At 43.2% G+C, this 57671-nt stretch carries 33 protein-coding genes and 1 pseudogene (1 of these 34 running past the window's edge); 6 read left to right on the forward strand and 28 right to left on the reverse strand.

Features of this window, described 5'->3' with window-relative positions:
• Positions 1–96 precede the first annotated feature (96 nt).
• The 9 genes and pseudogenes from R7041_RS08125 to R7041_RS08165 form a co-directional block, all read right to left on the reverse strand.
• On the reverse strand, positions 97–600 hold the full coding sequence (locus R7041_RS08125) for a hypothetical protein (protein ID WP_005373343.1): 504 nt from the start codon (positions 598–600) through the stop codon (positions 97–99).
• Positions 601–631: 31 nt separating this feature from the next.
• Positions 632–1390 carry a hypothetical protein gene (locus R7041_RS08130; RefSeq protein WP_005386126.1) on the reverse strand — a complete coding sequence of 253 codons (759 nt, stop codon included), beginning with the start codon at positions 1388–1390 and terminating at the stop codon, positions 632–634.
• Complete coding sequence (locus tag R7041_RS08135) at positions 1383–3539, reverse strand: hypothetical protein (protein WP_005386124.1); 2157 nt, start codon at positions 3537–3539, stop codon at positions 1383–1385. The genes R7041_RS08130 and R7041_RS08135 overlap by 8 nt, the downstream gene beginning before the upstream one ends.
• Before the next feature lie 1022 nt (positions 3540–4561).
• Positions 4562–5009: pseudogene (locus R7041_RS22715) on the reverse strand (DUF4150 domain-containing protein); the annotation flags it as partial.
• Between the two features lie 147 nt (positions 5010–5156).
• Complete coding sequence (icmH, locus tag R7041_RS08145; protein ID WP_064369332.1) at positions 5157–5948, reverse strand: type IVB secretion system protein IcmH/DotU; 792 nt, start codon at positions 5946–5948, stop codon at positions 5157–5159.
• The gene (tssK, locus tag R7041_RS08150; RefSeq protein ID WP_005373357.1) at positions 5945–7270 is read right to left on the reverse strand and encodes a type VI secretion system baseplate subunit TssK; all 1326 of its coding nucleotides are present in this window, start codon (positions 7268–7270) and stop codon (positions 5945–5947) included. The genes icmH and tssK overlap by 4 nt, the downstream gene beginning before the upstream one ends.
• An 11-nt stretch (positions 7271–7281) precedes the next feature.
• Complete coding sequence (tssJ, locus tag R7041_RS08155) at positions 7282–7782, reverse strand: type VI secretion system lipoprotein TssJ (protein WP_005386118.1); 501 nt, start codon at positions 7780–7782, stop codon at positions 7282–7284.
• Entirely contained in the window at positions 7775–9268 is a 1494-nt protein-coding gene (locus R7041_RS08160) for a type VI secretion system-associated FHA domain protein (protein ID WP_064369333.1), read from the reverse strand. The genes tssJ and R7041_RS08160 overlap by 8 nt, the downstream gene beginning before the upstream one ends.
• A gap of 9 nt (positions 9269–9277) precedes the next feature.
• Positions 9278–9877: a hypothetical protein gene (locus R7041_RS08165; RefSeq protein WP_017633753.1), complete on the reverse strand. Its 600-nt coding sequence runs from the start codon at positions 9875–9877 to the stop codon at positions 9278–9280.
• A gap of 503 nt (positions 9878–10380) precedes the next feature.
• Here R7041_RS08165 and R7041_RS08170 point away from each other — a divergent pair.
• Genes R7041_RS08170 through R7041_RS08180 form a run of 3 tightly spaced genes read left to right on the forward strand, consistent with a single transcriptional unit; the run spans position 10381 to position 15595 of the window.
• On the forward strand, positions 10381–11694 hold the full coding sequence (locus R7041_RS08170; protein ID WP_005386112.1) for a type VI secretion system ImpA family N-terminal domain-containing protein: 1314 nt from the start codon (positions 10381–10383) through the stop codon (positions 11692–11694).
• 27 nt (positions 11695–11721) lie between these two features.
• A complete protein-coding gene (tssM, locus tag R7041_RS08175) occupies positions 11722–15111 on the forward strand; it encodes a type VI secretion system membrane subunit TssM (RefSeq protein WP_064369334.1) in 3390 nt (1129 codons plus the stop codon).
• A 31-nt stretch (positions 15112–15142) separates the two neighbouring features.
• Positions 15143–15595: an Lrp/AsnC family transcriptional regulator gene (locus R7041_RS08180; RefSeq protein ID WP_005373369.1), complete on the forward strand. Its 453-nt coding sequence runs from the start codon at positions 15143–15145 to the stop codon at positions 15593–15595.
• 54 nt (positions 15596–15649) lie between these two features.
• On the opposite strand, the gene tssG is transcribed toward R7041_RS08180, so the two are convergent.
• From tssG to R7041_RS08245, 13 genes are all read right to left on the reverse strand, one after another.
• The gene (gene tssG / locus R7041_RS08185) at positions 15650–16648 is read right to left on the reverse strand and encodes a type VI secretion system baseplate subunit TssG (RefSeq protein WP_206949694.1); all 999 of its coding nucleotides are present in this window, start codon (positions 16646–16648) and stop codon (positions 15650–15652) included.
• Positions 16645–18393, reverse strand: coding sequence for a type VI secretion system baseplate subunit TssF (gene tssF, locus R7041_RS08190; protein ID WP_054865526.1), 1749 nt, complete (start codon positions 18391–18393; stop codon positions 16645–16647). Before tssF ends, tssG begins: the two co-directional genes overlap by 4 nt.
• Positions 18394–18403: 10 nt before the next feature.
• The gene (gene tssE / locus R7041_RS08195; RefSeq protein ID WP_005373376.1) at positions 18404–18814 is read right to left on the reverse strand and encodes a type VI secretion system baseplate subunit TssE; all 411 of its coding nucleotides are present in this window, start codon (positions 18812–18814) and stop codon (positions 18404–18406) included.
• 61 nt (positions 18815–18875) lie between these two features.
• Positions 18876–20351, reverse strand: coding sequence for a type VI secretion system contractile sheath large subunit (gene tssC, locus R7041_RS08200; RefSeq protein ID WP_005373378.1), 1476 nt, complete (start codon positions 20349–20351; stop codon positions 18876–18878).
• Positions 20352–20359: 8 nt separating this feature from the next.
• On the reverse strand, positions 20360–20866 hold the full coding sequence (gene tssB / locus R7041_RS08205) for a type VI secretion system contractile sheath small subunit (RefSeq protein WP_005373381.1): 507 nt from the start codon (positions 20864–20866) through the stop codon (positions 20360–20362).
• Positions 20867–20892: 26 nt separating this feature from the next.
• Positions 20893–22467 (reverse strand): type VI secretion system protein TssA, encoded by a 1575-nt coding sequence (gene tssA / locus R7041_RS08210; RefSeq protein WP_064369335.1) that lies wholly within the window; start codon positions 22465–22467, stop codon positions 20893–20895.
• Positions 22454–24454: a serine/threonine protein kinase gene (locus tag R7041_RS08215; RefSeq protein ID WP_064369336.1), complete on the reverse strand. Its 2001-nt coding sequence runs from the start codon at positions 24452–24454 to the stop codon at positions 22454–22456. Before R7041_RS08215 ends, tssA begins: the two co-directional genes overlap by 14 nt.
• A gap of 237 nt (positions 24455–24691) precedes the next feature.
• Positions 24692–25636 (reverse strand): hypothetical protein, encoded by a 945-nt coding sequence (locus R7041_RS08220; protein ID WP_064369337.1) that lies wholly within the window; start codon positions 25634–25636, stop codon positions 24692–24694.
• A complete protein-coding gene (locus R7041_RS08225; RefSeq protein WP_064369338.1) occupies positions 25629–26621 on the reverse strand; it encodes a DUF2169 domain-containing protein in 993 nt (330 codons plus the stop codon). The genes R7041_RS08220 and R7041_RS08225 overlap by 8 nt, the downstream gene beginning before the upstream one ends.
• Complete coding sequence (locus R7041_RS08230; protein WP_064369339.1) at positions 26602–27921, reverse strand: hypothetical protein; 1320 nt, start codon at positions 27919–27921, stop codon at positions 26602–26604. Before R7041_RS08230 ends, R7041_RS08225 begins: the two co-directional genes overlap by 20 nt.
• Before the next feature lie 94 nt (positions 27922–28015).
• A complete protein-coding gene (locus R7041_RS08235) occupies positions 28016–28498 on the reverse strand; it encodes a hypothetical protein (protein ID WP_025767908.1) in 483 nt (160 codons plus the stop codon).
• Between the two features lie 2 nt (positions 28499–28500).
• A complete protein-coding gene (tssI, locus tag R7041_RS08240) occupies positions 28501–30579 on the reverse strand; it encodes a type VI secretion system tip protein VgrG (protein ID WP_064369340.1) in 2079 nt (692 codons plus the stop codon).
• A gap of 72 nt (positions 30580–30651) precedes the next feature.
• Positions 30652–31170, reverse strand: a complete 519-nt coding sequence (locus tag R7041_RS08245; RefSeq protein WP_005373415.1) for an Hcp family type VI secretion system effector — start codon at positions 31168–31170, stop codon at positions 30652–30654.
• Positions 31171–31626: 456 nt separating this feature from the next.
• Between R7041_RS08245 and tssH the strand changes: the two genes are divergently transcribed.
• A complete protein-coding gene (gene tssH / locus R7041_RS08250) occupies positions 31627–34305 on the forward strand; it encodes a type VI secretion system ATPase TssH (RefSeq protein ID WP_206949701.1) in 2679 nt (892 codons plus the stop codon).
• Positions 34292–35923, forward strand: a complete 1632-nt coding sequence (locus R7041_RS08255; RefSeq protein ID WP_005387623.1) for a sigma-54-dependent Fis family transcriptional regulator — start codon at positions 34292–34294, stop codon at positions 35921–35923. The genes tssH and R7041_RS08255 overlap by 14 nt, the downstream gene beginning before the upstream one ends.
• 73 nt (positions 35924–35996) lie before the next feature.
• On the opposite strand, the gene R7041_RS08260 is transcribed toward R7041_RS08255, so the two are convergent.
• From R7041_RS08260 to R7041_RS08275, 4 genes are all read right to left on the reverse strand, one after another.
• The gene (locus R7041_RS08260; protein ID WP_064369341.1) at positions 35997–40724 is read right to left on the reverse strand and encodes an OmpA family protein; all 4728 of its coding nucleotides are present in this window, start codon (positions 40722–40724) and stop codon (positions 35997–35999) included.
• The gene (locus tag R7041_RS08265) at positions 40717–41958 is read right to left on the reverse strand and encodes a hypothetical protein (protein WP_064369342.1); all 1242 of its coding nucleotides are present in this window, start codon (positions 41956–41958) and stop codon (positions 40717–40719) included. Before R7041_RS08265 ends, R7041_RS08260 begins: the two co-directional genes overlap by 8 nt.
• A gap of 23 nt (positions 41959–41981) precedes the next feature.
• A complete protein-coding gene (locus R7041_RS08270) occupies positions 41982–43637 on the reverse strand; it encodes a hypothetical protein (protein ID WP_064369343.1) in 1656 nt (551 codons plus the stop codon).
• Positions 43638–44404: 767 nt separating this feature from the next.
• Positions 44405–54946: a tandem large repeat gene (locus tag R7041_RS08275; protein ID WP_262652437.1), complete on the reverse strand. Its 10542-nt coding sequence runs from the start codon at positions 54944–54946 to the stop codon at positions 44405–44407.
• A gap of 253 nt (positions 54947–55199) precedes the next feature.
• Here R7041_RS08275 and R7041_RS08280 point away from each other — a divergent pair, with 253 nt between their 5' ends.
• The gene (locus tag R7041_RS08280) at positions 55200–56174 is read left to right on the forward strand and encodes a M23 family metallopeptidase (protein WP_064369344.1); all 975 of its coding nucleotides are present in this window, start codon (positions 55200–55202) and stop codon (positions 56172–56174) included.
• 334 nt (positions 56175–56508) lie between these two features.
• On the opposite strand, the gene R7041_RS08285 is transcribed toward R7041_RS08280, so the two are convergent.
• Complete coding sequence (locus R7041_RS08285; RefSeq protein WP_017635780.1) at positions 56509–57153, reverse strand: CatB-related O-acetyltransferase; 645 nt, start codon at positions 57151–57153, stop codon at positions 56509–56511.
• Positions 57154–57247: 94 nt separating this feature from the next.
• Positions 57248–57671, reverse strand: the 3' portion of a protein-coding gene (ampC, locus tag R7041_RS08290) for a class C beta-lactamase (RefSeq protein ID WP_064369345.1). Its footprint extends 728 nt past the window's final position; 424 of the gene's 1152 nt are visible here — the last part of the coding sequence; the start codon falls outside the window, past its right edge; it ends in the stop codon at positions 57248–57250.

Here is a 57671-nt window from a genome sequence, read left to right on the forward strand (position 1 = left end):
AAACTCAGTATATTGTATAAAAGTCGGTCAACTTTAGGAGGTTTGGTTTCTCGTCTGAATTACGCAACAAAGCCTCTCACCGGAATCTATTGCTATTTAACCCCAAGCTTCAAACTCATTAGGCTTTACGTGTTTTATTTTTAATCTAACGTTGGGATCCAGAGCTGTTTCAGTTCCCAATTCACAGTAGTACTCAACAGCATTTTCATCTTCAATCATGTCAACGAAGCTAGCAACGACACTCAACCGTCCACCACCTCTAGTCAATGAAAAGTACGCATTCTTGTTTTCATTTACTTCAAATTTCAAAGGAATGAATTCAGGTTCTTCAAGAGAAATATCTATCCATTTATAGTTATCTAAACTCTTCCCCTTTCGTGGGGCATAAACTGTTTTCAACCCATTTTCGTCAACAACGAAGTACATCGAATTCTCAGCTTGATTAAAGCAAGCTTTCAAACTGCCACCTTTATTTTCTAAATCACACGTAAATATGACAGAATTTTGGTTGCAGCTTGCACTTACAAAATTTGAAAACGACACAATAAATGAAAACCCGACCATCACAATTGATTTATAAATTTCATTGAATTTAAGCATTTCAACTACATTAAAAATAAAAACAATATATTCACTTTATATTAAAATAGTCTTCATCAGGGAATTTTTCGTTGGTTTTGTTAGTACTATACTTTCCATTATATGGATTAATCGTCAGTTCTTCACCATTATTATCAAACTTAAACTGCCTTCCATCAAACTCTCCCTTTATCCTTAAACTTACTCTACCTTCAATAATCTCAACATATTCATATCTTGATGAAAAACTATTCCAGCAAACATCTCGCCTATGTTCGTCATAATTAGCAGAAAAAACTATTGTAGAAGAACAATAATTCTCTTCTCCATTTCTATTCCAATACAAAATCCTATCTTTAGGTATGTTCATATTAAAATTATCTCTCTGGAAAATGTAAGACAACACGCCAGTATAATTATTATTAGCGTTTTTTATTATTTTACTATTATCTCTGTCCAATAATGTATGATCGATAATATCAAAACCATAATCGTAAATGTCATAACTAAGGTTCAAACTACCAATCTCTTTTGGAACTTCTTTTTTTTCTGTGTCAAAAATAAAGTATGCTTCGCTATTTATATTACCATTAGTCAAGTCAACCAAATAAAGCTCTTCATTCAATTTAATTAAATCGCTTGTGCCACATGAGTCAAAAAAGCTAAAATCATATGAAGTTCCATTTGCTTTTAGAGAATATTGACAAAAAGGCCCCTCAGCCTCTGTGAATTTTTGCTCTTGCGTAATACTGCTTTCCGCAAAAGAATATGTTGATAAAAAGATTAAACTAAATGTAATCATTTTATTCATTTATCATTAACTCCAGCTTGTGATGTACACTCTTACTTCTTTTATAGTAATTTTTATTGATCATTGAACTATCCTTAAGATAAAACTTACTAAAGTCATAGTTATCGGATATTGAATTACAATTAATCAACTTTGAAAGTTTTAATAAGTTATTTTTTCTCTCTAACAAATGATTGTAACCACCATTTACTGAGATCGTTACACGAAATAGATCATTCTTGGTAGCGAATGGACGAATATCTCCCCAAGCACTACCTTTTACCCAAAACCACCCTGAAGAATCTACTGCCGTGTGTAAATCTTTAGCAACGCTTTCTATCATTTCTTTTGTAAGATCTTTAGTATTCACACCAAAGTATTTAGCATAGTTTTCTATATGTGTTATCTGTAATAAACCACGTCCATGATAGAATGCACCACCTCTGTACTTATTCCATTTCTCTGGATATTTCCCGTTATAATAGTACTCTTCCGTCGTTTTGAAAAAATCACTTTCTTGAAATGCTTGAGACAGAAAGTGGATTTTATTCAAACAATCATCGATTTCATACGTCCTAAACATGTCATTCAAGCTATTTAATAACTCATCTAAAGAAACATTTCTCATACTGTCATAATGAGAGTTCTCAAAAATAGTTTCTTTTCCACCTAAGACTTCAAGTAAAAAACTCTTGGAAATATCACGATTACAGAAACATTTACTTTGGGTGTGATTTCCTACAAAAGGCCAATAATGCCAAAGGCTCTTATCATCGCTTAGTTGCAAATCACCTTGTAAATCTTGCATCCATGAGAACTTATCTGCTCTTTCCAGTTCGAATTGCGAGAAAAGATCAAAGCTATCCATCACTTGATCGCGCCATGGGGAGTTACGGTAGTCCTCTATAGTCACAAAACCAGCGGAGCACTTAATATCTAGAGCTTCCTTTGCGGTCTGATGGATTGATTCATAAAGACTTTGTGACGACTCTGTATGCCAATCTGTAGGATGTTTCACAATAAATCGCTCAAAGTGTTTACGCTTACCGTCTAAGTATACTTTGGCATCGCGAGCAGTGAACGAGGAGAAGTCCGTTACTTGATCTTCTGTCACAGATTCAAGTAATTGCTGAATAAACGAATTACTCATATCAACGGCACCGCTACTATCGGCCCCATCGAGAACAACAAGTGGATTTTCTTCCGCATTTTTGGGAGAAATCTGTTTTTTGAAAAATTCGGGCGGCTCCTCAAAAGAGAACATCTCGATATGCACACGATTATCTTCTTTCTTAGTTCCAATTGCATCGTTACTGTACTCATGCAGTCCCATGTAACCGATATCTTCCCCAGCTGAAACCTTTATCCCCTCTCTAAATAGGAGTGGGAGTAAAGAAACCACACTACCGTCCCTAATCATTGCCGCCTTGTCCGACATCCATTTAGGTTCTGAAACTGGTTCTGATAGGACAGCAGAGGAATCTTCTAAAATGTCAAAGTCACTATTGAGACCCGAAGCAAACCAAACAATCTTGTTTAACAGTGCTTTTTCGCTACCACTTGCCGATTTACCATTCTCTACCACACGACACTTTATCATTTTGTAGGTATTTTTGTCGATCTGGTATGGATGGGTCTCCTTCTCTTCTGCATACAGGTATTCAAGTAATGTTCCTTTAGACATCGACTGTTTTTTTTCACCAGAATTAGTAGGCACATCACTATGTTTGAAAGTGCGTACATTTCTCGCTTCTTGTAAACGGTAACGCGTGGTTATAGATGAATTGGCGCCAATATCTGAAGGTGGCGCAAGGTGCATATAAAGTGTATAGAACTTAAATACATCTTCATTATCTTCGGGGTTTACAGCCTCATGCTCGATAAGCACAAAGTTATTACTATACTTAAACTCTTGCTCTTGGTACGTTGATGTTAGGTAATCAGGATTTATGCGAAATGCCACTATTTTTCCATCAAGCATCGCTTGAATAGGTCTGAGCCCTTTCCCCCACGGTAACATTTTTGATGTTAAGTGAATGCCACTATGCCAACCGTACCCTTGTCCTATTAAATAACGACCGCTCTTAGCTTGATCAAACAATTTCGTAAAATCACTGAGCGTGTAGTAAGCGTCACCTTCTCGTTGCGCTATCGGAAAAACTGCATCCATGATTTAAATGTCCTAGTCAGAAAAGTTATCGTCAAAAGTGACAAATGATGGGCGGTTCAAGTTGTTTGACTTCGTGTACACCACCGCATTAACCCTACCTAAATTAGTAGCAAAGCTAGATTGGCTCGCTATGTTAACGGTACTCCCAAGGGCCATTGCCGATATAGAAATTAGGGTGTCATTTTTGGTTTCGAAAATTTGGCTAATGACGTCAGGAAGTGCTTTTTTGAAGTGGTTAAGTGCTTTTTTATAACCGTTTATACCCTCTTCAACAGAACTCAACGATCTTGCAGAAGCTTGGCTTTGTATGAAATCTAAACGACCGATGATTTCACTGTTTAGCTCATCGATGTATGAACAGATTTGATTATTTATCAACGTCCATAAAACAAACTGCAAATACTTCACAGTATTCCCAGTCCCTAAAAAGCGAAGCTTCGCTAATAATTCATAGGGAGGCTCAAACACATCAGCTTGATATAAGACTCTCAATATATCGCCATTTTCGTGTACTTGCTCCAAGAGCAGTTCAACTAAAGGTTCATATTTCTCTAGCGCAGTAGTATCAGTTTGGATGTGATAAAGTGCCGAAACATAAGCATCAGAAAAATCTTTAGAGTGATTTTGACTAATCGCATAAGGAGACGATATACGGCTTTGCTCTAACACAATATCTTTAAAGTCATCATCACTGAAGGATGGGGACATCAATATGCCCCAGTCATTAGCAACCCCAACACGATCTTCCCAAAATGGCGAGCGGCGACCTGCGACAAACGTACAAAAATCATTCGGATCAGGGTAAGTTTCCGTCACAATATTTTCAGCTAAAGATTGGTTCGGCGTATAAGAGTCTTGAGTTTCGCTGAGCACTAACTTGCATTCTTTTAGAGCGAGACCATTAACAGATGCTTTTCCGCTAGAATCCAGCACTCCACTCCCAATGACAGCACCTGAAGGCTCGACTAAAGAAAATTGTGCATTAGAGTAAGGGAGCCCATTTGGATATTTGCATTCTATATCCAGCGTATACGTCCCTTCCTGCTCTTCAGTCACAGAAACCGATGGGTTTTGTGCGCCACCCAAACACATAGTGTTGGCTTTGTTCATGGTCATTTGATCGGACAGACGACATACGCCCTTACCTTCAAATTTAACCGTTGGTGAGGCTGAAATGAATTTTGCTTCGGCTTCTATCGTGCCTGAGGCAACGCCTTTTCTATCACCGCCCGCATCGCCGGTACTTTTTGAGAACGTACTGCCCTTGATAGCGACACTGTTACCGCCATCCATAGAGACTGTCGTAGTCCCACCAGCAAGGTCTGCTGATTTAGCATTGTTGCCATAAGGGATAGGGACGACTGGTTTGCCGACCTTAGTTAAACAAACATCTGGGAGCGTTGCATTCGCTTCACCACCTGAGCCTTTATGAACTATCGAAAGTCCATTCGCACCAACTGTTACGCCCATAACCAATCCATTTGAATTTTATTGATTGAATGATAAAAGAGATCGCAAACTGCAATCTCTCTAAATAACTAGTGAATTTCACTAAAAGACCAGTGATATTCACAACAAGCCCTAAAACTGGCAGAAGATCTCATTTTAGATCTCTGGTTATCTATACATTTCAAGCAGTTGCTGAAATTTTAAGTCTATGACGATGTAGGTTGCCGCATACATAAGCGCAAACGTCATCGCACTAAGACTTAAGATCAGCTTGGGTGAAATTACCCTTTTTAACGGCTTCTTTAGATATTTAGCTTTAAGGTTGATTAAAGAAACTTTTTCTTGTTCTGCTAGGCGGTCATCTCGCACTAATCGATAAATGGTGCTGCCAATTTCCGCTAACTTTTCGTTACCACGCTCTTCACGGCCGTACTTGCCTTGGAAACCAAGTTGAAGCAATAAATAGAGAAACTCTATAACGTGACGGTATTTGCGAGGGTCGGCTTTTAAGCGGTCGAGAATAACGAAAAACTTGTCACCACCAGATGTTTCGTTATGGAATTCAGACAGTAAGCTGTTCTGGCTCCAGTGACTATTTGCTCCCCATTCTTGCCGACAAACAGATTCATCAATCGCCGCACACAAGCAGTAACGAATAACAAGAATCGAAGCACGATCGAGCTCCATTTCATTAAGTTTTCGTTCACCTTTTCGAATCTCACGTGCCACTTGTTCACGAAATGGCATCGGGTCATCAAGCCAAGGGATCGAAGACATACAAGACAGACTGGCGATCAACCATGAGAACTGGTCCACTAGCGGGTTAATACCCATGTTATCGATAGATAGATCTTGTACTGCTATGTTTCTCGACAAGTCAGGCGCTGGCATTACCTCCATTGGTTTGCCAGGCTCTGGTTGGAATAAGACTACGGTGACGTCGGTTTCTGCGTAACTCATAGACGAACGGCCCAAAGTTGCAATGATAAGTTAGCGAAATCGCCCGCAACGTGAATCGCAATCGCAGCAGTGTTCTTCAATGCCATCCACTCTTCGCCCGTTTTATCGAGCTCGAAATAGGTGTAGCCAGCGTGATACGGCAGCGCGCGTGGCACAACTGGCATTGGTTTGATCTCAATCCCAGGCAGTTGAAGGTTAATCAAGTCACGTATGTTATCGATAGAACCGATCTTCGTTTGGCTGACAAACTGGGTATGCAGAACATCCAAGGTCACGTCGGCTTTAACTGCGAGGATAAAGGTTGTCGTATCAATGATCTTATTGTCAGGGATTGCTGCCGTTCTGATGCCATAGTTCTGATCTTTTAAGGTCAGTGGAATTGCTCTTTGCTCAGACATCACGCTCAATGTCATTTTCGCACTGTCTAGGACGCGAGAAAGACAGCTAGTAAGATCACCATGATTGTACTTCGTAAACTCAATAGGTCGGCGTGTCGTTGAGCACAGCGTCGAAAGCTCACCCTCTGCCTGAAGAAGAATTCGATACAAAGACTCAGGATGCACAGCTTCTGTGCTGGCGAAATGCCAAAATAAGGGTTCGTATCGGTTGAGCGCTTGCAATAGCATAAAGTCAGAAACCGATGATACGCCTTGTTGATCCACCACCCCTAATCGCTGGACTATCGATTCCGCGCGATGCTTCAACATAGAAGCAAACTCGGTCGCAAATTTACTCAGTACTGTCGACGCATGAATATCGATACAGGTAGGAATGAAACTATCATCTAAGATCACGCTGCCATCAGGCTTCACTTCTGAGATCTTTAAGATCGGAATAGACGTGTAAGCACTCTTATCTTCATGATCGTACATTAAGCAAAAGTTAAGCTTACCGACGACGATATTTGCCATGTCTTCCGAATCATAACAAGCGTCAACCGCTTCTTGAGATTCCATCGTATAGCGCGCACCGTCTTTTTTGGTACCAAATAACTCAGAACGTTCCGATGGTAACGGACAGCACAAATAAACGACTTTATCGGCAATCGAAGGATCTACATCTTTCACTTCAGGCAGCTCAGCAAGCAACGGAAGCTCAAATGGTGTCCGGTCTTGTAAAATACCTTCAGCACGAGTAATACCGATTTTACCCAGTGCTAGTAACTGAGAGTTGATTTCTAAACGTTTAATTCCCCAATGCAAAGGCGATGCATTGGCACTCAGTAGGCTCGATAGTTTACTTTGCGAACGATCGAGTTGTTGAAAATGCTGCGGCTTCATGAACATTCCATCTTGCCAAACAACTGGATTGTATAAAGACATGTTTCTATCCCTTAAAAGTAAACCTGTTCAATGCCGCGAGTGTTATCAGAAATTAACTCACTGCCCTCTAACTTGAGCTTGATGTAGTACTCGCTCTTCTCTTCAATAACTTCCACTTTTCGCCAAGACGAACCATCAATATCACGAAAAGCCACTGAAAAACCGACGGCACGAGTGTCAGGGTCTAGCGTTAGCATTTCATGAACTTTTCCACCTGGCTGTATTTGATATTCGTAACGTTTGATGTACTCATCACCCAACGACGCTTTATCGCTCTCAAACAAGGCAAAGAAATCTAAGCTTCGGAACAATACTGGCGAACTTAATTCGTGAAGACGAAGAATAACTGGAGATGACTGGCCCCCATTTCTCACATTGAGTACAGGTGATGCCTCAATAACCAATTCAATCGACGAAGTTTCTGGTGTGATACCAGTGGACTCTTTAAATTGATCCCACATGGAACAACCGGACAACATGGCAAATCCGAGTAATACGGCGATACTACGCATGGTTTCCCTTAATCACTTTGTTATAGTTTTTCTTAATCAGCCCTTTTAAGGATGTTTCATTAAGCAGGCGACGATTATTAGTGTAGAAATCTAGGTATTCGGCCCACAGCTTTGACTTAGTTGAGAACAAAGACTGGCTAGTGACCCTGTTAGCAAATGCTACGGGATCGTTCGTTTCTGACTGTTCTAAAATGAGCTCATTTAGTGCTTTGTTAAACATAACTTGGTGATCGTTCAGCTCATCGAGCATTTGTTCAACCAGTTCATTTGGAGCCAGTAATTGCTGACTATTCAAAGTGAGCATTAGCTCTGCGATGTTCGAGTTAGCCTCACTCGCACTCTGCTCATCTTTTAACGATTCCACTTCGTGCAACTCTTTCTGTAGGTTATCAATACATAAACGCAAGCAAGTGCCCATTTGCTTGAATAACTGCGCCTCGTTTGTCATCAACTCTGGATTTCGAATACCCAAACCATCAAAAAACGCTTGCGCTATATCTTGAGAGCAAACGGCCGCATCAGTATCGACTTGTGCTTTCGTCGTACTGTTTATCGCGTGCTCTGCCGTAGGTATTTGAAGTTGCTGATTAGTGTTAGGAGAAGGCGTAAAAGATTGGGTCATCTCTTCCCATTTTGACCCTGTATTAGCCTGCTCTACGACCATCTCAGTAACATTATGCGTACGATGTTGTCTTTGAATCGTGCTATCTGGGGCTACTGTGCCTGGTTGCATCACCTCAGCTGAGGCAATATCGGCTCTATGTGCCTTACCGCTTTCTAGCGCTGATGTATCATTGACTGATGCGTTACTCTTGGTTTCCGCAGCCATCCAGTCTTCAGGGATTAGGCTTGGCTGATCGAATTCGGAATATATGCTGAAACTGTCATCGACCACCTGACGTGTGCTTTCCACGGTTCTAGGTTGTTCAGATTCTGTACGCTCATTATCACGAATTAAGTAATCGTCATCTCGCTGCATCGAAAAGTTAAGGTGAGCAACAGGATCATGACAATCAATGTCATCCTGTTTAGTCTCCATAAACAAATCTTCTAAGGCACCGACTTTTTCTTCCTCTTCGACAACCGCATCTCCTAGACTAACCAGAGGATCGCTAGATACTCGCTCAGGAGCAATATCAGCGGCGATGTCTAGTGTTGAGGTAACGTGCTCAAGAGAAACACCAATCTCATATTGCCCTAAAGAAATGATGTCACCATCAACTATCGCAACGGGTTGATTTTTTAGTATTTTATTCCCATTTACCATTGTGCCGTTAGTTGATACGTCACTTATATAGTAGGTATCTCCATACACGCTGAGCAAACAATGAGTGCCCGATATAAAGCGGTTGTGATCGGCTAAAGACACGCTACAGCTTGGGGAACGACCTATCGAACCACCACTTTCAGGCATTTCAATATGCTTTGCACCGGTGTATTCCTCTGGACACTTTGAGATAAATAAAACTAGCTGATTTGAGTACATTTACGAACCTCAAAAGAGCAAAGAAACTGATAGTTCAAGCCCACCAATTCCATCATTTACAACCGGAAGGATATAAGAGGCCTGCGGGATAATTTGTATATGGGCGTCAGGATTACTGCCTAACTTTATAGCAGTACCAAGGGTCACAACCGCACCTAACTCAAACTGGTCGATGTCTTCAACACTCTCATAACGATAGCCCTCTTGGTCTACTTGCCAGCGATTAGAATATTGCGAGTAACCGACAGACAAGCCCGCACCAACGTATGGCGTGAAAACACTCCAAGAAGTCAACGCATATTGAGGAACAACACGAAGTTCATAGTTCGTCGCTTCTTGATATAAGCCGTTTGCTGGCGCTTCAATATCTTCTGCTAGATAGTTTAGCCCTAACCACCAACGCCAACGGTTATTGTTTTCATCAATAGGACGAGTATGAACCAAGCCGAACCTAAGCGTATCCTGCTCACCACTTTTACCTTCATCGTATTTAATGCTATCGATAGTCAACATACTGGTAGAGAGTCCATATCGCTCCCCTTTTGCCATTGCAACAGAAGAAAATAGACACATGGCTGAAATCAGCCCAATTTGACTTGGTTTTAGCATTTCGTCCCTCTAGGAAAACCGATATTCTACTTAGAGGCGAAAGATATCAATTATATTCTCTTTTTCAATAAGCCTAAAAAAACACCTATAATTTAATACATTTCAACTATCAGGTTGGTTGTTTTACCTACAAACAAAAACTAAAGAACCGACTACAGATTAAGTGACGAGACAGTAAATCTTTCTATTTAAATAGAAGTCACAGAATTTGATTGCTAATTGAACAAACCGTAATCTCCGATAACAATTTAGTTACTTTTTAATCAACGTTCTCATCTTCATATATAAGTTTCTTCTTATAAATAGACTTAACTATTGATATTAATATTATGAACAAAGATCACACTAAAAGTAATTTAATTTCTTTTAATGAATTTTTATTATCTAATCCGCTTATTTTGTCTATAGAATTGCGGCAGATGTGCACTGCTTATAATTTAATATAACAGTAGTGAAATCCTATATAACTTAATACTTCTATATGATCAGTTGGAACTTTCTTTATGTTTTTTACCGACTTCGCTCGAAGACCAATCGATGAAAATAACCCAAGCGGCTCTAATCCTAATGGTTCTGAGGATTTTGACGAAATTAAACGTCAAATAAACAACCTGAATAAAGTCACAGGGAGAGTCTCGTGGAAAACGGTTCAAACACTCTCAAAAAAGATCTTGAGTACCCAAGCGAAAGACCTACGTTGTTGCTGTTACTTTACCGTTGCGTCAACCTATAACGACGGCTTAAGAGGCCTTGTTGAAGGGTTAAACTCAATACTTGATGTGTGTGTCGTATATTGGTTCAACGCGTATCCAGAGCATTCAAAGTCAAAGGCACGAATGAGCGCTATTGAATGGATGGTAGAGCATACTGAAAAACGAATTAATAAGCATCGGGCGTTACCAGAAGAGCTTCCATTGATAGAGGCAGCACATCAATTATGCTTGAGGATTGAGGAAGAGCTTCGTCTTCATTACGGTATTGAAGCGCCGTCATTAGGTCGCATTCGCCGTATTTTGAATCAATGGATTGAGCAGATAAAAGAACAACAAATTGCGGCTGAGTTACGCGAAAAAAAACAAGCCAACACTAGCGCTCCTGCAGCAACGCAGAAGGCACCTGAAATTAAAGTGAATGTGTCTCCCTCTCCGGCACCGGTGTCATCACCCAACCTAAATAGCCAAGAGAAAGCATCACCGGCAAAGTCTGGTCGATTTATGATCTACTTCGTTATTGGTTTGATTGTTACTGCGATATGTTCACATTTCATGTACGAGCAACAACGTTATCGAACATTGGAACAAAAAATTAATCAAGCTTCACTTAATGAACTTGTAAATTTGGTCGCCTCGTTAGATTACGAAAATAAAAAATATGCTCAGTCATTGAAAACGCAGGCCATTAATCGTGTCGATATTATGATGAATAACTGGTTTTTAGACTCGGCAAAAGTAAGTAACGTCAGCGAGCTCGATAGCTTGACCAATGAATTAATCGCAATCTATCCGGATTCGTCTTCTGCACAGCAGCTACGTCAAAACTTTTTGACACAGAGCGCCCATTTAGAGGACCAGTTTATGGATGTTTATAAGCGATTCTCAGACGCAAGAACGGTGTTTGCCAACGTAGCTAGACAGAATGTAGATAAGAACTCTGAAAAGGCGTACGAATACAGTAACTCGTTATTCCCGCTTTTAGGTCGTATTGAATACGCTGAAAAGTATTCACAGCAAAAGGAAATTGACCGCGCAACCCTTTTACTGAACATCTACCTATATAAATTGAGTCAGCTACAAGCTGAAAAAACTGACAATAAATAACAATACAATTAAAGAAGTTTTAGGCTTATGTTCAAACAAAAACTGTTTAGAAATCCAGTGGTGATTTCTACTATATTGATGTTTTTAGTGGCTGCAATTATCACCACTATTTATCTGCTTTTTCTTGACGAAATCGATCAACTTTATCTTTGGCTGACCCTTGGTGTTATCGCCATGGTTTACGTCACTTTTCAATTCACATTATGGTTGAAGAAAAAGAACAACGCTAAAGCTCAACATTTGGAAACCGAGGAAGAAGCACTTTCTATGGTTATCCAGCCTCTTCTTGCTAACTCAGGCAAGAAACCAATTTACCTGATGCTTGGTAATAAAGGGTCAGGGCGACGTCAATTTTTATTTAATTCTAGTGCAATTAAACCGATGGATCGCACTAGAATCGCTAAGAATGACTTTTTTGAATGGTACGAATCTGACAGCGCTGTATACATCAAACCAGACCAACGCTTAGTGTTCCAGGAAGTATCAAGCAGTGATGCTTCTTTATGGAATACGTTCATTGAAGAAGTTATTCATCATCGACCTAGAAAGCCATTTTCTGGGTGTCTATTCTTCATCGATTTCGAGTTCATGATCGTCTCTGAACCAGAACAAAAAGAGTACACCATTTCGTCGTTATTGGCGCGCTTGAGTACCATCAACTCTAAAACGTCTTCAGCATTGCCAATCTATTTGATTATGTCAAAGCTAGACAAGTTAGATGGCTTTAAAGAATACATGCACTTTAGCTCTCTCAAGACACGTGTTGAGTTCCTCTCTATCCCACTAAAAGAAGCCAAAGGTGTATTTGCAGAGTACTACCGCGATAGCTATCGAAATCTAGTGAGAGTGCTTGAAAGTAATGCGCTAGATGCATCCGCTAATTCAACGGACATTGATGAGAAACAAGCAATACTCGCTTTCCCTAAGCAGTTTGAGCTATGTCAATCTGAAGTCAGCTATGTGCTTGAGCGTCTATGTGATGTTAACAACGGTGTCTATTCACTAGACATCCGTGAGATTTTCTTTAGTTCGAGTCTGCAAGGCGGTCGCAAGTACAATTTACTTGCAAAAAGTTGTAGTAATTACTTCAACTTACCTATTATCGCGTCAGAGCATACTCAGTTAACAGAAACGCCTTATTTCTCTCGCTTTCTGATTGATTCACAAATATTGCCGGAAAGCGACTTTGCGGGCGAAAACAAGACGTATCTTCGTCTAATTCAGAGACAAAGCCGTTTGGCAATACTCGGCTCCATTATCCTGCTTACTGGGGGCAGTTACTTCTTTTTCACGACATTAGACAGTAACTTACATGTGATGAATCAACTCTTGAGTATCGATGACAAATCACAAGTAGAGCAAGATGCAAAATTCAATGAGCTTTTAGCGAAGGCGACGAAAGCAATAGAGCCTTCTTATGGGGCGTGGCTTAAAGGTTCTAAGGCTTTGGATGAAGAGATATTACCACTCAACATTAGCCGTTTGGATCAAAGCACTCGCATCGCTTACGAAGCATTACTTAAGGACGTTGCTCAACAGTTGATACCTCTCATTGAGAAAGGTTACCGTCTACAACTGACACAAAATCAAAACACTTTTACACGCGCTTTACCTCTATTGAAGGGGTATCTAATGCTAAACGATCCAACAAAGCGTGATATCCGTTTTTTGCGTCATCAAACTCTCCAAATGATGAACGATTTAAGCAACCAAAGTGACGTCGTCAATCAGGCGATGCGCTATTTGGACGCTTACTTTCGCACGCAGTTTGATCCAATTGATATCAATATGGATCTTGTTCGCGCAACACGTCGCTCATTGCTAGCAAATTCGAATGTTGATCTCGTTTATGCAGGCATTTTAAACGAAGCAAATTCGATTGATTTAGGAACCCTAGATCTGCAACGAGCTGTGGGTTTTGAGTTTAGCAATGTATTCAACACACCAATCGATAGTGAACGCTTGATCGTAGATAAGATCTATACCTCCACTGGTTTTAGTACTTTTTATCGACCACGCGTGGACCTAATGTCACAACAAGTCATCAGTGACAACTGGGTTTTAGGTCTGTCACAACACGTTATTCCTACTAGTGAAGAACAAGAAGCCTTCAAAGAGGAAGTACGTAAAAAATATACTGACGACTACATCAGTAATTGGCGCAATGCGCTGAGTGAACTAAAAGTCCAGAACTATGACAATGTCGGCGATCTAACGAACGCGATAGACTTAATCTCGGGTCCTTCTTCACCAATGACAACCGTACTGAAGCAGGTCTATGCCAACACACAATTTTCACCCGTTGGTGAAAAAAATGCTCTGATTTCAAAGCTAGACCCGAAACTCGTGGCAGCGGCAGACTCCGCATCAGACGCAGTAGAGGAAGTAGTTAAGCCTGATTACTTGTTAATGAAACGTGTTGAACAAGCTTTTCACTTATTAAACCAACTTCAGGTCAGTGAAACACCAAACTCCCCTACTCCTTGGGATGAGACCGTAGCAGCGTTAAGCCGTGTTCGCACGTATATGAAAGACATTGCTGATGCACCTGACCCGCAAATGGCGGCGCTAGCGGCAGCTCAGCATCGAATGAACAGCAGTGAAGCTGACCCATTAATCAAACTTAAACAGATTGCCCAAAAATCACCGGAACCCGTTCGTAGCTGGTTGTTAGATGTGGTTCAACAAAGCTGGTCAGTCATGATTAAAGAGTCCGCTAAAGGCATTCAAACCCAATGGTACAGCGAGATTTACACCAAGTTTAAAGAGATAGGGCTGGGACGATACCCATTTGATCTAACAGCGACCGAGGAAATCTCAATTGAAGATTTTGAATTACTGTTTGCTTCAGGTGGCTTGTTAGACACATTTATTCAGAAAAATTTTGCACCGTTCTACGATACCAATTTGTGGACGCCAAAACAGGTGGATGGCGAGACGATGCCAATCTCTCCGGCTCTGTTAGTGCAACTGCGTAACTATAACGTTATTCGAGACACATTAATTAATAAAAGCACTAACCGCGTTCATATTCCGTTTAGTGCAAGAGTACTCGATCTTGATTCTAGTGCGATTAGAGCGAGCTTAAAAATTGCAGATACCAATATAAGTTACTACCACGGTCCAAGCCGCATTCGTGAAATGGCATGGCCACCGCAAAATGGTGACTTCAATATTAGTATCACACTCCAGGATGTAACCGATGAAGGCAGACAGCACGTTTTAAATAAGAGTGGTCAATGGGCGATATACAGATTGCTAGGTGACTCGACCTTGACAAACACTCATAACGGCAGCTTTGTCAGTGACATAAAAGTGTCAGGGAGGGACTTGAGCTTACGCATCACTCCGTTGACACAGAAAAACCCATTCACTCTTGCTGAGCTGTATAACTTTACGCTCCCAGAGTCGATTTAATAACAATATAAAAACAAAATAGGCAGAACACATGATTTCAAACATGACTTTACAAGGTTTAGATAAATTAGATCGAAAAATACTTTCAAGTCTATTATCGAATGGGCGAGAGTCGATTGCGAATCTATCCCGAAACATTGGTTTGTCTCGAACAGCAGTAGCAGAAAGAATTAATCGTTTAGAAAAGACCGGTATTATCAAAGGCTATACCGCACAGATTCGTGTAGAAAATGAAGGGCGAAAAGCCGCTAGTTATCTACTGATCTCTTGTGAAAAGGGTAAGAAGAATGATGTAACGAATGCACTTAAAGAAATCCCTGAGGTTCGCTTAACGAGCGTTGTTGGTGGCAACTTTGATATTATTGCCCTAATTGAAGCGCCCGACCTGCAGTCTATTCATCATCTTTGTAATGAAATTGAATCATTTAACGGCATTCAAAGGCTTGATACTACCGTTGTACTGCATCAGCCGATCAGTCGTTAAGCTTTTCTGACCTCTTTGAGGAAAACATAAAGGGCCGCTCGTTGAGCGGCTTTCTTATATGCTTCCGATAAGTCGAATTTTGGCGTCTTTATCACCTGGGTTGCCAAGCCAGAAGGTTTGACCTAGTTGGTTCCCTTCTCCATTACCCAGTTTGTTTTCTGGAATACTGTCTAAGTTAACTGTCAACTTTAGGTCCCACGACATTGGGTCACGCAGAATAAAGCGCATCAAGCCCACCAGCGTCTTATGTAACTCACCATCGTAGGAAAACTGCTTAAACGTTTCAAAATCGATGTTGTCGATACACAAGTTAAACTTGCCGTTCAAATCCGCAATGCTTTGTCCCAAGTGTAAGCTTTGCCCCAATACACAATTGGAGCGGTTGAGTTTGTTGCGTTGGCTTTCTGCAATCTCGACCCGCCGATAAACCCATTCTTCGATTCGCACATTCGGCAGTGAAAAGTAGTGTGAAACAATACCGGAAATAAGCTTAGGTGAACGTGTACGCGTAGATAACTGGTTCACGTAAGACAGAACTTTCGCTCGATCTAACTCCGCGACTTCGCAATCTTGCATAACGCTAGAGAGACCAGCCAAATGCAGTATGCGCCCAGAAAACGCATCGCTTGCCCCGCTTTTGTACTGCACGTGATATCGGTATTTCTTCCAAACACGATACAGTAAGCTTGTATAGCGGTTGTGGAAAAAGTCGAAGAAATCCTTCACTGGGTTATCATCGGGATCACGACCGACGATTTTCTCAGTGTAAGACGCAGGTAGGGGCGAGCTTGAACCATGCAAGCCAAGAAAGTTCGTCTCAATACGTGAATATTGCTGTCCGTTTCTTTCCATATGAGTAATAAAATCCATATCACTCTTTGGAAAGCACAGGTTTGGCGACACGCTGAACTCAATTCGCTCTTGATGGAAGTATTTGTTCTCGCCCACGGCAACAAAGTTTGAGTTTGGCTCCAGCTGGTAGTGTTTCTCTAACAGCAACACCGCTTGGTAGAAACTAAACTCATTCGACTTATCAGAAAGTGTATTAATCATAGTATTGTCTGCTGCCCGATTAGGCTTGCCCAGTTGTAAACCTCGCCCGTCGCTTCATCGAACACCTCTAGTTCGGTAAAGGAGTTCACACTCGAATACAAACGGATAAATTCATTCAATACCGTGGCCATAAGGAACATATCGCCTTCATTTACGAAGAACTTAGAGTCCGTCACGAGCTTGAATTGGTTACCACGCACAGATACACCACGAAATACGCGATCGATTGGTTTCATCTCTGAAGAAATAATGCCATCAAGTCGATGAATCGACGCGCGGTGGGCTTGTCTATCGATTCGAGAGTGGAAGTCGTAAGTCGAGAGCAACACTTTCAACACATCGATATTGGCCAAAGACAAGTAGTTGAGCGACATGTTGGCAATCAACTGCCATTGAAGTTCACCATTAACCTGAGGACTTACTGACTGTGTTGGCTTAGTAATGTTTTTAAACGTCGCATACGTTGGCGATTTGTGCGTCGCGTAAGTGATGTCTCCTACTGACAGGCGCTCCGCTAAGTCCGCGTTACTGCATTGCAGCTTCATCAATACTGTTTCAGTCCCTAAATCCGCAATGTCGCCATTGTGAGTATGGAATGAGATATAGCGCTCTAACCCTCTTCCGCTTACTCGCTCGCCCACTTTGGATTTGTAGAACTCTCGCTTATCACGCTGGTTGATTTGGTGCTCAAACGATTCAAATTCAATCAGTGGTTTTCGGCGACGCTCCTCTTTACTCCAACTCTCCACTTGCTCAATGGAATAAACCTCGTAATGCTCCTGAGTGTTACTTTGTGGACGCACCTTGTACTCGTTTCGTCGATGCTCTAAACGGATTGGATCGCCGTCTTTTTCAAACAAGTTAACCGCAGGTGTGCAGTGCAACCTTAAGTGTTTATCTTTAAGTACCACTTCTGAAGGCAAAGCACGCTTAAAGTGGAATTTGATTTTGACCGTGCTGCGTTGCGGAATGCCTTTTAGCCACTCTAAGCCTTTAATGTCGAAGAACATGAACTTATCTGGCAAAGAGAAGAATTCTTGCAGCAAACGGTAGCCTGCAAAGGAATTTTTGCTGTAAGGCAACAGCGCCTCGTCCTCTTCATGCCCGACTGGCTTAACGTATTCTGGCCCTAAACGATGTTTGTAGCCGCCACCAACATCCAACTCGACGTAATCTAGATAACGGAACAGCCATAAGAAGACAGTGCGAGTAATATGAATCTCACCATGCAGGTGCAAACGCAACGTATCTAAACCGATACGAGACAGCTCAAGGCCATGCTCCGTCGATAACGTCACATCAATCATCGAGCTGGTGCGGCTGTTAGTTTGTTCAATGTTAGTAATCGTAATTGGGTATAGATTGACGTCATAACAAGTACGGAACAAACACTGCGTGCCTTCTACCTGTTCGCTGGCCATTTCCGCACCACGTTTCACCACGGTTTTCTCAGTAACACTTCCGGTATGCGGTTTTAGTTCGCTAATACACAAAGACGGAATCGAACGCATGTAATGTGGCCACAGCAAAGTCATCAGAGATTGCGTAAGCTCAGGCAGTTCATCGTCAATCTTTTCGCGGATGCGTCCGGTCAAAAAAGCAAAACCTTCCAGCAATCGTTCGACATCTGGATCAAAAGTTCCTTCAGAGAGAAAGTGAGTTAACTTCGGATGATATTTGGCAAACTCACTACCCGACTCGCGTAAATACGTGAGTTCATCTTGAAAGTATTTACTGTTACTCAAGTGGCACCTACTAAACGTTAAATTGGCCGTCGGTTCCCATGTAGACATCGATCGACATTGGGACTTTACCGCCGTTATGGGAAACTTCGCCGCGAATACCAAAGCCGAGTTGTAATGGATTATGGTGGTCTTCACGGTAATGAACCTCGACATTAAGCAGTCGGGGCTCAAAGCGTTCTATGGTTGACGTGATGTTTTTTTGAATATGGCGAACGAGGTTTGTGTTGTTAGAAAGTACGTCGTTAAAATCTGGCAGACCATACTCATTGTCGATCATTGCGTTGCCGGAGTGCGTATTCAACAAGTCAGCGAGATGCGAGTGAATGGATTCAATCAAATGCTTATGAGACACCACTTTCTCGTAGCAGTTTTTTGGTTCTCCTAGCTCGATCCGCTCTAAAAGACGGTAACCTTTTTCCATATGCGGTCCTACGAAAAAAGCAGCCAGTCTTCACTGGCTGCTTGATGGTTTCAGTAATGGGTTATTGGTCTAGCTTACCAACTAGAGACAAGTCGAAGCTTGCGCCCATGTACTTGAAGTGAGGACGTACAGACATCGATACTTTGTACCAGCCTGGATCGCCTTCTACGTCTGATACTTCAACCTTCGCAGCGCGAAGTGGGCGGCGACCACGAACTTCCGCTGGCGGGTTCTCCTGGTCAGAAACGTATTGACGAATCCACTTGTTCAATTCGATTTCTAGGTCAGAACGCTCTTTCCAAGAACCAATTTGCTCACGCTGTAGCACTTTGATGTAGTGCGCTAAACGGTTGATAATGAACATGTAAGGAAGCTGAGTACCTAGCTTGTAATTCATCTCGGCTTGTTTGCCTTCCGGCGTGTTCGCAAACACTTTTGGTTTTTGAACAGAGTTTGCAGAGAAGAACGCCGCGTTGTCAGAACCTTTACGCATGGTTAGCGCAATGAAGCCTTCTTCCGCTAGCTCGTACTCACGACGGTCAGAAACCAGGATCTCGGTTGGGATCTTAGTCTCGATTTGACCCATAGCTTCAAAGTTGTAAACCGGTAGATCTTGTACAGTACCACCGCTTTGAGGACCAATAATGTTCGGACACCAACGGTACTTAGCAAATGATTCACTGATCTTAGACGCCATCGCGTACGCTGAGTTACCCCATAGGTAGTTATCATGGCTGTCTGTCACTTGCTCATCGTAGTCAAACGCCTTAATTGGGTTATCTTCAACAGAGTAAGGCGTACGTAGCATAAAGCGAGATGTACATAGACCTAAATAACGTGCATCTTCGTGCTCACGCAGACCACGCCATTTCGCGTACTGTGGGCCTTCGAATACAGACTTCAGATCTTTTAGGTTTGGCAGCTCTTCGTAGCTGTCTAGGCCAAAGAATTTAGCCGATGCCGACGTTATGAATGGTGCGTGAGACATTGCACCTACGTTCGCCATATATTCCATCAGTTTGATGTCAGGCGACGAGGCAGACATAGCGTAATCACAAATGACTGCGCCAACAGGTTTACCACCGAACTGGCCGTATTCACGTGTGTAGATTTGCTTGTACAGGCCAGACTTCACCACCTCTGGAGCGTCTTCGAAGTCATCAAGAACTTCGTCTTTCTTCGCAGAGATCAGTTCGATTTGAATGTTCTCGCGGAAGTCAGTGTGATCAACCAGGTACTTAAGGCCACGCCACGTTGATTCAATCGCTTGAACTTCTTCGTTGTGAAGAATTGCATCAACTTGCTTAGACAATTTTTGGTCGATTTCAGAGATCATCAGATCAACCAGAGATTGGTCGACTTTCTCTGTGTTCGAACTGCTTAGTAGCTCACTGATGAATGCTTCTACGCCGCGTTTTGCAACGTCAAAACCTTCATCACTTGGCTTTAAACGTGTTTCGTTAAGAATGCTATCCAGAAGTGAGCCTGATTCAACTAAGGCTGCTTCTTGTTCTGGCGCTTGTGCTTCTGCAGACATGATATCCCTTACTCTTCTTTCGCGTCTTGGTCGTTGCCAATGCTTAGTTCATCCAACAGTTTCTTTCTCGCTTCTTCATCTTGAAGAACCGATGCGATCTTCTTACGGAACGCAGGAACATTTCCTAGAGGACCTTTAAGTGCAACCAAGGCTTCGCGAAGCTCAAGTAGGCTGTTTAGTTCAGGTACACTTTTCGCGATCGCTTCAGGAGAGAAGTCCTTCATGTTTTGGAACGTCAGATCAACACCAATCTGGCCGCCTTCTTCATCAGAAAGACGGTTTTCAACGTTGACTTTAACGTTTGGAGACATGCCCTCTAGCACTTCGTTAAAGTTGTCTTTGTCGATGTTAATTGGAGTACGTTCTTCAATTGGTGTCTCATCTGCACGCGCAGTAAAGTCGCCAACTACCATCATGCTTAGCGGCAGCTCTACGTCTTCTTGCGTATCGCCAGTTGCTGGAACATAACGGATATTAATTCGCTCTTTAGGAGCCACCGAGCCGTCACGTGACATAATTCGTTCCTTATCTAACTCTTTAATTAGTCGTAAATTGCTTTCCACTCTTCATACTTCTCAGGTAGAAGATCCTTGCTTCCAAATAACCGATGGAGTGTTTTTCGAATTAGGTCTTCTAACTGTGACGATAAGTGGGGTTCCCAGCTCGCGAGATTAAACGCTTTTTGTACTTCCCACCCCTTCTCAAGATACGGCAAACACAACGGGTATAATCCAACAGACTGGTAAGCTGCTATCAATTGTAAATACAGCATGAACTGCCCACGTCCCGAGCTATCCAGCTCAAGTTTGTGGGCAAGCTCTGCGGCACATTCCCCTAGATTTTCTAGAGTGATATCCTCCACTGGCAGCGAGTCTTCCTGCGAAATCACAACCGTTTGAACAACGGGTTGAGAAGTCGAAGAAGTAGTATCTTGAGTCGATAACCAGCTCAAGGTCGCTTCATCTGCAAATGGTATAGAATTCTTAAATGAGAGGTGCTCGATGCCCTCTAGCGATTCAACAAAACGCGTCACTTCTTGTTTCACAGCAAGTGCTGCATCATCAAAGCCCAAGTTATTAAGCATCGAATACACGAAGTAATGGCCCGTCAGCCAAAACGGCGCATCCGTTAATGTGCGCTCCAAACGCTTAATCGTGTCGATGTCGCTTTCTTGGTCTGCTTTATCTCGGTATTCCGCTTGTTGATCGGACGACACTGCCAAGCTCAAAGGCGTTTGATTGTTTTGATGGTCGGGTAGACCATCAATGTCATCCCAAGTCAGATGACGATAAATCCGGTAAGCCAGCGGATCACTTGGGTTCGCATGAAGCATGACTTCCGCAACCTTCTTCAAGGTGCGCTTAGAAGCCGTCGGCGAAGAGAAGTCCGTATCGACATCGACTTCTTTTGCTACCGCTTTCTTAACTGGCGCAGGTTTAGGGGCCGGCGGAACCGCCTTCACCGGTGCGGTTTGCACTTCACTCTGCGCTGGCGTTTCTTCGGCAGCAGGCTGCGTAGCTGGTGCAGGCGCCGCTTGTTCGACGTTAACGACTGCATCATCGCTCTGCTCATCAGCCACCGCTTGTTGAGATAAGACATTGAGTTGAGTGCGAATCTCAAAGAAATCCGCTTCTGAGTCTTGGTAAACCTCGTCGTACTGGCGCTGCACTTCTTCAATAGTCGAAATGCAGTTTGATACCAAATCCCATGACTGAGCGCTTTCCGCTAACTTGCTGCTGACCAGTTTAAACTGATGGTTCAACCATTCGACCGCGCCATCTCGACCCCGCTTTCGCGAAGGATACAATTCAACGCCAAAGCGACTTAACGCCTCACTAAGCAGCTTTAGACCTTGTTCAAAGCCTTGCAGACCAAACTCTTCTGTTAGCGCGCGAACGAGGTAACAAATGGCTTTTAAGTCTTTACTGTGGTGCTCTAGAACTTCAGTCGCGTGCGTTTTTACCACGCTCCAATCTACTGTTTCGCCAAACAAGGAACCGAATTTCTTCACTTCGGACTCCATCATTTCATAGCAAAACTCGTAACGGGCATCGTTTCCCACTGGAGATTCATCAGAAATAGGATTAAGCAGACGATCGATATCAATGTTGGACAAAATTCACGTCTCCTTCAGTCAAGTAATCTCTCAACGCACGCGCTACCGCAATTGCGCCATTTGCTGGCTTAGATAATCGATGGCTCTGCTCAATTGCATCCGACGCCATGCTATCTAGAATTTTCGTGATTTCTGTAAATTTGCTTGGTGCATTCCGTTCTAAATCGGCAAGGGATTCATGTAGCTTTTGTTTGTCGTAAACGGATTGCTCCATCACGGTGCTAAACAAAATAAATTCGCTTCTTGCGACGATTAAATCCTTTATTTTTTTGTCTAGTTCTGGCGTATTACCGAAGTAGGCTTTGGCTAATTCGGCTTCTTCAATTGCTTTGGTGTAAAAGTGCGCCTCTGCATGTTTATCGATGGAGTCATTAATATTTTCCATCACAGCCTTTGGTAAGATTTGGTTGTAGAAATAGGCTTGTGACTGGTTTAATAACCATGCCTCTTTCATTTCATTTTCTGCGAGCTTAGCTTCACCATCTAAAATTAAGCGAGCAATCTGCTTATCTCGACTGCCAGCTATGGAAGATACTTTCATGGAATCGATAGACGCGACATTTAATCCAGACATCACTTTAGTCAACGCCTCATCCGCATATGGAAACAGAGCACCGTCACGAACAAGGGTTTCTCGCAAGGTGACAAGCTCCTTACGTAACTCGACTAATGCCATTGGTAAGCCATCCGCTAACGATTGATACGACGTTAACTGAGCCTGTTTTTCTTCATATAAATTCGAGAGGCTTAACTGCTGAGCTTGATATGCTGTTCGATAAGCTTCTGTCATATCAATACTCTGAGTAGCTTGAGACAATTCTTCTTTGATTTTCCATGGAGGCTGAGCCAAAAAAGAAGCCGTTTCAGAGGGCGTAATAACGTGAGTTACAGTAGTGACACCTCGGGAAAAAATGGCATCCAATTGATCTTTATTCTGTTGATATAAATAACTTCCTGCTGTTGCCAGCACACTCAACACTAAGCTCGCCTCTAATATTTTAAAGCGACCATACGCCGTTTTATCATTTGGCTTACAGTGTGTAAGCAGCAAGTCCGCGTTACGCAAGCTACTGAAAATTGGTGCGTTAGAATTTGAGCTAATTGATTGCGTATCGATTCGCGCTAACTGCTGAGCAAACGAAATAGCGGTATAGCCATGCCCTCTTGGTTTGTTGATGACTTCTTTCAGCAATTTCCAAATATGAGCCGGGATCAAAGCCGGACGCTTTCGGTCTTTTAACTGCTTATTCCAAGCATCACCAAATATTGAGCCTAAAAATAGATGTCCAGCGAGCAAAGCGAGAGAGTAAACATCATCTTGCGGTTCCGCGATGCCAGTTTCTATATAAAGAGGGGAAGCGTAGCTCAAGCTTGCTTCTGCGTAAGGTTCTGTCTCTCCAATGTAACGAGCAGCGCCGAAATCAATGAGCTTAACGTAATCGCCTTCACTCACTAATACGTTAGATGGTTTAATATCAAGATGGCAGATACCTCTTGTATGCATAAACTCTAGAGCGCCAGCGAGTTGATACACCAACCAAGCGATGTGGTCGTGGCGGAAGCCTTTAGAGGAATGACGCTCCATTTTTTCTGCCAGTGATTCACCTTGGATCCACTCGTACATCAAATATGGGCGTTCAAATTCATTGCCGATTTTTACAAAGTTAGCCACGCTAGGGTGTTGAGAAAGCTCCAGCCTGCTCGCTTCGTTAATCAACATTTTGCTCGCAAATTCTGGCGAGTCATCATTGATAACTTTGCAACAGATTTGCTTCTCTGGCTGCCCTTTTTTTGCAAGATGGTAAACCGTTGTCTTACCATTTTTAGAAGGAAGCTTGTCTAATACATCAAACTGTGAAAAAAGCACGTACTCAAGCTTCGGCTTATTTTTTTCTGCTAGCCTTTGCTCATTCAGTTTCTTTTTCTCAATAGCTTTAACAACCAACTGATCGATATATCCTTTGGCTGTACTCTGATTATTAGACACTTAGTACTCTTTCATAGAATAAATATTATTAGAGTTGAATAATATTTTCTTGAACGTACTTGTATCAAGGTTGGTATTTAAAACAAACAGTAAGCCTATTATTTTAGTTATTATTACTAACTTATTAGACCTTTTTACTTACGCTTTCACTGCATGAGTTATACGCTTTTTCGTGTTACAAACTTCAACCTAATAATATGAGTATATTTTCATTGCCATTTGATCGATGAGTGCCCACTAACATTGCAGTAATTGGAGAACTCCTTTGTCACCATGAAAGTCGAACATTAACAACGTAGTTGGTTGCTTAAAGTGGTGCTCTCTGACCGCAAAGGCAATTAAAGCGAGAGAAGAACAACTGCCCATCGTGCCCCACAACTCATTGATAAGCTGCGGTTGTTCTGGGTTCGTGAATCGTTCTGCTTTCGCCCCCAGAGCAAAGCCGTAATCTTCCGAATGCATGCGCAGGTTCGTCATATCGGAATACACTTCACCAAATGAATCGAGCTTTTTACTCGCACGTTGAACAAGTCGAAACATGCCTCTTCGGTCTGAAGTGTTTAATTCCGTATCAATGTAGCCAAGCTGCGCTTGAGGCTTAAGTTTCAATGTTTCTACGGTGTTTTTTCGACAAAGAATTAAACCCGCCCCACCCTCGCTCGGAATAACGCCCCATGGATTATTGGTACTCATTACCATCGCATCGTCGATGAGTGTTTGCATCGAACTCACCAAGGAATCGACACTGATACACATCATAGCATCATATTTATCCAATGATTTCATGGCCTGGAGAACGAAACTAGGCCCACTGGCATGAACAGCATTCACCACAGAGAGAAATTCAGCATAGTTACTTTCACCAAGCCATTCTTGCAGCTTTACTAGAGAAACAGACACAGGCACCGCTATAAGCAAAGGTATTGGTCTCAATGAACGTGGTAACTGTGCTAATAATGAATCAAGCAAGTGGGTGATTAACTCACACGTTTTTTCAAACTGCTCACTTTCTTTGGTGTATTCGATTTTGGCGTAAGTAAAACGCTCGATACCATCATCCCCTACACATTGGTCGAATCTTCCTAAATCAGCATACGAAACTGCACTAGCAATATCTAAATTCATACCGGTTGGCGTCATCACTTCCATCCCTAGCACGTAACGGCCTGTTGAATTATGCATGCTCGCTTACCTCTTCCAACTTAGTGATGGATGTCGACACCAACAAATCCTCCTTGCCCTGACAAGGAAACGCAGCGGTGTAACTGATTGATATAGTTTTCTTTTCCGCATCAACGAATAAGGTGTACATCGCCATATCAGCTTGATAACTTTGATCTTTGAACGTCGCGATCGCACGGTATTTTTCTTTAGGAATTCGAAATGAAAGCGTGTCATCATGACAAAAGCCACTCATCATCAAACGCTCCCCCCCACGAAGGAAGCCTTTGCACTGTTGATCAATAGGCGCGCTTTGGAAGAACCGCTTATCAAAATCGAGTGGCAACATTGGCTTGCGATTCTCAATCCAATCGTCATCGAACGTGCCGGCCAGCTTCTGGCGCGACTCAAAGAACGGAGGCACAGGCCCGAACCCCGCAACGCGTAGCTTTTTCGCGGCGGCACTCCAGTCCTCTCGGGGATAAAAAATCGAGGGTACTTTCTGTTCAAGCAATTCTTTGTTGGAGTCGGCAACCCCACCACCTATTCGGTTACGTAAATCACCGCCTACCGCGCAAGTGTAATCAATGTCTTTTTCAATAAATGGGACTGGATTGCTCAGCGTGATACTGCCAGCATGCTCAACCCATACGCGTTCCCCGTGAATAGCGAGAATCTTATCGATATGACCATCAATCAACACGCGACACTCTTGGTATGTCACTGGCTTTTTCGCGTAACTGCGCGCTTTGCCGTAAACAAGTACATCTGTGTTGTCTTTGGTATACGCGAACTCGTGGTCAACTTTCATCGCAGAGAAGCCTTCTTCGCCCAAATATTGGGGATCATCGAAGATTTCACTTTCACCTAATTCGTGCCAAACCACACCATCGAATTGCCATGTGCGTTTGGCGACCACAACCCACACTTCATCGCCGTTTTCGTCACGTTGAAAACGACCTTTAAGTGATAGCTCAGGGTGCGTCTCAATATCCCATAACTGCATTGCTATTCCTTAAGTTGAATCGTTCGCTCGCAGAAGGTGCGGCCTTTAAATTGTTAAAGTTCCAGTCTTGTTGATGAATCGGCATTGCCATATCCCAAGGCACGTAGGCTCTGGATTGAATGCAGAGTTGACGCCATAGCCAATCGCGGAACAGCACATCAACGTTAGAATCTTGCATCGCAGCTAACGTAGACTCGAAGCTCGATGCGTAACCCAAGCGGCTTGGTAGATTTTGGATATATTTTTCATCTTCCACCCACTCATTGAGCAGATCGACGATCTCTTCCCATTCATACTCGACACCAACATCTTGCGGATTCAGAGGAAGAAGCTTTCCGTAGACGACATACAAGGCTTGAAGCCAAATTTCACCTTCAGCTTCCTCCAGACTTTCCAAGTGCTCGATGATTTGAGGCACCAGTTTCCAATCGCCACTCAGCGCAAAATCAACAGGTGCTAATGAAGAAGAGATATCAAACGCCTCAAACTCTTTTAACTCAAGCAACTTGGCATAAGTAAGCACTTGCGCTGATGGTAATCCATTTGGTTCGATGCCAAAGCTCTGACGGAACCAAGTGCCTCTGTCACGTTTGGTAATCAAACGTTCAAATAGGTATTGTTCGCTGCCTGCATTGTCATTAAGCCAATCAATCCCCTCTTTTACGTCTTGTAAAGCGAGCAGTGGCAAAGCAACTTGAGAGCTAATGATGCTGGCTTTGTGCCAGCGCTTGATGAGAGAAACACTTAATGTTTGACGTACACGTAAGCATTCAAAGTAAAACGCACTGGATGTCGCATTACCCTCAATAAGCTCCGAAAGCGTGCTATCCATAGATTCAACCGGAGATTGTACGGCAATGACCATTGCGGTTTTAGCGTCAATATCTTCGAGTAAACTCAATCCGCACAAAAGGTTATCCAACTCTGAGCCCAACTCGCCCTGTAGCATCAGCCAGCTGTAGATTTCTGGCTCCTGGCCTCTTAACTGATGAATCAACCCCGGTGCTAGCCGATAAAACGACAAGTACACCTGCTTCAGTTCTTCAATTTGGCGTTCGATCAGCTTGAGATACGCCAACTCACGACTTGGATAACCCCTTTTGTGAATTTGAACTCGCTGCCTGATTAAAAACCCGATACTTTCAGAAGCAATGGACAGCTTTTCATTACAGAAATCCAGCCATGTTACTGGCAATTGGGAAAGGTCGTTCACAGCGCGCTCAGCTTTTGCTAACGCGCCTTCGACTTCTTGATTGGTTATGGGTGCCTTTAGGTGCTCGACACCGATTCTTTGTCGCATCTAGTTATCCGTTATTAGCGTGCCATAACGCGATTGCAATTAGTCAATACAAAGTAATTAGCTAACTCGACGTAAATTAGCTAATGCTAGGTAATTAGTTAATTGCGATCGTTCCGCCTTGAATTTTTTGTGCTTTTTCTGCTTGAGAGGTGACGTACTTCGCTTTAGTGGTAATTCGTCCATCGCGCCCGCTATAGCGAGTTTCTGTCTCACCACTTTTGACTACCAACTCTTGTTCTGTCTCGATAACCATCTTCTTCGCTCGCAATACAAACTCGTCAGAGTCATCCAGAATGGAGAAGAAAATGTCCGTCACAAGAGGCAAGCTTAAGTCGTCGTTCAAAAATTCAACTCGACAACTTAATCGATTATCGATAGCCATTTGCAGCTCAGAACGACGAAAGCCACGTCCTAGTCTCGCAGTGAGTGGCTGCTTAAATGGGTTACCATCAAAATCAACTCGCACACTGCCCGTAGACTCATTGATAGCCACTATTCTTCCAAAACGCGAAAAGCAAGCCGTTGATTCGGCTTGCTGCTCTGATATTACTTCTGTTGTAAGAGGTTGTTTTTCCATTGTTAGTTAACCACTACGTTGCCACCTTTCACGACGACTTTGTCACTGCCTTCGATCGTAATAGCCGAGCCTGATAACTTTATTGAACCATCACTGTTCATCACTAAAGAGGAACCACCCGTTTTCAATACAATCTTGTCGCCACTGATAATTTGCGTTGCACCATCGGCTTTATAAGCGGTGTTCCCTTTCACTGATACCGTTAAGTTGCCACCAATCGTCTGGTTATCATCCGCACCAATATCTGAACTCTTAGACGCACCGATAGTAAGGTTACTGTTTTCGCCAATATCTAAGTCATCATTTTTACCGATCTTAGTCGTACGGTTATCACCAATTTCTAAGTCAAAATTGTTTTTCACATACTGGGCTTCGTTCGCGTTGTATGTGACGGTAACGTCTTGCTCGACTGTCTCGGTAAACGTACTGTTTACTTGTGTCGTTTTATGTCCATGAATGGTTTCTTTATGGTCACCATGAACTTCATTCGTTTGGTGACGTGCAACCTTCAAGAATTCATCTTGACCGATATCACGGTAACGGTTGTTGAGCACCTTGGTCGACATGTCTTTTTGAGCGTGAATATAGACTTCTTCTTGGTTCGCTTCGTCTTCAAAACTCAACTCGTTGTAACCTGTTCCTTTGTGCGTTTGCGTGCGGAACGTGGTACGAGTTTTGTTTTCTGGCAAAGAGTACGGTGGGAAATGCAAACCGTTGTAAACTGCGCCCGTAACTAACGGACGATCTGGATCCCCCTCAAGGAAAGTCACTACGACTTCATGGCCAATACGCGGCAAATAAACTGCGCCCCATGTTGGCGCCGCCATGGATTGGCTTACACGAATCCAACAGCTTGAATGTTCGTTGTTATCACCGTAGCGATCCCAATGGAACTGTACTTTCACTCGACCAAGCTTGTCGGTGTAAATCTCTTCACCTTCTGGTCCTACAACAACCGCCGTTTGAGGGCCATCAACCACTGGTGCTGCTAGTTTAGGCGCTTTAAACACCACATCACGTGGAATACACGAGAACTGGTTGTAGTAAGTGGTTGGCATACCACTCGCTTCATCTTCATGCACTTGCGGATCTTGACCTGTGTGCATTACAGACAACATAAGGTAATCGCGGTTAATCTCAGAACGCGGGTGGTCACTGACGTTAAAGCTGTAACCAGATGCTAAGCGCATTACGTCACTCGTTGCTTCCACTTGTTGATTATCGACTATGTGTTCCGACATCCACTCCGTGGTTCTCACCTGACCCATCAGCGGGTCAACGTATCGTCCAGGATAATCAAACTGCTTGAGATCTTGGTCTAGCTCGCCAGCCTGTGTCATCTCTTGTGGAATTTTAGGGTGTTCGTAGTTGTAATCTGTGTACGTAACCTGTCCTGTTCTAACGCGGTTAACTAACTCGAGATCAGAGATATGTTCGCGATCGGCAACACCGCCACCATCGGCATGATAAACAATCGGCCCAATGTAAGAAGCATTTAGTGGCGAGCTTATCAAAGGTGCAATCGCGTCATTACTGTCGACAATGACCATCGTATGATTTGAATCGCTATGGTCAAAGTAATACCACATACCGTGTTCAGCCATCATACGCTGCACGAAGTGCAAGTCAGACTCACGGTATTGCAGAACGTATTCTTTTGGAGGATAAGTACCCGACACTTCAAATCGGTAATCGGTGACTGCCCCATCATCGAGTACTTCTGTGATGATGTCTTGCGCTGACTTTTGCTGGAAAATACGACAATCTTGGCGCTGAGATAAGAACCAAGCTTGAGGAACCAAGACTAATTGATAACGAGAAAAACGACGTCCAGTTCCTAAGTAACGCACTTCATTCACCACGCCGTTGAACACACGCGCAGCCCCAACACCTTGTCCGTAAAGTGTCAATGTTCCTGCTTTACGTATTAACTCATCGAACGAGATATCTGGATCAAGTGAAAGTAATGAGAGATTGATGTGGAAAGGCTTAGATAACTCTTCATGAACATGAAAGCTCTCGACCCGAAATTCATGCCCACATCCAGGCACTTCAAATTTAAATTCTACGTCATTCACCATATCTTTTACCTGATACAAATAATCGAATTAGGGCCAACAATCGTTGGCCCTGAATCTTTACGCGACGAGCAATTAAGCTTCGCGTGGAGCACGCCAGTCGTCGTTACCCGCAGTACCACAGTTTTCGTGAGTTACTTCGATCGCACGGTAAGTGAACTTAAGCACTTCTTCTGTCACGCGGTCAGCTGTTGCTGCGTCTTGACAGTGGTTCATACGAGTTTGGATATCGACAAGTAGCGCATCAATCAATTTGATTGAGTAGTAGTGCTCTTGTTTACCTTGAACTGAAGTGCGGTAGAAGCGGATCACACACTCAGGAAGTTTTTCGCCAGATACTAGTGCGTTGAATAGTAGTGGAGATGAGCGATCTTGAACTTTAGTTACAACAAGTGGACGGTGTACACGTTGACCAGTTGGCTGACCACTTTGTGGATCACGTGGAACTGTTAGCACGTGATCAAGTTCTTGTACTAGGAACTCATCAACGTGAGCTTCTTGCCATGTGTTACCTACTGAATCTGCAGAGTAAGTATCTTTAGTAATATGGCCTTGAGTCTCACCTTGGATAGACATATATGCTGGAGTTGGCATCGCTATTTCCTTTTCTAAAATCTGTTTTGTTTAAATCACCAAATCGCTTATCACCGCGACTACTTGGTATAATCAAAGTCCGTGCCAACTTTAAAAATGCAATAAAAACAACAACTTAAACAAATTAAGACATTATTCACTAATATCTTGAGTACAATTTATTGGATAAAAAACCAAAAAGTTGGATTAAGATAATAATAAATTGTTCTAACTTTAAAAAGTGAAAATAACCATATAAAACCGTGTAAATAAAGTCATTAAAACTAATAAATCCGACACTTTTACTATCAATTAATTTAGAATAACAACGCCATTAAAATAACCACAAACATTAATGTCACAATAATCATTAAAAATAACCAACAAACGATAGTCAAAATATCTTGATAAAAAAAGAACGCAATCACTTTTAGTATAATAGCCGCTACCTCTTTTCCTCTAAAGAATAAAATGGCTATGATAAATATAAACCTTTCTTCATTAATTCAGCGTCTACACCCGATTGCAAAAGTAGCATTAGAAGACGCCGCTGCACTTGCAGTCTCTGAAAAAGCAAACGAAGTTCAAATTGAGCATTATTTACTGAGTCTATTAGAAAGGCCAAATAGTGATTTTGACGTCTTATTGAGTCATTTTGATTGTTCTGAGAACTTATTAAGACAATCGGTTCGATCCACACTCGACACCAACGCCAAAGGAAATGGCAGCAAACCTGTTTTTTCTGCTTTATTAATCGAATGGTTGCAAGAAAGTTGGCTGGTTTCTTCTTTAGATCTATCCGAAACACAAATCCGCTCTGGTGCCCTGCTCCTTACTCTTGTTAGCAACCCTCTCCGTTACGGCCAACATGGTTACGCCTCTATCCTTGAAGCGGTAAACCCTGACAGCCTTAAGCGTAACTTTGCAGAGCTAACAAGCCACTCTATTGAGGCGCAAGTTGCTACTTCAGAAAAAACACAAGCTCGTGAAGATGGTTCAGCACTGAGCAAGTTCACAACCGACTTCACTGGTAAAGCACGCAAAGGCGAAATCGACCCTGTTTTCTGCCGCGACCAAGAAATCCGCCAAATCGTGGACATTCTTGCTCGTCGCCGTAAAAACAACCCTATTGCTGTTGGTGAACCGGGCGTTGGTAAAACCGCAGTAGTAGAAGGCTTGGCACTTAAGATTGTACAAGGTGACGTACCAGACAACCTCAAAGGTGTTGAGCTTTACGGCCTGGACATGGGTCTTCTGCAAGCTGGTGCAAGCGTAAAAGGCGAATTCGAAAAACGCCTAAACGCAGTATTGGATGAAGTGAAAAACTCGCCAACCCCTATCATTCTTTTCATCGATGAAGCACACACCCTTGTTGGCGGTGGTAACCAAGCGGGCGGCAGCGACGCGGCAAACTTGCTAAAACCAGCCCTAGCGCGTGGTGAAGTGAAAACCATCGCTGCGACAACATGGTCGGAATACAAGAAGTACTTCGAGAAAGATCCTGCTCTTGCGCGTCGTTTCCAATTGGTGAAACTCGACGAACCGTCTCCTGAGCAAGCAGCATTGATCATTCGTGGTCTGCGCCCAGCATACGAGAAGTCACATAACGTTTACGTGCGTGACGATGCTATCACTGCTGCGGCAGCACTTTCTGCTCGTTACATCTCTGGCCGTCAACTGCCAGACAAAGCGATCGATGTACTAGATACGGCGTGTGCACGAGTGAACATCAGCCTTAATGCCATTCCTGCTTCTGTTGAGACTCTGCAGCAAGAACTTGCAGCTCAACAGCGCGAGCTTGAAGCACTTGAGCGTGATGCTCTGCAGCAAACTGGCGACAAGCACAGCCTTGCTAACATTCCAGACCTAAAACTGGCAATGGAAACAACGAAAGAAGAGCTAGCAGAACAAGAAGCGCAATGGCACAAAGAAAAAGAGCAGATCCAAGAGATGATTGCTCTACGCTCTCGCTTACATGAACTGGTCTTTGGCGAAACAAACGAAGAAGAGCTTGTTGCAGACGAAGATTCAGAACAAGAGCAAGACGTTTCTCCATATGCAGAAATGGATGAAGAAGCCGTTCGCATTGCAATTTCGGGCTGCCAAGAACAGCTAGATGTAATCCGCAATGGCAACCCACTGGTTCACTTTGAAGTGGGCCCAGATGAAGTCAGCCATGTGATCTCGGACTGGACTGGTATTCCAATGGGTAAGATGCTTCAAGACGAAGCAGAAACCACGCTAAAACTGAAAGACAGCCTAACACAAAGCATCAAAGGCCAAGAATACGCTATCGATGCACTGTCTGAAGGCATTCAAACTGCGAAAGCTGGTCTAGGTAACCCAGACGCACCAACAGGCGTATTCCTGCTGGTTGGCCCAAGTGGTGTGGGTAAAACCGAAACGGCTCGTGCGATCGCTGATCAAATGTTTGGTGGTGAGCGCTTTATGACGACCATTAACATGTCTGAGTTCCAAGAGAAGCACACGGTATCACGCCTAATTGGTTCACCTCCGGGTTACGTAGGTTACGGTGAAGGCGGCATGCTGACAGAAGCGGTTCGTCAACGTCCATATTCTGTTGTTCTTCTTGATGAAGTGGAAAAAGCCGACCCTGAAGTGTTGAACCTGTTCTACCAAGTGTTCGACAAAGGCACTCTGAACGACGGCGAAGGCCGCACAATCGACTTCAAGAACACGCTGATCATCATGACCAGTAACCTTGCGACGCACGAGATTGAATCTTTGGTTCATCAATCCAAAGACATCGATGCGAACATCATCGCAGAAGCTATTCGCCCTACTTTGAACCAACACTTCAAGCCGGCGCTGTTGGCACGTATGTCAGTACTACCATTTGTTCCGCTGTCTGATGAAGCAATGACAGAAATTATTCACCACAAGCTGAACAAAGTTTCTCAGCGTCTACAGAGCCATCACAAGTTGTCGCTAAGCTACGAAGACAGCTTGGTTGAGTTCGTACTAGGTAACTGTCGCCTTGCTGAAACGGGCGCGCGTAACATCGACGTGGTCATCAACCGTCAGTTGCTGCCGCAACTATCGACTCAGCTATTAGTGCATGACAAGGATGATTCACATACGCAAATCGAAGTGTCTGTCGATGAGCAAGGAACACTAACCTATGCGTTCAGCTAGCCATAGCGAACTTAGTAACGCCCTACTTGCGATCAGTCAGTCTTTGGCTGATCGCAGCCAGCTTACCCAAACGTTGGATGCTGTGTTGACTGCTGCGAGACAAATGACCCTCGCAAAGCACGGCATCATTTATGTGTTGGACCAGACTGGGCAGGCGTTGATTCCAAGTACCGCTCACCATAACGATAAAACTATCGTTTCCCATCCTTGGGATGCATTACAGTTAGACTCAGCCAGTGAGAACGATCCATTTAACTTTGCCATTCGTAATGGTGAAGTGGTGTTGATTAACGAGTTGTATAAGTACAACGGCTATGACTGCGAAAGCATCTATCAAACTGAGCAGACACTGGGATTAAAAAGCGAGAACTTACTGGCTTGGCCTTTGATTGATAGCGAAAGCAAAACCATTGGGCTGTTAGTCTTACTCGATTTAAGTGTTATCGACAATGAAACTGCATTGACTGAGTTTTGTCGTATGGCCGCGAGTAATATTCGCCAAGCTGTGTGGTTAGAGCAATACGGGCAAGTGATTAAAAATCTCAATGCCGACAATCACGCCCTAATGCGTGAGAACACTCAACTCAAAAAGCGTACCCAAAAAACCTATCAGGGTCCTATTGCAGAGAGCGAAGAAATGCTCAATGTTTTGAATCGTCTTGATAAGGTGTTATCTCTCCCTGTCGACGTTCTATTGCGTGGTGAAACGGGAGCCGGTAAAGAAGTGATCGCGAAATACATTCACGAAAACTCTAACCGTTCAGAAAAGCCTTTGATCGTACAGAACTGTGCCGCAATCCCAGAGCAGTTATTAGAGTCAGAACTCTTTGGCCATAAGAAAGGCTCATTCACTGGCGCGGACAAAGACAAAGTCGGTTTGTTTGAAGCAGCCAACGGTGGCACGCTTTTCCTAGATGAAATTGGCGATATGCCAATGCTACTACAAGCCAAGTTACTGCGTGTACTGCAAGAGCGTAAAGTTCGCCCAATCGGCACTAGCAAAGAGATTGAAGTGGACGTGCGCGTTATCGCTGCAACCCACTGTAATCTTATGCAGCAAATCAAAGATGGCGGATTCCGTGCCGACTTGTTCTATCGCTTAAATGTCTTCCCTATTACATTGCCGCCCCTGAGAGCCCGTAAGTCGGACATTATTCCCCTTGCTGAACATTTCGTGCAACACACCACCAACACGCTAGGTTTGCCGCAAGCGCCAGGGTTAAGTGCCAACGTACGTAAACAGCTGCTTGCCTACCAATACCCAGGGAACGTGCGTGAGCTTAAGAACATCATTGAGCGCTCGGTGCTACTGTCCGATTTTGAAACCATTACTCACATTGAGTTTGGCGAACAAATCCCAGAAGATGTACCAAGTATCGACATGAAAGCAGCTTCACCTACCCCAGAGCAACCTGCTTACGAGCAGCAAGCACAAGCGGATTTAGAAGACGTTTCAAAGAGCCTTAAAGACGTCGTTAGCCAATACGAGCGTACAGTGATCATCGATTGCTTAAATGCCTGCAATTGGCACACCAAGAAAGCCGCTGAGCAATTGGCGCTTCCAATGAGCACTCTCAACCATAAGATGAAGAAATACGATATTTCTGCAGCGGGTTGATGGGGGTTAAAAAGAAACTTCTAAATTCAGTATGAAGTCATAAGAAAAGAAAAACCGCCCGAAGGCGGTTTTTTTATTTTCCATCAAACAACCACTTTTTGAGTATTTGCTCTCGTTGTGCAGATAGTGGAAGCTCCTTCGCTACTGAGTAATCTTTCATGATTGGTTCCGCATTCATCCAAACACTCAAAGGGGTAGCCTTATGGGACATCTTACTACGGTTTAAACTTGCTAAGTTGGAATCAGCATCGTCAGTCGTTCCTGCAGTATATTCAGAAATAGCTTTAAACTCCTTCTCACTCATCTCATACCAACTCTGGTTGTAATGGATTTCTCGCGAGTTGAACATAGTTGGCGCCGTTGTATCTATAGCTCGAACAGGGAGCCTTTGTGATGAAGCGTTTAAAGATAGTCCAGCTTTCCCATCAATATCGAGCATGATGTATGGGGCATCGTTTCCTCTAGGAATAAACGGGCGTAAGCCAGTCATCTCTTTCCCGGTTGCGTTAGTGTACTTCAGTGATATCTCGACTGCGTATAGATCAGTGTCGACAAAGTCTGGTGATAAAACACCTTCCTTAACCACCAAGTCGTTTACAAGCTTACTTAGGTTGCTAGAAATATGATCCGATACCTCACTCAGGCTTTGCGGTATTGATTTAGGTTTGAATGACACCTCTTTCTTCTCGAGGTTCACTTCTACCTTTCCTAATGGATACAAATCTACATCTTGATGTTCAAAATTATAGAGACCTCTTGCATCGTTTGCTTTCAAACGAATGTCTACGGGTAAGCGGTGACGGTCAAAGCCTCCTCGCTCAAGTATTTGTTCTACATTTTCAACAGATTTTGTACTGACGATGAGCAACAGCTTCGTTGCTTTTTCAGAAGTATCATAGGATGGCTGCTTCTTCGTCCAACCGATCGCCTCCATTATATCGTCGTGCTTACTTCCGGGAATGAGGCTCTTCACGCTAGCGTCATAAATGTACAAATTTGCCTTAGCATCTGAGAATAGCTCCGGATATTCGACCGCTTTTTTGCCCGCTCTTGCTAAGAAAGTTTTCTCATATAAGAATTCATGCTCTTTTGACATAGTTAAATTAAAGATGGATGCCTTATCCGTACTAGAGGTAATCTCCTTACCATCTTGAGTTTTAAGTACGAGCTCTCTCTTATACGTTAACTTTGATTCTGTTTTACTGACATTTGGTACACCGACTTCTAGAAGGTAACGCATCACATAAGCCGCTGAGTGCTGTTCATCTACCTGACCAAACACCGACTTCCATTCTTTGCTACCGTAGTCATCAGCAATAGGTTTGATGCCACTCATGATGTTGCATCCAAAGTAATAAGTAGGACTTACAACAACACCGTATAGCGTCGTATCTGTCTCTAACATTTGTTTCTCTGTTAAATACGCTCTCTCAGTTTTAACTAGTGATTCCGGTGCAATTTCACGAACATATTCAGTAGTGTAAGACCCAAAATCGTCAAAGAACCTATTTTGCCTCACAGGTCTAACACCCACAGGCACAAGAGTAAGCAAACCTTCTTCTTTGAACTTGGTCAGCGTTTCATCCTTCATATCAAGAATAATAAGTACTCTAATTGGCATAGTCGGCGTAATAGCTTCACCGCTATTAACCCTGTCTTCGAGTGGGAGCCATTCATCATTGACTTTTACGGAAACCATATGCCCAGCAAACATAGAGTCATCGAGCTTAGATAAATCGGGCGCTTTTAACAGAGATCTAAGCTTAGTTAAACTAGGGTCCGCAACAGTATGTATAGGACAGAATTTTTGATATGCCTGCGATTGTTCAAGCGCTTTTACCCCAACCTGAGATTGCTTCGCTCGGTATGTTACGTAACTCGTCATTGCAGCAAAACTCAGCACACTTTCCGAAGCACTACGGTAAATATTCTTTGTTTCTAGCCACGCTTCATCAAGGTGGAAAGAAGGAAGCCAAGTCCCCCCCAAATCCCAATCATCACTTAAAAGATAGGTCTTTATATAACCTTCAATATCAAGATCTCTTTGCCCTGACGTCAAGTGATTAACCACGTAATATTCCGAAACGTAATTCGTTGTTTTGTTCTCTTCTTTTATTTGAGATTCAAGTAGAAGCAATCGTAGCAGCCCATTGAGCGCTATAGCGCGTTTTATATATGCCTTGCCAACAACACTCAGTTCATCGAATGCAGGTAAACCGCGATACAGTAACGCCTGTCCTACCACATCAAATTCAGAAAAACGTTTCTGCTTCTCTTTATATTCTTCTACTTCTTTATTAAGAATTTTGGCTGCACCATCCAAAGTAGAAACCAAGGTTTCGCCTGACCAATACAACCCATATGCTAACGCGGCTCCTGGACCAAGCATTGGCGCAGCAAAGCCTAATGCAATATCAAAGGCTTGGCCGGAAAATTTCCAAATTTCCTCATGGACTTTCATCTCTGCTAAAACCGCTTTCTGTCGATTTTTCTCCAGAGTAAGCAGCCAACTTCTACAAGCAGGATATTCAAAAGCAGAGTTGAGGTAGAACTTCATCTCCGCTCGACGACTTAAGCGCCTGTTACTCGTATCATTATCGGCATAAACGCCTTTACCCAGGGCAGATATTCGATGCTCCCACTTAATAGCATCAGTGCCAAGATCTTCTAAAATAGAAGATTTAAGCGCCGCAGCACGTTTTTTTGAGAGTTTAGTGTTGTATTCCACCGAGCCAATATCACACGTATATCCTTCAATGTTCAGCAACATTTCTGACTTTGTATTACGCAGATATTCGGCCACTTTAGAAACGAGCTTCTTATCAGAATTGGCAAGTTCATCATTTGCACTATCAAATTCAAAAAACAGTGTGAGATAGCTTGCCTCACCCTCTTTTGCCTGTTTTTTTTCTAATAGCGGACTACCATTTAACAGCACTTTATGACTTACACTTTTATCAGAGAATGCTTCAAGGAGCGCTTTTTTATGCTCCGCTTCAGACTCAAGCAGTGCTTGACGATCTTTTTCATCACTCAATAAAAGTGTTGATATTACCGATTGTGTTTTCTGACCATATTCCTTTGATTTATCAATATAGGCGTTAAACGCCGACTCGGAATTCTCAATACCTTTCGGAATTTCAAGGCCACTAGAAACAAGCTCTGCAAAACCAAAAGGCTTATCAAGTGCATATTCAATAGCCCGAACGGCCGGCTTTAAAGGGGTTAAGATCTTATCGTCCACCTTATGCCAAAAATGCTGTAACGCTGGTGGAATCGTATAAACGCTCGGTAAGGCATTCCCAAGGTGATTTGACCAGTTAAGGGCACTAGCTAAGTCAGAAATAGGCGCAAGTGTACTTTGCGCAGGTGGCTTTAGCTTTTGTGCAAAATCTAAGAACCCCTTCGCTTTAGCATCAATACCGACTGCCAGTTTTAAAGCCTTTAAGAGCGGATCTCCAGCTTGCTCTCGATTCAAAGCTGCGCTAAATGCTTTATGGACCGTCGTCATACTGAATGGGTCCATCACACCAGAAGCTGACGCGGCTATCACCTCTTTATATTTACCAATTGAATTGAGAATGTTAATCGACGGTTGCACACCATTGGCAGGTTTGTTTTCGCTAGTGTAAGGTAGATTTTTACTCCAATCGAGCCAGCCTTTAAACGTGTCTGGCGCATGTTGGAAAAGCGACTCTTCAACAGAAATAGGATCACCTGACACAATGATGCTGCGCCCTGCTATGGAATAAATAGGCAGGTGTAAGACTTGCTCAGACAAAGAGTAGCAATTGTTTGGGAGATTTAACTTAGCAACCTGAGCCATCTGGATATCTGAAGGTTCAAGTAATGCATCCCAATATCGCTTAATTCCCTCTAAATCTATATCAAAGCGGACTAATTGCTTCATTTGTTCATCATCATCTAGATGACCGCCAGTGATCCAAAATGTGGCGACATATTGAGTCACCTCTTCTGCATCTTGGGCGTCACTCGCTTGGTTGGCAATATCATAGTATGTTACTGGCCTCACTCGACTGGTGATTTTATTGCCTATATCTTTAGCATCCCCTTTAATGATCAAGTTTTCCGGTTGTCCAGACAAAGTAACTTCCGCGCCCTCAAAATAGTCGGCTGAGAAGAAAAGATTGATAGTCCAAACTTGAGGAATGCGCAGATAATAAAAATTATGTTTATAGTCTCCACTATAAATTTGTTCGTACAGACGTTTATACGCGCCTTTTTTTTGACACAGTTCCTCTTCTGCCGCTTCAGCTTTATGGATAAAAAACTCGGCCAATTCGGGCACTAAAAGTCGTCTCTCGGATACATCTTTGTCCAAATCTTCTCTGATTTGCCAGTCACGCAAACGTGAGACTTCAACTTCAGCACTCGTGATAACGGCCTCTCTAGCTAATTGTGCTAGGCGTTTCGTCCAATCAGTATCTTCGGACATAACCGCAGCGGGCATTAAGTATGGTGGAATATAGACCGGCTTCAGCTTCTCTTTAGTGCTAGAGATAACCAATGGCGTAGAAGCAAGTTTGTTCCAATCAAGCTCTTTTACAGATTGAACCTTAGTATTCCAGCCTTGTAGCCGACCTGATGAATCACTGAAGTATAATGGTGACTCGTTCTTACTACTGCTACCATCCGCAGTTTTATCTACCGCCAACTCGGGTAGGGCAAGCGCAAAACCGGGTAATGGATAAAGCCCATTGCCAGTAATGGCTTCTCCAGTCGGTCCAACTAATTGGCCCATCAAATAGAGAGAGTGCTGTTCAATCTTAGCCCTAGCCATGATTACGCTCCTCTAGTACCACTTTCGCTTTTTTTAGGTCAGCGTAGGTTGGCAGTGGGTAGAGTGACTCGCTCCAATTATCCGTCTCTTTATGCTCAATTACATACTGGCTAAAGCCAAAGCCATAGGCGGATTTTTTAACTCGTTCTCCATCTCTAAAACCTACAAACCCATATATCATTTCTGTAGTCGGGCTGTTATCGGTGGATTGGTGTAATACGCGGGTTATGTTTCGACCATGAACAGGGACGAACCACATATCACTACCATTAAAAGCCAACAGATCCACTGTAGCAGGAAAATCGCCTATTTTTTCAGATGGTCTTCCCGAGCGGTATGCCGCACCTCCGAGGCAATAAAAGCCATCTCCGTACGTACCGCCCCAGACATTACAATCGTAGCTAACCGGAGTAAAATCACCGCGATCGATCAGTTTTAAGGTTTTGGCATCAAACACAAATGTGTTCCCACATTTTGGAACATCACTCTCCCCAAAAGTTTCGAGATACTCCTCTTCCTCTCCTTTACAACCAAATCCCGCCAATCCCGGTTCATAACTAAAATATATAGCTTGTTCTGACTGACTCATATAAGGCTTGGCAAAAGAAGTCATGTAACGTGCGTCTGAACCATTTACATCAGTAAATTTCACTACCTCTTTTGTGTCTAGCTTAACCAGCAAAAGTTCATCGCTTTTTTTCACAACAACTTGTGTGCTGTCCGTATCCCACATAATGTCGTGACGAGTTGAGCCAGACTCCTCACTAATGTTAGTTATTTCGCCATTATCTAGATCATACAGCGCGGTACTATCTTTCTGAGGGACAACAAGATAGCGGCCGTTAGGCGACCGTGACATATATTTAGCATAATCAATCCCAGTATTAGGCGGGGGTGGCAATAACCCTTCAGGGATCAGTAATTGAGGGTCAGTACCATCAATGTTTAATGCCCAGTAACTGACCTCAGATTTTTCTTCCGGGTTAGCTACAGTAAACAGGACCTGAGGGAGTGTCACATTTTCAGTATTCCAATCTGCAACCTTTGGGTTATCCGGTATTTTAAAATCATACTGGTAAAGCCAAGTATCCGTTTTACCTTTGTACAAATCTAGGCGGTCTGCCATGCTCTCTATTCGAGCTTTCTCATCAAAATAGGGTTTAGTGGCAATGTAACCAGCACCTGCGGCGGCAATAGTCGTCAAACCCAAGCCGAGTAATATTTTCTTTTTCATTCTTAATCCATTTTCTAGTTGGGTTATAAAGACCAATCCAGCATTAATGACTCAAAACGTTGTTTTTCTTCTGTTGTCATACCTTTAGGCTTATCGTTTAACTGAGCCTTTGGCGGGGGTTCAGTAGCGCTCTCAGGTTCAACAAATAAATCGTTGTAAGCGACCCGATCAAAAAGTATGTGACGACTGTCTGGGTCTTGGTCATGTACCAGGGACATAGTAAAGACCCCGTCCAATGGCAGCCCGCTTAATAACGCTTGCTGCCAATCGTGGTCTTCCCCTTCATAAAACTCTAAATCAAAGACGTCTTTATAATCGCTATTGTGATCGATCACATAGAGTGAATTCAAAGCGGTGATGCCAGACGTACCAACATCCACTCGGAATAATAGGCCACTGTTTTTTCCATCCACATAAGCTATGACCGTATTACTCTGGTCGTAACTACGTACTATGGCCTGTTGGTCACTCAGCCATGGCATGTCGTCTTCGGTCACTTTGTGGATGGCTGCGCTGTCTACATCGGAGGTGAATTCTTTTGCACTGAATGACTGTGCGTCACTGTAACTGCTTAATTCATCTAATGGCGTGCTGGACTTCTCTAGCAAACCAGCATCCGATTCTAATGCTTCAATTTGAGCAAAGCGCTTTTGCTTTGGTGAGAAAATGATCTTGAGTCCATTTTCTCCCTGTTGGACTTCACCCGATATTTTGTAAGGTGCCCAGAAATGCGCCATAGCAAAACCGCTTGCGCTTCTTTGTATTACCTGAGGTGTGTCTTTTTTCTTTTCTTCTTGCTCTAGCGTGCGGTAATACTCGACGTCAACATCTTGGTAGTAACCTTTCTCGTTTATCGCCATCTCTCGCCAAAGCTTTCCTTTCCAAAACACATAAAGGAAACCACCACGCAGGTCAGAAGCTTTTGCTTTGTCGTTGCTACCATCTAAGTAAGCCAAAGGTCTCACCGGCACCAACACGTTGTCCCACTCATCCATCTGAGTTTCTTTATCAACGGGTTGCAGGTCTTCGGCGAGTTTAAGCAAGATTGGCTGAGGCTGGTCAGAACAAGGGATTTTGATATAGAGCGTTTTGCCCTCAGCTTCGAGATCTTTAAATATCGCGAGGCTGCGGTGTTTGTTTTCTGTATCAGCCTTGCCTACAGTCACTTTTTCTTTTTGAGCTTCGGTTTTTCCCAACATCAAACATGCCGCGTTGCTAGACCACTGCCCTGCAAACTCGACAACGATTTTTTGATCTGGACTTGGCTCAGAGGGGACATGCGTGTAACTACGAACTAAAGCAACATCGTCAGTAACCTGCTTATAACCCGCTTTAAAAGCTTTGCTTTCATTCGAAGCAGATACAGAGTCAACGAGTGATTTAAGTCTAGGGAAGCTTTGCAGCTGAGAGTCCGTCAATGGCGACCGACGTGCAACGGTAGATAATGACACCCAATTGCCTTTTCCCAATTCGATTCTTATAGCAGCTAGCAATGCGCTGGTCGTTTTTTTGGTAGAGATGGAAATCTTTTGCGCCAATTCTTTAGGGAGGTTTCTGAGGATGTCATCTGAATTTCGCAAACGCGAAAGCTGTCCTATACACTCGTCCGGTGTAAGAACATGAGATAGCTCGTTGGAGGATAGCTTCGAGCTAGGTATAAATTTGCAAACTAAATGCATTTGAATTCTCCACAACCAACATCGTAAATATGGCTGCGGTGACAATTAAGCTGATAAGGCTTACAAGTACGATTTGGTCTGCGTATCCTACTTACTTAGCCATTTATTTTCAACGAGATAGAAAAATCGCCCGAAATCAAAAACACCAAAAAAATGGTGACTTTTGCTATCAAAACATGCGATTTGACCACAACAAAAGCCAGTAACATCACCCACTCTGTCAAAATGGTAAAATCTTACTATCTAAAAAAATTTAATTTATGGACTGAAGTTAACAAAAATCGTAGTAACGTGCGCTTCAGGTAAGCACGAGGAAATTCAGAAGTTTATGAGGTGCCCTCCTCAGCAACAAACAACAAATTGACTGTTACTGAGGAAGTTTAAATAAAAAGGTGAGCGCATTACGCACTCACAAAAGTAACTGCTCTGAAGCTTGCTAGGATTAAATTTGCTTCATCGCGAGTTAAAGAGGCGAGGTATTACCCATCGACCTCATGCAGAACACTATACTCAGAGTATAGAAACGAGCGTAAATATATAATATTTAAAAAGATTTTCAACGCGACACATTCACCACAGCACCTGCCGAGCAACCATCACAATCACTTCATACACACCTAAAAGCAACATTGGCCTAGTTATTATAGTTATTCAGCCTTGTATTAAGACGATTCATTAATTCGAGTAACTTATCAATAAAGGCAATTATTTTGATAAATATCACAAAAAGTCCCAAAGAAATAAAGCGAGCTAAACGCTCGCTTTATTTATGCCGCATTTTTTAAAGTTTTGTTATCACTAAAATATCGGTTGTAAACAGCACCTAAGGAGGCTGTACTTGCGAAACGATCATAGTTAAATGTTGCTAGAGCCTCTTCGGCAGAGGCGGAAAGCTTGTTGGTACCATTTACATAAATCGTCACTACCCCCTCCTTCAGTCCTGAAAGATCTAAATCAGTTGTCCATGAGTCTGAAAGCACGGTAGCCATGCCTGTGGCTTCTGTACCATCAGCGTCGACTGCTTTAATATCTATGAACTCACCATCTTCAAACCGTTCACTGCTACCACTTACTGTCATGCTTTCCACTCCAGTAACATCGTTGATAACGTCTAGGTGTATTGTCGGTGTAATTGGCATGGAGTAAGCCGTGTTCTGACTACCGGTATTCCCTGATAAGTCTTGGTAGTCACGAACAACCAACCCCACATTGAGCTCCGACGTGCTTGGTACCACCACATCACCAGTCCAAACACTTGGGTCCGCGGTTGCCACTAATGAAGTGATCGTGGTACCACCTAACTCCGCCACAGCACCTTGCAATGCTTTATCGAATTCCAGCGTTACCGTCACGCTTTGGCCGATGGCTTGGTGCTCAGGCGTAAACGTCACGTTAGTCAGCGTTGGCAGAGACTGCGCCAGTGTAAAGCTCTGACTTTCACTTACTTCAATGCCCTCTGAGTTCGTCCCCGTCACCATCACGGTATAAGTGCCATTGGTTTGGTGACTCATATCCATCGCGTCACTGGTCCAATTGCCACCGGCTTGTACCGTCGCACTGCTGCTTTTCAATACCGTCGCGCTGCCTTGGGCTTTTACTTCAAGACGCAGGGACTGACCGTCAAAACGTGTCGACGTGCCTTCGAATTGTAGCGTGGCGGCATGCGCTTCATCCACATTACCCACTGGCGTAATAGCTAAGGTTGGTGTGATCGGCATGGAGTAAGCCGTGTTCTGGCTACCGGTATTCCCTGAGAAGTCTTGATAGTCACGAACAAGCAACGCCACATTCAGCTCTGACGTGTTTGGTACCACCACATCACCAGTCCAAACGCTTGGGTCCGCGGTTGCCACTAATGAGGTGATCGTCGTGCCACCTAACTCCGCCGCGGCGGACTGCAGATCTTTATCGAATTCCAGCGTTACCGTCACGCTTTGGCCGATGGCTTGGTGCTCAGGCGTAAACGTCACGTTAGTCAGCGTTGGCAGAGATTGCGCCAGTGTAAAGCTCTGACTTTCACTCACTTCAATGCCCGCTGAGTTCGTCCCCGTCACCATCACGATGTAAGTGCCATTGGTTTGATGACTCATATCAATCGCGTCACTGGTCCAAGTGCCACCGGCTTGTACTGTCGCGCTGCTGCTTTTTAGTACCGTCGCGCTGCCTTGGGCTTTCACTTCAAGACGCAGGGACTGGCCGTCAAAACGTGTCGACGTGCCTTCGAATTGTAGCGTGGCGGCAAGCGTTTCATCCACACTGCCCACCGGCGTGATGGCTAAGGTCGGCGTGATCGGCATGGAGTAAGCCGTGCTCTGGCTACCGGTATTCCCTGATAAGTCTTGGTAGTCACGAACAAGCAACGCCACATTGAGCTCCGACGTACTTGGTACCACCACATCACCAGTCCAAACGCTTGGGTCCGCGGTTGCCACTAATGAGGTGATCGTCGTGCCACCTAACTCCGCCGCGGCGGACTGCAGATCTTTATCGAATTCCAGCGTTACCGTCACGCTTTGGCCGATGGCTTGGTGCTCAGGCGTAAACGTCACGTTAGTCAGCGTTGGCAGAGATTGCGCCAGTGTAAAGCTCTGACTTTCACTCACTTCAATGCCCGCTGAGTTCGTCCCCGTCACCATCACGATGTAAGTGCCATTGGTTTGATGACTCATATCAATCGCGTCACTGGTCCAAGTGCCACCGGCTTGTACCGTTGCGCTGCTGCTTTTCAATACCGTCGCGCCGCCTTGGGCTTTCACTTCAAGACGCAGGGACTGACCATCAAAACGTGTCGACGTACCTTCAAATTGTAGCGTGGCGGCATGCGCTTCATCCACATTACCCACTGGCGTAATAGCTAAGGTTGGTGTGATCGGCATGGAGTAAGCCGTGTTCTGGCTACCGGTATTCCCTGAGAAGTCTTGGTAGTCACGAACAAGCAACGTCACATTCAGCTCTGACGTGCTTGGTACCACCACATCACCAGTCCAAACACTTGGGTCCGCGGTTGCCACTAATGAAGTGATCGTCGTGCCACCTAACTCCGCTGCGGCGGATTGCAGATCTTTATCGAATTCCAGCGTCACCGTCACGCTTTGGCCGATGGCTTGGTGCTCAGGCGTAAACGTCACGTTAGTCAGTGTTGGCAGAGATTGCGCCAGTGTAAAGCTCTGGCTTTCACTCACTTCAATACCCGCTGAGTTCGTCCCCGTCACCATCACGGTATAAGTGCCATTGGTTTGATGACTCATATCAATCGCGTCACTGGTCCAAGTGCCACCGGCTTGCACTGTCGCGCTGCTGCTTTTTAGTGCCGTCGCGCTGCCTTGGGCTTTCACTTCAAGACGCAGGGACTGGCCATCAAAACGTGTCGACGTACCTTCGAATTGTAGCTTGGTGGCATGCGTTTCATCCACATTGCCCACTGGCGTAATAGCTAAGGTTGGCGTGATCGGCAATTCGTGAGCGGTGTTATCCTCACCTATGTTGCCAGTCAAATCTTTAAACTGACTAACAACCAAGTCGACACTTAACAGCGCGGTGCTCGGAACTTGTACATCACCAACCCAGACCTTTTTATCTACCGTTGCTGATAGAGAACTAATGCGATTGCCGCCAAGCGTAGCGGTCGCCTCTTGGAGCTCTTTATCAAACTCAAGCGAGACACTCACGCTTTGCCCCACGCTCTGATGCTCGGGGTTAAATGTCACATTGGTCAGTTTTGGTAAGGTTCCTTCAACCGCGATACTTAAGCTGCTTCCTTTTCCAGAAATTGTGTTGGTACTTTGATAGCTATTGTCTTCTACCTGAATAGTGATATTTTTATCTTGTTTTTCTGGGCTGACATAGTTAACCGTCCACGTAATATTGTCTGAAGTCGACCAAGTATCTTGTTTTAACGTTCCTGTTACACCGCTATCACTAGCGACAAGATGGACATCTGAGATATCAAAGTTCGTAACTTCTTCTGTAAAGTTAAACGCAAGCGTAATCTCTTCGCGTCCAAAAAGAGGGGCGCTTGAGGCGGTAGAGATACTTAGCCCGGGAACGGTTGCCGCTTCCACATGCGCGTCAATAGAACTTTCACTCTTGTTATCCACCTTGTCTGTTGCTGCCACCGTGATCGTATGATCGCCTTTCGGTAACAAATAGCTTATGACATAAGGCCCCGCTTCGGTTGTCGGCTCAGTAATCGCTTGAGGAGCCACTGTGCTACCACCACTCACCGCTTTTGACGTGACGAGATTTAAATTTTTATCTGTAATGTATGCACTAATTTCTAGTTGATACTTATCGTTTGTCGGCACCTTAGAGGTTTGATTAGCACTTAAGCCCGAAATACTTGGAGCGTCATAATCAACAATAGACTCGATCACTTGTCCATCATAACTTTTGCCTAGTAATTCAAAGCTTGTATTCTCTCTTCCAACTGAGTCCGTCACCGTCACCTTAAGGGTATATGCCCCTTGGTTATCGACGGCAAAGTTCATCATTCCATTACCACTAGATGAGATAACATCACCTGAGTAACGCAAGGAATCACCGAGGCTTGGAATAAGCTCCACAGAATATTGTGAAGCTTTCACTCTTTCTCCTTCCATCGTAGATACCGTAAACGGCTGGCTCGCCTTGGTTAAAAACAGTTTCCCACCCTGCAAACTCGTAATTCCATCGAAATCAATCGTGACTTTAGGAACACTAATATCAATGACTTTTCTGATATCAGAATACAGTCCGACGCTATCTGTCGCTTTGATATCAACCGTGATTGAACCACGCCCCTCTAACTGAGATTTTGATAGTTCAAAGTACGTAGATGAACCATTCCCATCCTCTACTCTTTCTTCTTGATAACTCGGGTTTAAAACCGAGTAGTTTACTTTTGTGAGGCTGCTACCAGTGTCCGTTATGTCAAAACGAAAACGAACATTATCTGGATTTGTTGGCGATTCGGTTACGATTATCTCATCGCCAACACTTGGAGGTGTGTTGTCAACTTTAATATCAACGTTCGCTTCACCGACTCTCGACCACACATCCGTTGCAGTAATCGTTGTCCTGATCGTTTTTCCATCCGCATCGCTAGGAAGTTCACTTGTAAATGTTGAACACTTGTAGGTTGGGTCATCTGCACACACCTCTAATTGTGCAAACTTCTCCGGATTATCTTTATAGTTGTAGGATTCCGTTCCAAACCTGGCCATCACATTGTCTAGTCTAGAGTTTTCATACAGCTTAATTCTGAATTTGGCGACAAGCTGCTGACCATTAATGGTTGTGTTTCCGACCGGATCAGTAATTTCAACGACTACCGAACCTTTAGGTAATTCAAGCATTAGATCGTGCTCTGGCGTCAAGTTTCCTGCTAAATCAGATAAGTTCTTGATTTTGTATTCTTGAGTTGTACTCAGGCCATCAATAATATCGGCATAGGATTCAGAATACGTACACTTGATATTTCCAACACCTTTGGCACAAGTCGTTGGTGTATAAGCTTTGTTGCCAAGATTACGAACCAACTTTGGATATTCATCTGAACTTTCGGTATTCACGCCTGATAAAGCATCATTAAAAGAGAGCTCAAATGTGAGCATCTTCTTCTTCAAAGCTTCATCAAACCAAACATCACTTCCTTTAAAACTGTATGAGTTACCATCCACGACTGTCGGTGCATCAATATCCACCATCGAGAAATTGAACTTGTTGATCGTTTCACGCCCATTTGTACCCAAGGTTTTAGTGATCAAAGTAACAGGTGCTTTGGTCATGTTTTGCCCAACATTGACACTACAACTGTAAGGTTCTTGCGATACGTTGATAACACCAGAAGTTGGTTGCTCATTAGTTGGTGGCGCATCTAGAGAGTTGTATTCTTCACGAACCCAACACTCTAACGTTTTGGCTTTGACCGCACTCAATGTAGTAAAGGTGACATCAAGAACACCATCAGATAAGTAATTTTGGAAGTCCAGCGGGCTTTCAACTGTTAGAACCACGCCTTCACGCTGTACGCTAAAGGTTTGGTTTACTTTTCCAACCTTTCGGTCTTTTTCATCAAGGTAACGAACTTTGTTATAAACCTTGATATCAAGTTCATAATTACCATCTTTGGCAATTTGTGTAGAAAGCAACGTTGCAGTCCAAGTGCCATCTGCGGTTTCTGAGAACGTAAAGTTAGTCCCGTTTTGCTCTCCAGAGAATCTATAAGTTGAGTCAATTCGATCAACGCCACTATCATCAACAATATCAAGCGTAAGTACGATATTCCCATCTTGATAGATGGTGTTGTTTGTAATTGGCGTTCCATCCGTGTAACTCATCGCCAGCGTCACCTGCGGGATTGAGTTGTACACTTTGACGGTAAAATCTTGCTCATCACTGGTTAAGGTTGTGTTGCCACGAACATCAGACCCTTTTAAACGAATCTTGTGTGTACCCGTACCTAAATCACCAAGGCTCACTTTGAGATCCTCATTGATTTTTGTACCAGGAGAGCCAGGTAATGGTTCCAGATCGCTAAACGTCCAATACTCTAGGCTTTCTCTATTTACGCCATTAATTGAAACATCACCGTTAGCATTTAGGTCTAGCGCCGTTAGGTCAAAGACATAGTTACCTAAGTAGTAGTCATTCGCATTGAAACCACTTAATCCTAATGTTGGCCCATCACGATCAAGAATAACCTTGTGCGTGTTAGAACTAGACTCAAAACCATATATATCGGTTGCTTTTACATACAATGACGTTGTTTTTTCATCTTCAGAAATGTCTATTTTATCTGTGTCACTCTTGATAAGAGACATGACAAATTCTTTAGATGAATCCGTTGGCACAATTGTCTTAATTGGCGAATCTTTACCACTTTGATACAGCGAGACTTGCTCAAGGTCTGAATCGTCTATTACGGATTTAAATCGCACATTGAACTCACGCCCTATGACATAGTTCTCTTTAGACAATGTGTCTTCAACCCAAGGCGTATTTAGGATGATTTCAGGGCCTTTGTTATCGACTTGGAAGGTAAATTTCCCTGTTGTACTAACATTGGCAGGGTAAGCGTTGTCCGTCGCAGTGACGTAAAATTCATTCCATTCATCGTAATCAAATGCTTTTGAAACCAGTTGGACTTTGACGTCAGGCTGTTCACCAACTAGGTATGGTACGTCACACGCCTCTGTTAGAGGGTCACAGCTTTCTAATGTCAGAGCCTGACCAGATCCGCGGCGCAAATCTATTTTTACGTTATTGCCAGAGCTTAACGTCCCCCAATCAATGACAGGTGCCCATTGGTTATTACCACCTAAACGGCTTTGAACCTGCTCACTTTTTACAATAGGGGCTTCAGAGTCGATACGAATATTGAATCTCGGAGCGGTGCTAGTTAACTCTGAAACGGAGTTACCTAAGTTGTCCTCTGCTGCTGCAACAACTAACCAATCTCCATCACCAGGATAAATCGTAGAGCCTTGATTTGAACAAATCTCGCCCGTACATAGTTTGACTTTAAACGCGTCTTTCGAGTTACTTGCAAAGTTTTCTGGTGTGTATGTTACTTTTTCACCGGTTTGCTGGTAGAAAACAAGGCCCCTCGAGGCAAGCTTATCACCAACAATATCCTCAACCTTGAAGGTTAATTCATGAGTATTGTTCGCATTTAAATAAATACCGTTTTCTACAGGTTTACCATCGACATCATTCGGTGGAAGGTAAGTGGCCTTAGGGAAATCGTTATCAATAAACACCGATTCTATAAACGGAGATTTACCATTGTAACCATACGCATTGCCATGTGGGTCCATAGCACTGGTCTCCACGGCAAACTCTATAATATCTTTTAGTTCACTAGACTGGGAGTTAAGGGTGAAGAAGTACTCTTTTCGATAAGCATTGCTGCTGTCTGAGTTTTCTACGATGTTGATGTCCAGTGGTATTTCAATATTTGGCTCATTGGCTTGATACCACATCGTGCTAAACTTCGGGCCGTGAGCGTCGGTTCCTACAATACCAGAAGGATCGTCTAGGACAATTTTAGAAACAACCTCGCCAGCGATATAAAGCCTATTACCAACCATCGTCTCTCTACCGCTTTCAATGGTTAATTTTGGCTGCGGCGGCAAGGTATCGATACTGCTACCCTCTGTATCAAAAATGTTCTTACCATTTAAGTCAGGATTAGCCATCGAAACATCATCAGCATAGAGCTGCGCGATATTGGTCTCAATACCGTATTTGCTCGCCATGATTTCATAATAGGATTGCGCCAGATCTTTTCGGTAAGTTTCAGCGCCAAACGTGTAAGAATCGAGCGTAACTTGACTTCCTCCTGCCCCTACACCATTTGCTTTTCCATCGTAGCTAAAATCATCGTAAATAGCAGATGCAAAATCTAATGAGTTATTTCTTGGCATTCTCTCGGCAATACTATCAATTGCTTCAACAAGGAATCGGTGTAGATAGTCATTTGATGGCTTGTCTGGAATCGCTTTAGTTGTAAGCATTTCATTGGTTGCATAAGACACAACCGTTGGGTCAAACCCAAAGAATGAGTTGTTATTCGTACCTGATAACGCGTAGCGCACATCATCAAGAATTTGAATCGCACGTTCTGAAGTTTTCTCTCCCGCTGTCACTTGATCCCACTGGAAATCAAACAAACCAGTCTGATATGTCGATAGTTCAGTAATATAGTAAGTTTGAGAACCTTTGAGCTTAAAATACACACCAATATTGGCCTTGTTTAAGTCAACCGTTACTTTCTTGGTCCCTGGGTCTCTTTTCCATTGGTAATAATATGGCTCACTGCCTTCGATACCAATTAAACGAACACGCATGAAATCATAATTCACTACGTCAGTTGTGGTTTCACAGCTCGCTACGTCAAGAGCCATGGACTGGTCACTTTCCAGTTGCTGGATAGTGGTACAACTTGCAAGTGAAGTGAATTCACCACTTGGGCTCAACCCTTCAAGTTGAGCTCGCGCACCAATAAATGGTGTCACCACTTTTATGGTTGGTAGGTCAAAGCTACTTCTAAAATATACTTCTCTTGGAGTGCTTTCGTTATCAGACTCATCGACGGTTTGAATGACTAACTTTTGACTACTGTTTTCTGATACCGATTTAAAGCTGTCACCAAAAATATCTCTTACAAAAGGAATGTAATAGATGACATCCTCTACTCGCCCATTGCTATCTAACAGCGTTTCGTGCGGAATTTTTGCGATGTAATCGTCATCGGATGCGGTTGTGTCAATAACTTGCTGAAGTGAGTAGTTGTTATCGTTGTTTTGGCTTACGTAGTACTTGACGACGAGCTTAAGCTTATTAGCGTTGGAGCCTAAAACCGTATCGGTGTTTACGTCTGAAACTTTCACACGAACATAAGGGATTTTATTCTCTTTCAATAAATTAGCGTTGAAGTTACTAAAATCTATCCCTTTTAATGAGTTCTTAATCCCTAAACTTGCGTACGCATAATCAATCTTCAGGAAATCGCGGCTTGCTTGAACATTGTCTGGGGTGTACGTATCTTGAGAGTAGATACCATCGTAAGTGGTTCGTTCACCATCTAAACCCACATTTACGTACGTCATTGACGTACCTTCAGGATAGGTTATCGTCTGTGCTGGCGCTTGATCGTCACGACTTACTGCATGCTGCGCAGAGCCCGTATTGCCTTTGCTATCCCTCGCTCGAACCTCAAAGACCGTCGTAGATAGGAATTCATCAGTTGGGTAAGCCTTACTAAACTCACAAGCATTTCCAGACTCTACAGTGACAGGAGAACATGTGACGCCCTCATGTAAGCCATCTTTAAATGAAATACTGACCGAACTAATCTCTTGCGAGCTTTCTTTTACAACCCCTTTCAGAACGTATTCTTTAAGTTGGTTATTAATTGCACTCGCCGATGTAATATCGATAACAGGCGCATCGTTATCCCATTCAAAGTTGATATGAAGACCCGAATGGCTGCCTGGAATTAACTCATTACCCAGTACATCCGCTGTATATAAGACTAACCGTGCTGCTGTTACGTTTGAGAGCCCTGTGGCAGGGTTCATATCTACACTATCGATCTCTTTGGTATTAATGTTAACTTTAACGTTGGTCTCTCGAAGGCCAACTTCAAAATCATCAAATTCAACCGAACAGAATGTGCTTCCAAAATCTTGTATGTCGTTACATTGAAATTCACCAGACCAAGAGCCATTAATCTGATACTGAATAAAGGCGGATACGTCTTCTACACCGATATCATCAACAATTTTTAGATCAACTTTATCGGTGCCAGCAAGTACATCACGGTCAATGCGTGTCACGATAGGCGCTGTGGTATCGATCTCCGTCCCATCTCGCGGTGGAATGACGCCATCTGTACTGCCATATGTACCTAAGTCATTAAGCTTCTTACTAAAGTCGACATAGTCGGCAGCATCAGTACCAGAAATATTGATACTTGGGTCGTTTACCACGATCAAAACGTGCTGAGATAAGTCACGTGTGTAAACGTCGCTGTTTATCTTTTTCTGTCCAAAGCTGAGGGGAGTCACTGCTCCTGAAGTCTGGCTCACTTCAAGACCATCAAGAACACCATCTGCAATAACATCCCGATATTGGATGTCAGCGAAGTGCATCGAAGTGTAGACGTTATCGCTGTTGCCGTATTTTTTTACAAGATCGTAAGAGTAAGACGAGTATGCTGTTAATAAAGCGCCGTATTGATGCCCAGTACTAGCAAAACTGCTTTGCCCACCTTTGGTAATATCAATAGGTTTGGTCTCATTTACGTCAAAACCATACATGCTATTGATACTATCCAAAGCAGTTGAAAAGGCACTCTCATCTGTGGCCCCCTGGGAAATTTTGTACTTTGCCAAGCCTGCTGCCAAGTTCGACAGCGGAGTAAGCATTAACTTTTGCTCACTCCCCTCTTTAAAGTTCACAACACCTTCAAATTTAAGTGTCTTCGCATTGCTCACAGATACCGTTTCATTTGTAAACGGATCGGTATAACTCCCCTCTTTTGCAACAACAAAAAGAGGCATTGACGACGATTCAAACTCTAGCAGATAGTTTCCGAAGGCATCAGACGTCGTGTTAGCCAACTTCCGACCTAAGTTTCCATTTTTGAACTCGAAAACCTCAATCTTGGCGCCATTGACTGGGGCGTCAAACACCATACCGGAAATGCTTCCTTTGCTTCTAGCTGGAGGTGTGTTGTCTCCTCCATCACCACCACCACATGCACTCAATAAAAGAGATGTAAGCGTAAGACCTAATGTTAATTTCAGCGTATTTTTAGCGAACATAGTAATTTGGCAAAATATATTTTTCCGAGATTATATTATTGAAAAATATTTTCTCAACGTGACATTAACACCAACAAAATAGGCATAAACACCAAGCCAACCGTCACTTTGACTGAATTATTAAAATTATTTTTACATCCTATAATTATTAACTTAGTTAAAACAGAGGAATTACTCATGCTTTAATGCTAGTTTTTATTTAAAATATTATACTCTACGCACAACTGTCAGTATTGATAAACCAACAAAACTAATGACTATTTTAATAATAAAAAGGAGTGTGCAAGCTCCTACCGTAGCCCTTATCACTACTGCGTTAATCATATTGATTAGCGTATCGCTTTCTCACTACTTCCTCACTCCTGTGGATAGGCTACCTACCATCAAGCCTTTAGAATTCGAAAGTGAGAATGTGCAGTCATCAATTAAAAAGAAGACTCGTAGGCAAAAAATCACTACCGGTGTTGTTGAATACTCTTTTGTCGCTTCATTATTAAAATCAGGAGTGAGTCAAAAAGAGATCAACTTGCTATTAGCACTTATCAAAAGCAAGTTTAATATTATTGACTCTATTAAAAGAGGTGATAACTTTATCTTAAGAACTAAATTAAATAGTAAAAATGAAACTTACATTAGTTCTTTTTACTATTTAGGCAGTAAAACTGATTTATTTATTATCAATGATGGTCACGGTAACGTATTTGATGAGCATGGTGTGTCGATAAATAATCAATTCATGTTTTCTTCACCCTTTGATAAAAACTACAGAGTGAGCTCTGACTATGACTTAAAGCGAACACATCCAGTGACCAATATAACGACTCCGCACTTAGGCACTGATTATGCCACACCTGTAGGTACACCGATTCGTAGTATTGCCGATGGCATCGTTTTAAAGTCCCGCTACAACCGTTTTGCAGGCAACTACATTAATATCCGCCACACAAATGGCTCTGTATCACGCTACCTACACTTATCTCAGCGCAACGTCCATGTTGGTGAGAAGATCAGCCGAGGACAAGTGATAGGGAAAACGGGTAACACAGGAAGAACAACAGGGCCGCATTTACATCTTGAACTGCACATCAATGGTGTTCCGGTTGATTACGAGCGATACATTCAAAGGCACCCAAACACTGACGTAAATATAGAAATGCTGATTGCAGCGAGAAAAGAAAAAGCAGAGTTAACAGCGGAATGGCAACGGTATGAGCAGTCAAATAGGTAACAACATCCACTTCGATTCGTGTATTCTTCATTTATCTGAAGCGAGTCCTCGTAACCCTCTGAGCGCTTCGTAGTCTGTCGCACTAACCAATTTCAGGATCAAAAAGAGCCGCTACATGCGGCTCTTAATAATTATAGTTTCCCGATATTCCATCGGTTTCCCCTTTACCAAACACGTTGTCCTCTTGTTCTTGAACGCAAGTGGTACGCGCCATTATCATATTCACATAAAAAATCAATAAAAGAATAAAATGATTACTCATTGTATTGGTTAGATATTTAATACAAAGAGGCCCAACAATGGCCTCTTTCTGATTTTTTAAATGGTGACGTTGTCATGATACTGAATGGTTTCTATCATATTCAGCGCTTGCCTTTCTCAGCCCTTCTAAATCGTCTGAACATAAAAATCTCTTCAGGCTGTCGATTTTCTTATCAGGCCAATCATATATCCTAAGAGCAAGCAGTTCGTCTATCGTCTCTCGAGAAAAGCGATATTTGACATGCTTAGCTGGTGAACCCGCAACCATGCTGTAAGGCTCAACATCTTTCGTCACCACACTGTTTGCCGCAACGATTGCTCCTTCTCCGATAGTCACACCCGGCATTATCATGGATCGCATACCGAGCCAGGCGCCATCGCCAATATGAGTATCTCCTTTCCCGACGTACGCTTCTTCAATAAAGTCCATAAATGGGTACAAGGAGAACCAATCTGCTCTATGTGTACTGTTTCCCCCCATAACAATCACAACTTCCGCTGCAATACAGACAAAGTCACCTATATGTAACTTATCAATCTTCCATTTTGGTTCCCAATCTCGGCTGAACTCATCGCCTTGTAGATATCTTACAACAGACTCTTCAAAACCGGCGTCCCAACAATCACTGTAATAACTATGTTTACCTTTAATCGTTATATTTGGGTTCGTAACAACTTCATGTAGCAAAGTCACCTTAGACCAATGCTTAGTTTTCATGAATACTCCTATAAATACTATCTAATAAAACACTGTAGATAGTATGAATCTAAATAAACTCTAATAATTACGTAGTTCCTATTACCACTAAAATTCACTTCACCACTGAGCTAATAATATGGTAAGCAGCCTCTACTCTTTCGGCATTAGGGTAGTTTTTATTCGCTAGAATCACTATGCCTATTTTTTCAGAGGGTACATACGCGACATATGCCCCAAAGCCACCTGTTGAGCCCGTTTTGTTATACCAAATGTCTCGACCGAGAGTACCGGATTCACTTGCTTGAACCGGTTTAGCGTTGAGAATTACGTCGCTGGAGTTACCTTTCAATAATTGTGAAAGTGAGACGGGATAATCATAACCTTCCCACCCTACTGCTTGCGTAAATGTATCGGTATTAAAATACTTAATGTGAGTTTGCTCTAGCGCATTCTCCATATCATTATTCAGTTGCGCTTGCCCCATATTTGCTTCGATATATTGAAGCATATCTGAGCTCGTTGATTTAATACCATAG

This window comes from Vibrio sp. 1751 (assembly GCF_033339895.1).
GTDB classification, from domain to species: Bacteria; Pseudomonadota; Gammaproteobacteria; order Enterobacterales; family Vibrionaceae; genus Vibrio; species Vibrio alginolyticus.

Coding starts and splice junctions, on each gene's coding strand:
- R7041_RS08125 (WP_005373343.1), bottom strand. CDS start 600: ATGCTTAAATTCAATGAAATTTATAAATCAATTGTGATGGTCGGGTTT.
- R7041_RS08130 (WP_005386126.1), bottom strand. CDS start 1,390: ATGAATAAAATGATTACATTTAGTTTAATCTTTTTATCAACATATTCT.
- R7041_RS08135 (WP_005386124.1), bottom strand. CDS start 3,539: ATGGATGCAGTTTTTCCGATAGCGCAACGAGAAGGTGACGCTTACTAC.
- icmH (WP_064369332.1), bottom strand. CDS start 5,948: ATGAGTTACGCAGAAACCGACGTCACCGTAGTCTTATTCCAACCAGAG.
- tssK (WP_005373357.1), bottom strand. CDS start 7,270: ATGTCTTTATACAATCCAGTTGTTTGGCAAGATGGAATGTTCATGAAG.
- tssJ (WP_005386118.1), bottom strand. CDS start 7,782: ATGCGTAGTATCGCCGTATTACTCGGATTTGCCATGTTGTCCGGTTGT.
- R7041_RS08160 (WP_064369333.1), bottom strand. CDS start 9,268: ATGTACTCAAATCAGCTAGTTTTATTTATCTCAAAGTGTCCAGAGGAA.
- R7041_RS08165 (WP_017633753.1), bottom strand. CDS start 9,877: ATGCTAAAACCAAGTCAAATTGGGCTGATTTCAGCCATGTGTCTATTT.
- R7041_RS08170 (WP_005386112.1), top strand. CDS start 10,381: ATGTTTTTTACCGACTTCGCTCGAAGACCAATCGATGAAAATAACCCA.
- tssM (WP_064369334.1), top strand. CDS start 11,722: ATGTTCAAACAAAAACTGTTTAGAAATCCAGTGGTGATTTCTACTATA.
- R7041_RS08180 (WP_005373369.1), top strand. CDS start 15,143: ATGATTTCAAACATGACTTTACAAGGTTTAGATAAATTAGATCGAAAA.
- tssG (WP_206949694.1), bottom strand. CDS start 16,648: ATGATTAATACACTTTCTGATAAGTCGAATGAGTTTAGTTTCTACCAA.
- tssE (WP_005373376.1), bottom strand. CDS start 18,814: ATGGAAAAAGGTTACCGTCTTTTAGAGCGGATCGAGCTAGGAGAACCA.
- tssC (WP_005373378.1), bottom strand. CDS start 20,351: ATGTCTGCAGAAGCACAAGCGCCAGAACAAGAAGCAGCCTTAGTTGAA.
- tssB (WP_005373381.1), bottom strand. CDS start 20,866: ATGTCACGTGACGGCTCGGTGGCTCCTAAAGAGCGAATTAATATCCGT.
- R7041_RS08220 (WP_064369337.1), bottom strand. CDS start 25,636: ATGCATAATTCAACAGGCCGTTACGTGCTAGGGATGGAAGTGATGACG.
- R7041_RS08225 (WP_064369338.1), bottom strand. CDS start 26,621: ATGCAGTTATGGGATATTGAGACGCACCCTGAGCTATCACTTAAAGGT.
- R7041_RS08230 (WP_064369339.1), bottom strand. CDS start 27,921: ATGCGACAAAGAATCGGTGTCGAGCACCTAAAGGCACCCATAACCAAT.
- R7041_RS08235 (WP_025767908.1), bottom strand. CDS start 28,498: ATGGAAAAACAACCTCTTACAACAGAAGTAATATCAGAGCAGCAAGCC.
- tssI (WP_064369340.1), bottom strand. CDS start 30,579: ATGGTGAATGACGTAGAATTTAAATTTGAAGTGCCTGGATGTGGGCAT.
- R7041_RS08245 (WP_005373415.1), bottom strand. CDS start 31,170: ATGCCAACTCCAGCATATATGTCTATCCAAGGTGAGACTCAAGGCCAT.
- tssH (WP_206949701.1), top strand. CDS start 31,627: ATGATAAATATAAACCTTTCTTCATTAATTCAGCGTCTACACCCGATT.
- R7041_RS08255 (WP_005387623.1), top strand. CDS start 34,292: ATGCGTTCAGCTAGCCATAGCGAACTTAGTAACGCCCTACTTGCGATC.
- R7041_RS08260 (WP_064369341.1), bottom strand. CDS start 40,724: ATGGCTAGGGCTAAGATTGAACAGCACTCTCTCTATTTGATGGGCCAA.
- R7041_RS08265 (WP_064369342.1), bottom strand. CDS start 41,958: ATGAAAAAGAAAATATTACTCGGCTTGGGTTTGACGACTATTGCCGCC.
- R7041_RS08270 (WP_064369343.1), bottom strand. CDS start 43,637: ATGCATTTAGTTTGCAAATTTATACCTAGCTCGAAGCTATCCTCCAAC.
- R7041_RS08275 (WP_262652437.1), bottom strand. CDS start 54,946: ATGTTCGCTAAAAATACGCTGAAATTAACATTAGGTCTTACGCTTACA.
- R7041_RS08280 (WP_064369344.1), top strand. CDS start 55,200: ATGACTATTTTAATAATAAAAAGGAGTGTGCAAGCTCCTACCGTAGCC.
- R7041_RS08285 (WP_017635780.1), bottom strand. CDS start 57,153: ATGAAAACTAAGCATTGGTCTAAGGTGACTTTGCTACATGAAGTTGTT.